The sequence below is a fragment of the Pajaroellobacter abortibovis genome (genome assembly GCF_001931505.1).
Taxonomy (GTDB): domain Bacteria; phylum Myxococcota_A; class Polyangia; order Polyangiales; family Polyangiaceae; genus Pajaroellobacter; species Pajaroellobacter abortibovis.
Map to the genome: position 1 here is coordinate 1,212,133 of NZ_CP016908.1, position 57,671 is coordinate 1,269,803.

At 46.4% G+C, this 57,671-nt stretch carries 51 protein-coding genes; 12 read left to right on the plus strand and 39 right to left on the minus strand.

Translation table 11 applies throughout. From position 1 onward, the window contains the following. Positions 1 to 154: 154 nt before the first annotated feature. From purF to BCY86_RS06095, 5 genes are all read right to left on the minus strand, one after another. Entirely contained in the window at positions 155 to 1,612 is a 1,458-nt protein-coding gene (gene purF / locus BCY86_RS06075; protein ID WP_275935819.1) for an amidophosphoribosyltransferase, read from the minus strand. 54 nt (positions 1,613 to 1,666) lie between these two features. Continuing rightward, on the minus strand, positions 1,667 to 2,353 hold the full coding sequence (locus BCY86_RS06080) for a hypothetical protein (protein ID WP_075276940.1): 687 nt from the start codon (positions 2,351 to 2,353) through the stop codon (positions 1,667 to 1,669). Positions 2,354 to 2,441: 88 nt separating this feature from the next. Continuing rightward, positions 2,442 to 4,157 carry an FHA domain-containing serine/threonine-protein kinase gene (locus BCY86_RS06085; protein WP_075276941.1) on the minus strand — a complete coding sequence of 572 codons (1,716 nt, stop codon included), beginning with the start codon at positions 4,155 to 4,157 and terminating at the stop codon, positions 2,442 to 2,444. 256 nt (positions 4,158 to 4,413) lie between these two features. Beyond that, on the minus strand, positions 4,414 to 7,164 hold the full coding sequence (alaS, locus tag BCY86_RS06090; protein WP_245776210.1) for an alanine--tRNA ligase: 2,751 nt from the start codon (positions 7,162 to 7,164) through the stop codon (positions 4,414 to 4,416). Positions 7,165 to 7,227: 63 nt separating this feature from the next. Next, entirely contained in the window at positions 7,228 to 8,349 is a 1,122-nt protein-coding gene (locus BCY86_RS06095) for a glycosyltransferase family 4 protein (protein WP_075276943.1), read from the minus strand. A gap of 110 nt (positions 8,350 to 8,459) precedes the next feature. Here BCY86_RS06095 and BCY86_RS06100 point away from each other — a divergent pair, with 110 nt between their 5' ends. After that, on the plus strand, positions 8,460 to 8,828 hold the full coding sequence (locus BCY86_RS06100) for a hypothetical protein (RefSeq protein WP_075276944.1): 369 nt from the start codon (positions 8,460 to 8,462) through the stop codon (positions 8,826 to 8,828). 273 nt (positions 8,829 to 9,101) lie between these two features. Here BCY86_RS06100 and dapE read toward each other — a convergent pair whose 3' ends face one another. From dapE to mdh, 6 genes are all read right to left on the minus strand, one after another. After that, on the minus strand, positions 9,102 to 10,196 hold the full coding sequence (gene dapE / locus BCY86_RS06105) for a succinyl-diaminopimelate desuccinylase (RefSeq protein WP_075276945.1): 1,095 nt from the start codon (positions 10,194 to 10,196) through the stop codon (positions 9,102 to 9,104). 69 nt (positions 10,197 to 10,265) lie between these two features. Next, complete coding sequence (locus tag BCY86_RS06110; RefSeq protein ID WP_172824820.1) at positions 10,266 to 11,129, minus strand: 2,3,4,5-tetrahydropyridine-2,6-dicarboxylate N-succinyltransferase; 864 nt, start codon at positions 11,127 to 11,129, stop codon at positions 10,266 to 10,268. Positions 11,130 to 11,134: 5 nt separating this feature from the next. Next, positions 11,135 to 11,563 (minus strand): nucleoside-diphosphate kinase, encoded by a 429-nt coding sequence (gene ndk, locus BCY86_RS06115; RefSeq protein ID WP_075276946.1) that lies wholly within the window; start codon positions 11,561 to 11,563, stop codon positions 11,135 to 11,137. A gap of 1 nt (position 11,564) precedes the next feature. Beyond that, positions 11,565 to 12,455 (minus strand): succinate--CoA ligase subunit alpha, encoded by an 891-nt coding sequence (gene sucD, locus BCY86_RS06120; RefSeq protein WP_075276947.1) that lies wholly within the window; start codon positions 12,453 to 12,455, stop codon positions 11,565 to 11,567. Then, positions 12,452 to 13,663 (minus strand): ADP-forming succinate--CoA ligase subunit beta, encoded by a 1,212-nt coding sequence (sucC, locus tag BCY86_RS06125; protein WP_075276948.1) that lies wholly within the window; start codon positions 13,661 to 13,663, stop codon positions 12,452 to 12,454. Before sucC ends, sucD begins: the two co-directional genes overlap by 4 nt. A gap of 54 nt (positions 13,664 to 13,717) precedes the next feature. Further along, positions 13,718 to 14,662, minus strand: a complete 945-nt coding sequence (gene mdh, locus BCY86_RS06130; protein WP_083604344.1) for a malate dehydrogenase — start codon at positions 14,660 to 14,662, stop codon at positions 13,718 to 13,720. A 225-nt stretch (positions 14,663 to 14,887) separates the two neighbouring features. Between mdh and BCY86_RS06135 the strand changes: the two genes are divergently transcribed. Both BCY86_RS06135 and ruvC read left to right on the plus strand, forming a co-directional pair. Beyond that, entirely contained in the window at positions 14,888 to 15,637 is a 750-nt protein-coding gene (locus BCY86_RS06135) for a YebC/PmpR family DNA-binding transcriptional regulator (RefSeq protein WP_075276950.1), read from the plus strand. Positions 15,638 to 15,657: 20 nt separating this feature from the next. Then, positions 15,658 to 16,227, plus strand: coding sequence for a crossover junction endodeoxyribonuclease RuvC (gene ruvC, locus BCY86_RS06140; protein WP_083604345.1), 570 nt, complete (start codon positions 15,658 to 15,660; stop codon positions 16,225 to 16,227). On the opposite strand, the gene BCY86_RS10360 is transcribed toward ruvC, so the two are convergent. Then, positions 16,224 to 16,415, minus strand: a complete 192-nt coding sequence (locus BCY86_RS10360) for a hypothetical protein (protein ID WP_245776280.1) — start codon at positions 16,413 to 16,415, stop codon at positions 16,224 to 16,226. The genes ruvC and BCY86_RS10360 overlap by 4 nt on opposite strands. Here BCY86_RS10360 and BCY86_RS06145 point away from each other — a divergent pair. The 4 genes from BCY86_RS06145 to BCY86_RS06160 all read left to right on the plus strand — a co-directional run bounded on the left by BCY86_RS06145 (position 16,390) and on the right by BCY86_RS06160 (position 20,536). Beyond that, on the plus strand, positions 16,390 to 17,061 hold the full coding sequence (locus BCY86_RS06145; RefSeq protein ID WP_245776274.1) for an outer membrane lipoprotein carrier protein LolA: 672 nt from the start codon (positions 16,390 to 16,392) through the stop codon (positions 17,059 to 17,061). The genes BCY86_RS10360 and BCY86_RS06145 overlap by 26 nt on opposite strands. A gap of 952 nt (positions 17,062 to 18,013) precedes the next feature. Continuing rightward, positions 18,014 to 18,328, plus strand: a complete 315-nt coding sequence (locus BCY86_RS06150; RefSeq protein ID WP_075277618.1) for a 2Fe-2S iron-sulfur cluster-binding protein — start codon at positions 18,014 to 18,016, stop codon at positions 18,326 to 18,328. Positions 18,329 to 18,343: 15 nt separating this feature from the next. Beyond that, positions 18,344 to 19,429 carry a phosphatase PAP2 family protein gene (locus tag BCY86_RS06155; protein WP_075276952.1) on the plus strand — a complete coding sequence of 362 codons (1,086 nt, stop codon included), beginning with the start codon at positions 18,344 to 18,346 and terminating at the stop codon, positions 19,427 to 19,429. A gap of 126 nt (positions 19,430 to 19,555) precedes the next feature. After that, entirely contained in the window at positions 19,556 to 20,536 is a 981-nt protein-coding gene (locus BCY86_RS06160; RefSeq protein ID WP_075276953.1) for a hypothetical protein, read from the plus strand. A gap of 24 nt (positions 20,537 to 20,560) precedes the next feature. Here BCY86_RS06160 and BCY86_RS06165 read toward each other — a convergent pair whose 3' ends face one another. Both BCY86_RS06165 and BCY86_RS06170 read right to left on the minus strand, forming a co-directional pair. Then, complete coding sequence (locus tag BCY86_RS06165) at positions 20,561 to 21,415, minus strand: hypothetical protein (protein WP_075276954.1); 855 nt, start codon at positions 21,413 to 21,415, stop codon at positions 20,561 to 20,563. A gap of 79 nt (positions 21,416 to 21,494) precedes the next feature. Beyond that, a complete protein-coding gene (locus BCY86_RS06170) occupies positions 21,495 to 22,514 on the minus strand; it encodes a DNA polymerase III subunit (RefSeq protein WP_075276955.1) in 1,020 nt (339 codons plus the stop codon). 225 nt (positions 22,515 to 22,739) lie between these two features. Here BCY86_RS06170 and BCY86_RS06175 point away from each other — a divergent pair, with 225 nt between their 5' ends. Continuing rightward, positions 22,740 to 23,402 (plus strand): hemerythrin domain-containing protein, encoded by a 663-nt coding sequence (locus BCY86_RS06175; RefSeq protein WP_075276956.1) that lies wholly within the window; start codon positions 22,740 to 22,742, stop codon positions 23,400 to 23,402. Here BCY86_RS06175 and BCY86_RS06180 read toward each other — a convergent pair. The 5 genes from BCY86_RS06180 to mazG all read right to left on the minus strand — a co-directional run bounded on the left by BCY86_RS06180 (position 23,399) and on the right by mazG (position 29,160). Then, positions 23,399 to 24,814, minus strand: a complete 1,416-nt coding sequence (locus BCY86_RS06180; RefSeq protein ID WP_075276957.1) for an APC family permease — start codon at positions 24,812 to 24,814, stop codon at positions 23,399 to 23,401. The two genes, BCY86_RS06175 and BCY86_RS06180, sit on opposite strands and share 4 nt — an antisense overlap. A 60-nt stretch (positions 24,815 to 24,874) precedes the next feature. Next, a complete protein-coding gene (locus tag BCY86_RS06185) occupies positions 24,875 to 25,867 on the minus strand; it encodes an RluA family pseudouridine synthase (RefSeq protein ID WP_075277620.1) in 993 nt (330 codons plus the stop codon). Positions 25,868 to 26,196: 329 nt separating this feature from the next. Further along, positions 26,197 to 27,132, minus strand: a complete 936-nt coding sequence (locus BCY86_RS06190; RefSeq protein WP_075276958.1) for a diacylglycerol/lipid kinase family protein — start codon at positions 27,130 to 27,132, stop codon at positions 26,197 to 26,199. A gap of 49 nt (positions 27,133 to 27,181) precedes the next feature. Beyond that, a complete protein-coding gene (locus BCY86_RS06195; protein WP_075276959.1) occupies positions 27,182 to 28,150 on the minus strand; it encodes a prolipoprotein diacylglyceryl transferase in 969 nt (322 codons plus the stop codon). 146 nt (positions 28,151 to 28,296) lie between these two features. Then, on the minus strand, positions 28,297 to 29,160 hold the full coding sequence (gene mazG / locus BCY86_RS06200; protein WP_083604229.1) for a nucleoside triphosphate pyrophosphohydrolase: 864 nt from the start codon (positions 29,158 to 29,160) through the stop codon (positions 28,297 to 28,299). Between the two features lie 196 nt (positions 29,161 to 29,356). On the opposite strand from mazG, the gene BCY86_RS06210 reads away from it, so the two are divergent. Next, positions 29,357 to 30,457 (plus strand): AI-2E family transporter, encoded by a 1,101-nt coding sequence (locus BCY86_RS06210; protein ID WP_075276961.1) that lies wholly within the window; start codon positions 29,357 to 29,359, stop codon positions 30,455 to 30,457. Positions 30,458 to 30,510: 53 nt separating this feature from the next. On the opposite strand, the gene BCY86_RS06215 is transcribed toward BCY86_RS06210, so the two are convergent. The 11 genes from BCY86_RS06215 to BCY86_RS06270 form a co-directional block, all read right to left on the minus strand. Next, positions 30,511 to 31,113 carry a polysaccharide biosynthesis/export family protein gene (locus BCY86_RS06215; RefSeq protein ID WP_083604230.1) on the minus strand — a complete coding sequence of 201 codons (603 nt, stop codon included), beginning with the start codon at positions 31,111 to 31,113 and terminating at the stop codon, positions 30,511 to 30,513. 30 nt (positions 31,114 to 31,143) lie between these two features. After that, positions 31,144 to 32,493 (minus strand): hypothetical protein, encoded by a 1,350-nt coding sequence (locus BCY86_RS06220; RefSeq protein WP_156865113.1) that lies wholly within the window; start codon positions 32,491 to 32,493, stop codon positions 31,144 to 31,146. A 150-nt stretch (positions 32,494 to 32,643) separates the two neighbouring features. Continuing rightward, entirely contained in the window at positions 32,644 to 33,228 is a 585-nt protein-coding gene (locus tag BCY86_RS06225) for a hypothetical protein (protein ID WP_156865114.1), read from the minus strand. Positions 33,229 to 33,274: 46 nt separating this feature from the next. Further along, entirely contained in the window at positions 33,275 to 34,696 is a 1,422-nt protein-coding gene (locus BCY86_RS06230) for an AgmX/PglI C-terminal domain-containing protein (protein ID WP_075276964.1), read from the minus strand. Positions 34,697 to 34,836: 140 nt separating this feature from the next. Then, the gene (locus BCY86_RS06235) at positions 34,837 to 35,442 is read right to left on the minus strand and encodes a hypothetical protein (protein ID WP_156865115.1); all 606 of its coding nucleotides are present in this window, start codon (positions 35,440 to 35,442) and stop codon (positions 34,837 to 34,839) included. Positions 35,443 to 35,510: 68 nt separating this feature from the next. Then, entirely contained in the window at positions 35,511 to 35,753 is a 243-nt protein-coding gene (locus BCY86_RS06240) for a hypothetical protein (protein WP_075276966.1), read from the minus strand. 78 nt (positions 35,754 to 35,831) lie between these two features. Further along, positions 35,832 to 37,115, minus strand: coding sequence for a tetratricopeptide repeat protein (locus tag BCY86_RS06245; protein WP_172824821.1), 1,284 nt, complete (start codon positions 37,113 to 37,115; stop codon positions 35,832 to 35,834). A gap of 46 nt (positions 37,116 to 37,161) precedes the next feature. Further along, positions 37,162 to 41,571, minus strand: a complete 4,410-nt coding sequence (locus BCY86_RS06250; RefSeq protein ID WP_075276968.1) for a tetratricopeptide repeat protein — start codon at positions 41,569 to 41,571, stop codon at positions 37,162 to 37,164. A gap of 82 nt (positions 41,572 to 41,653) precedes the next feature. Further along, a complete protein-coding gene (locus BCY86_RS06255; protein ID WP_172824822.1) occupies positions 41,654 to 44,092 on the minus strand; it encodes a tetratricopeptide repeat protein in 2,439 nt (812 codons plus the stop codon). Between the two features lie 2 nt (positions 44,093 to 44,094). Further along, complete coding sequence (locus BCY86_RS09805) at positions 44,095 to 45,030, minus strand: hypothetical protein (protein ID WP_156865116.1); 936 nt, start codon at positions 45,028 to 45,030, stop codon at positions 44,095 to 44,097. Between the two features lie 85 nt (positions 45,031 to 45,115). Then, positions 45,116 to 47,941, minus strand: coding sequence for an ArnT family glycosyltransferase (locus BCY86_RS06270; RefSeq protein ID WP_083604233.1), 2,826 nt, complete (start codon positions 47,939 to 47,941; stop codon positions 45,116 to 45,118). Positions 47,942 to 48,010: 69 nt separating this feature from the next. Here BCY86_RS06270 and BCY86_RS06275 point away from each other — a divergent pair, with 69 nt between their 5' ends. Beyond that, positions 48,011 to 48,325, plus strand: a complete 315-nt coding sequence (locus BCY86_RS06275) for a GTPase (protein ID WP_075276972.1) — start codon at positions 48,011 to 48,013, stop codon at positions 48,323 to 48,325. Positions 48,326 to 48,367: 42 nt separating this feature from the next. Here BCY86_RS06275 and BCY86_RS09810 read toward each other — a convergent pair whose 3' ends face one another. Next, the gene (locus BCY86_RS09810) at positions 48,368 to 48,532 is read right to left on the minus strand and encodes a hypothetical protein (protein WP_156865117.1); all 165 of its coding nucleotides are present in this window, start codon (positions 48,530 to 48,532) and stop codon (positions 48,368 to 48,370) included. On the opposite strand from BCY86_RS09810, the gene BCY86_RS06280 reads away from it, so the two are divergent. Together BCY86_RS06280 and der are read left to right on the plus strand one after the other, a co-directional pair. After that, positions 48,531 to 48,950, plus strand: a complete 420-nt coding sequence (locus BCY86_RS06280) for a KH domain-containing protein (RefSeq protein WP_075276973.1) — start codon at positions 48,531 to 48,533, stop codon at positions 48,948 to 48,950. The genes BCY86_RS09810 and BCY86_RS06280 overlap by 2 nt on opposite strands. Before the next feature lie 53 nt (positions 48,951 to 49,003). Continuing rightward, complete coding sequence (gene der / locus BCY86_RS06285; RefSeq protein ID WP_156865118.1) at positions 49,004 to 50,365, plus strand: ribosome biogenesis GTPase Der; 1,362 nt, start codon at positions 49,004 to 49,006, stop codon at positions 50,363 to 50,365. A 31-nt stretch (positions 50,366 to 50,396) separates the two neighbouring features. On the opposite strand, the gene BCY86_RS06290 is transcribed toward der, so the two are convergent. The 8 genes from BCY86_RS06290 to BCY86_RS06325 form a co-directional block, all read right to left on the minus strand. Beyond that, entirely contained in the window at positions 50,397 to 51,557 is a 1,161-nt protein-coding gene (locus BCY86_RS06290) for an ArsA family ATPase (protein ID WP_172824823.1), read from the minus strand. 14 nt (positions 51,558 to 51,571) lie between these two features. Beyond that, positions 51,572 to 53,050: a replicative DNA helicase gene (dnaB, locus tag BCY86_RS06295; protein ID WP_245776211.1), complete on the minus strand. Its 1,479-nt coding sequence runs from the start codon at positions 53,048 to 53,050 to the stop codon at positions 51,572 to 51,574. Positions 53,051 to 53,126: 76 nt separating this feature from the next. Next, a complete protein-coding gene (rplI, locus tag BCY86_RS06300; RefSeq protein WP_075276974.1) occupies positions 53,127 to 53,582 on the minus strand; it encodes a 50S ribosomal protein L9 in 456 nt (151 codons plus the stop codon). 52 nt (positions 53,583 to 53,634) lie between these two features. Continuing rightward, positions 53,635 to 53,919 carry a 30S ribosomal protein S18 gene (gene rpsR, locus BCY86_RS06305; protein ID WP_245776275.1) on the minus strand — a complete coding sequence of 95 codons (285 nt, stop codon included), beginning with the start codon at positions 53,917 to 53,919 and terminating at the stop codon, positions 53,635 to 53,637. A gap of 65 nt (positions 53,920 to 53,984) precedes the next feature. Beyond that, positions 53,985 to 54,539 (minus strand): 30S ribosomal protein S6, encoded by a 555-nt coding sequence (rpsF, locus tag BCY86_RS06310; protein ID WP_075276975.1) that lies wholly within the window; start codon positions 54,537 to 54,539, stop codon positions 53,985 to 53,987. A 241-nt stretch (positions 54,540 to 54,780) separates the two neighbouring features. Continuing rightward, entirely contained in the window at positions 54,781 to 55,356 is a 576-nt protein-coding gene (pth, locus tag BCY86_RS06315; protein WP_075276976.1) for an aminoacyl-tRNA hydrolase, read from the minus strand. Positions 55,357 to 55,388: 32 nt separating this feature from the next. After that, complete coding sequence (locus BCY86_RS06320) at positions 55,389 to 56,084, minus strand: 50S ribosomal protein L25 (protein WP_083604236.1); 696 nt, start codon at positions 56,082 to 56,084, stop codon at positions 55,389 to 55,391. Between the two features lie 231 nt (positions 56,085 to 56,315). Then, positions 56,316 to 57,257, minus strand: coding sequence for a ribose-phosphate diphosphokinase (locus BCY86_RS06325; RefSeq protein ID WP_075276977.1), 942 nt, complete (start codon positions 57,255 to 57,257; stop codon positions 56,316 to 56,318). Positions 57,258 to 57,671: the final 414 nt, after the last annotated feature.

A 57,671-nucleotide genomic window follows, 5' to 3' on the forward strand; every position in this document is an offset into this window, starting at 1 on the left:
GGGGGGGGGGGAGAGCCAACCTATACAGCGCCTTCACTTCGCCACATGCTAAAACAATGCCAATCATAAAATAACTAATTTTTCCGAAAATTGTGATCCAGTTTTTTCATAGTTGAAAGGAAAATATGAAATTTATTTCATAAATGAAATAAATTCATAAGCCAACGAGCCTGAGCTGCCGCTTCTGACTGGGAGAAGAAGTAACCGGATAAAGGTAATCTCCAGAAAAACAGGCATGGCAGAAACTGTTAGGATCCCCTTGAGCTCCTGCTACTGCACGCGCCATTCCCTCTAGGGATAAATACTGAATAGAGTCAACCTGAAGAAAAGCTCGGATTTCCTCAATAGAAGCTTGCGCTGCAATCAATTCCTCCCGATTGGGCATATCGATCCCGTAATAGCAAGGCCACCGAGTAGGTGGACTTGAAATACGCAGATGGACTTCTTTAACTCCCACTTGCCTCACCATCTCCACAATCTTATGAGCTGTAGTCCCTCGAATTAAGGAATCATCGACGAGAACCACCCGTTTCCCCTCAAGGAGTTTGCGAACAGGGCTCAGCTTTAATCTCACTCCGAAATGGCGGATTGATTGCTGAGGTTCGATAAAAGTGCGTCCTACATAGTGAGAGCGGATAAGTCCCATTTCAAAAGGGATTTTTAAAGTAGCTGCATATCCGATAGCAGCAGGGAGGCCAGAGTCAGGTACAGGCACGATCACATCTGCATCGACAGGATACTCTTCAGCAAGAGTCCGCCCCAACGCCTTCCGAACTTCATAGACAACACGTCCATGTAAAGAAGAATCAGGTCGAGCAAAATAAATGTATTCGAAAACACATAACTTTTTCTGAGAGGGTCTTTTAAGGAAAATCGAACGAAGACCTTGCTGATCTGTGATCACCATTTCTCCAGGCTCGACATCCCGAATATGGTTCGCCCCAATTAGCTCAAACGCATTGGGTTCACTTGAAAATACAAATGTTTGAGGATTCCCAGCAAAAGCTCCTAAGCAAAGAGGCCTGATCCCAAACGGATCACGCACTCCTACCAATGCATTATCCGTTAAAAACAAAAGGGAGTAAGCTCCCTGCACGCGATCAAGCGCATCCGCAATGCGATCTTCAAAGGTCGACTCTCGACTGCGAGCCACCAAATGCACAAGAACCTCTGTATCGGAAGTCGATTGAAAGAGCGATCCAACCGCCTCCAGTTCTTCTCGGATTTCCTCAGCGTTGATTAGGTTTCCATTATGACAGACAGCAAGCGAACCATGAGCATATTCCACTGCAAAAGGTTGAGCGTTTTTAAGAGAGGAACCCCCTGAAGTAGAATAGCGCACATGACCAATTGCAGCACTCCCCTTCAACTGAACAAGACGGTTTCGATTAAATACATCCTGGACAAGCCCCATAGAGCGATGAATGAAGAACTGATTTCCATCGGCTGTAACAATCCCAGCAGATTCCTGACCACGATGCTGCAACGCATGAAGTCCTAAATAGGTCATGGTGGCAGCTTCTGGATGAGAATAGATGCCGAAGACTCCACATGCATCATGAAAACGATCGGTTGTACAAAGCGTCAATTGAGACTCGATCAAAATATTCACCTACTTAATATATAGATCAAAAAACGTTTCTTTAATGAAAGTAACAATCATTCATCATAAAGCAGAGAAAGAGTGTTTTGGTCTCCCAACATCAGAAAGTAAAGAATGAGATACACGCGTTGGGAGAGAGCGTATTGCCAATTTATAATGCTCATGCTGATGGGGGATCTTGGCCAACTCAGAAGAGAGCGCTTTTTCAATCATCGCCCTGCAACGAGCCAGTTGCGTAGGGGGATAGGTCATTTTATCGAGAGAGCTTGAAATAGCGACTTGAACTGGCTGCTTCAATCGCAAAAAACGAATATCGACCTGAAGGAATCCTTGCTCCTGAAGCGGGAGCGTACAGCCTACATTGGTGAGAGCACTGTTCAGGATCTGCTCTACACGGATAAGACGATCACAATTTTTAGGGATCGTCTTTCGAAGGCCCCGGTCGTGACAAGAGATCACTTCCACCGTGAAAGGAACAACAGAAGCTAACGAGTTCTCTATAGCTCTTTTCCCAGGAGAAGAGATCGTCGAAGCAGAACCTGCTTTATCCGAAGGGGGAAGCGTGTTAAGAGAAGCAGAAAATTCTTCTTCCTGGTTACTTTTCGAAAAAAAGAAAGAAGCGAACTGCTTCCACTGAGGGGCAACCACCATCACCATTCCCCCCATCAATGCGGCTATCATCATCCAACGAGAAGGTCGACTCAAGCAAACCGAAGAAAAATCATCCTTTCTCTCTGAACGCCTTTTCATCTGTCAAGCCTATTACACCTGTAAAAATCAATGAACGGGCCTAGCCTTATTCCAGGAAGAAAAAAGAAAATTGTGAACGCATCCAAGATTACGAACGGATAAGTTCCTCTAAAGAAGTTCCTGATTCATATCGAGTGATGGACGCAACCAGCTCAAGACCAGAAGGCAACATCCCCTGCACCTGAGCAACCACCTGCTCTACCAGATTCTTAGCCTCTTGAGACCCGGGCCCTACCATCGCAATCGCAAAAGAAAGAGGACCGGTTCTACCAGCAGTAACTGTAATTAAAGAGAGCAGAAGCAGATCCGTCAATTCAATGACACGTGCAGCAGCTCGACGAAGACCGAGCATTTCGAGGATTGCAGGTCTATCTTTATTCTCACGCTCAGGACCTTTTAGTTCATAACGCGCAATCGTCAACAACGACTCTATCCATTTGGAAAAAGCAAGTTCTTCCTCAAGCGCCTTTAAGAAATGGTGTCGATGTAACAGCCCCGTCAGCCCATCTCGTCGTGAAAGATATTGGCGAGCTCTTGTATGCGAGATGCTATCTTTACTGAAAGAGACCAGTTTGAAGCGAAGTTCCCCCACTTGAAATTCACCGCCATGCATCACATTGACTTGCTTCTTCCTATCGTAGCTATAATCCGCATAGGTTCCATTGGTGGAATCCAGATCCTCGATCAGCCAAGAGCCAGCTGACCAGCGGATCCGCGCGTGAGAACCACTAACCGTAGCTTCGGGAACAACAATCTGATTTTCTGAGCGGCGCCCTAGCATCAGTTGAGGCTTTACAAGTGGAATATATTCCCCCACGAAGTCAGGCGCATTGCTAGCAAACGTAGCTAAAAGCCCATATTGAGAAGGAATAAATTGAAAAGTAGCTCCACGGCCAGGTGGAGGGCCAGGATCAATCCGCTCTCGAAATATCTGAATTTGGTTGTTGGTAAAGGCAACGGGATTAAAAAATCGGATATGGCGAGCCGCCAACCGCTGCTGTGGGTCTTCCATAAGGCAACGGAACACTTGCCTGACTTCATCAACAGACAGACCTGAAGGGATATCAAACGTAATTTGTTGTCGCAAAGGCTTTTGATCTGGCCGGTAGCCAGGCTCGGGAACACGGCAAGTCCACATCTCGAAAAGTACAAGCCCGAGAGCGTAGACATCATCCTCCTGAGAAGCTCCACCCGAACGGATACGCTCAGGAGACATATAATTGGGAGTCCCTCCATCAGGCGGGGCTCCCGGACGCCGACCTAACGAGCGGGCGCGTTCTTTTGCGAACCCAAAATCAACGACAACAGCCTTTCCCAACCCACCCTCCGCAGTAGATGTAATCATCACGTTTCCAGGTTTTAAATCTCCGTGGACAAGACCCTGAGCATGAATTGCAGCGACTCCCGCAGCAATTTCATGAGCGATTTTTCGGAATTCATCTATCTTATATCCCCCCTCAGCTTTCTTCTTGCGAATGTGCACATGCAAAGTTTGACCAGTGATGTACTCCATCACTAAAATAGGTCCATAAGGGGAAGGGACCAGATCGTGCACTCTACAAAAATTAGGATGACTTACCGAGCGAGCAAGAAGTAATTCTTGACGCAATGCTTCGTCGTCCCCAGGCATGCGCGAATCCTTGCGCACGATTTTCAATGCAACAGGCTGCTGAGTGGTCCGGTCATATGCAAGCAAGACCTCTCCCATTCCACCTTTACCAAGGCTTTGACGGACATCATAACGGTCATTGATAATAGTCCCCGGCACAATAGGGGATGATAGGCCTCGCTTTACATTGTTCATTGAAACTCTAAGCGCATATCCCTCCAACTCACACTATCCTTGTTTTTTTTCACTCTGCCAATCGCTAGTTATAATTTACTTTTACAGTTCTCAACCGAATTACTTAAGCAAATTGTATTCAAGCACTGACAAATTGAGAATTTAAGCATAGTACTATGAAAGGCACACCCCTACTTGGAAATTAATAACTTATTCTAACACCACTCGAGCTATCATGTACAGACGATCCTGTACTGAGTTGGCCTGGGATAATCAACTAAAACGATTGCAATTCCATATAAAATCTCTCAAAAGCTTCATCCAATTTCTCAACATCCACCCCTCTTGCCTGAGCCATATCCACCCGACCACCGCCAGAACCACCTACCATTTGTGCAACCGGCTTGATCATCTCCCCTGCTCGGTAACGAGAAGTCAAAGAAGGAGAGACAACTAGCACTAGAGATACCTTGTTCCCATTTGTGCCACTCACAAGCACTGCACTCTCTCCCAGTTTATCCCGCACCCTCTCTGCGAGCTCACGAAGCGTCGCAGAATGTGCGATTGAGGTACGGACAGCAAGTGCTTTTCCGCCTTGGATTGTCCTTGCATTGACCAGCATCGATTCAATTCCCGACTGATTTGAATCTCCTCCACACGACGTCTGCATCAGTGCAACCGAACGACGCAATTCACTTATCTCTCGTTCTAATCTTCGATTGTGCTCCAACAGCTTTTCTGCTTTACTCACTACCTTTTCATCCGGAGTACTCCGAAATAAACAGGCCAGCGAAAGGATCCTGCCTTCCATTTGTTGGATATATGCAAGCGCATGTTCACCTGCCACTGCTTCGATGCGCCTCACACCCGCTGCAACGCCTCGTTCACTGATTATTTTAAAAAAACCGATTTCTCCAAGGGATCGAACATGTGTACCACCGCACAATTCAATGGAATCACCCGTCATACCGACCACTCGAACACGATCCCCATATTTTTCTTCAAAAATGGCAATCGCTCTTTTTGCCTTAGCTTGCTCCATAGAAAGGATTTCTGTTGTCACAGGGGCTGCATCCAATATCTTGCGATTGACTAACTTTTCCACTTGAGCAAGTTGTTCATGAGTCAGCGCTTTTCCATAGGCAAAGTCAAAACGAAGCCGCTCCGAACCAACCCACGACCCTTTTTGAGTTGCACGATCGCCGAGTATATGTCGAAGCGCCCAATGAAGAAGATGCGTTGCTGAGTGATGGCGCTGAATCGCTCTCCGACGCGCAGGATCCACTCGTAGCGAGACACGTTCACCCACTTGAACTTTCCCCGATTTGACTTTCCCCCACTGCACAATAAGACCACTGAGCGGCTTTTGCGTATCCTCCACTTCAAATAAGAAGGAAGATTCCTCTCTGCTTACCTGCCCACGATCCCCCACTTGGCCCCCTGACTCACCATAGAACGGTGTTTTGTCCACAATCAAAGCCGCCTCTTCCCCTTCAACAAGAGAATCGACCCGCCGTCCCCCTGCGACAAGGGCAAGCACGCAAGCTTCCCCTTCTTCGCTATCATAACCTGTAAAATAAACACCTTGCTGAAATGAAGCAGTAACTTGCGTAAGCACCTCCCTCCATACTTCATCAATCGCTCTCTCTCCCACTTTAGAGCCTTCACTAAGCTTTCTCTGAGCTTCCAGTTCTTCTCTGAATCCCTGTTCATCCAATCCAATACCACGCTCACTAGCCATTAACTTGGTGAGATCGTAAGGGAAACCATAGGTATCATACAGTTTAAAAATTACCTTTCCAGAGAGAACAGGAGCCCCTTGTTCCCCTATTTCGATCACTTCTTCTTCAAAAAGCTTGAGCCCTCGCTCCAGAGTTTCTCGAAAACGGGTTTCCTCTTGTGTAACCACTTCTTCAATCAACTGAGAACGCTCTACCAGCTCTGGATAATCCTGACCCATCATCTGAACAACAGAGCGCGTAACATGGTGGAAGAATGGGAATCGGATCCCCATTCGATGACCATACCGAATGGCCCTACGCATTACACGTCGAAGGACATACTCTCTTCCACTGCGATCCGGGAAAACCCCTTCTGCAATCAGAAAAGCTGCCGTACGAGCATGATCGGCAATCACACGGAGAGCAATATCGTTTTCGGATTGGCCCCCTCGATAGGGTCTCTTGGTCACATCAGCCGCTGTTCTGATCAGGGCTCTTAGAATATCCGTATCGTAGTCGCTCCGCACTCCTTGCACTACCGCAGCAAGGCGCTCCAAACCCGCACCCGTGTCAACACAAGGAGCAGGAAGACGCTTGAGAACTAATTTGCCTCCTTCTACAACATCTTGAAAAGACCGTTCAAACTGCATAAACACAAGATTCCAGATTTCTACCCAACCTCGCCCTCGAGAATCGAGCTCTGCTCCAAACAGACCTAGATCGGGATCATCCCCAAGGAAAAAATAGATTTCAGAGCAAGGGCCGCACGGACCCATCTCCCCCATCTGCCAAAAATTATCTTCTAATCCAAGGCCAACGATCTTGTTTTCCGAAAATCCTGTGACCTTCTTCCAAATTTCTTGAGCTTCTCGATCAGGCCCTAACCCAATCTGAGAATCCCCTTTGAACACAGTGACCATCAACCGCTCTGGAGGTAGCGCACAGACTTTTGTTAGTAACTCCCATGCAAAGACGATCGTCTCCTCTTTAAAGTAATCCCCAAAACTGAAGTTTCCCAGCATCTCAAAAAAAGTGTGATGCCGTGGTGTTATCCCCACATTCTCAAGATCATTGTGCTTACCAGAGATTCGGATGCACTTTTGACAAGACGAAACACGTTTAAAAAGAGGAGGCTCTTTCCCCACAAACACATTTTTGAAGGGGACCATCCCCGCATTGGTAAACATTAGCGTAGGATCATGAGAATGTACAAGAGGAGCACTGGGACAAATATGATGATCTTGCGATCGAAAAAAATTTAAGAAGGCAGTGCGTAGTTCCGCACTGGTCGAAACTGTTACAGCCACTTTGATACCTCCTCATTCCGCAGCTTTTTTGCAGTCATACGAATGTTCTTTTTCTCCCATGTATCACTCTGCTTTTATTAAAGCAGCATAAATTTGATCATGTTTCTGAGCGACGACTTCAGGGGTAAACGAAGAAGTGTACAGCTCCCTTCCCTGCTCTATTAAAGCTTGCCGCTCTGACTGATTGTTACAAAGGAAAAGCACTTCTTTGGACAGCGCCTCTGGATTCCGAGGTGCCACAAAACGAGCTGCGTCGATGGTTTCTAAAGGACCCTCCTTAGCAAGAATCAGAGGGGTACCGAGCGCCAAGGCCTCGAGCAATACAAGAGGCAAATCCACTTTGCCATAGAGATCATCAACAGGAAAAACAATCATACAAGCAGCTTTTTGAAGAGCCGCCATATTGGGTATGTTTCCAATATAACGCACCTGCTGTTTCCAAGGTTCAAGCAATGTCTGAATTCGTTGAAGCGCTTGCGGATAGGCAGTTGTTTTTGGGCGACAGGCAAAGACAATTCGAGCTTCAGGAATGGCACGCAAGATATGAGGGACCGCTTGTGCAACAGTGATTGCTCCCCGTGAGACCTCATAATCACCTGGATAGAGAATCACAGGCGCATTCTCCAACTGGTAAAGACTGCGCACAGCTTGTATCTCTGCCTCCGAAGGGGGCGGAGGGGCAACGGCACAAGGAGGGATCACATGCATGCGTTGAGGATCAACCCCAGCGCTCATGAAACGATGACGCATCCATTCGCTGAGCACGATGATCTGATCCCCAAATAGTAACCGTTGCACACTACGAAACGTTTTAGGAGCACTGGCCACCGTCTGGACCACTTTCCCACTCCAACCGAGCAAACGTTGCGATTTCACAGCACAGAGAGAAGCAACGGAAGAAGCGAGATTAGGAGCGAATACAAAATGCCAAAGAGGAAAGGCTCTCGCTTTCACTAAGCACCCCATCACTCTCCACTGAATCGATAAGTGCGACGCATGTTTCTCTGGCGGGTCACCCAAATCTGCGATGGATACAGGAGATTCCAGCAAAGGGACTCCGCGAAAGGACATCACTGTTGGTGAAGCGAATGAAAGGTGCGAGGCTAAATCCCGCACCAAGTTTTTCGATCCATCATTCCAAGGAGGAGTAATCGGCTTTGAAATAAAGAGAACGCGAGGCTTCATGTCATTTTAGCATTCCAAAGCATCGAATTGAAAAGTAAAATCAAATTTATTGAGTACTAAAAATTGATTCATCTTTTTCTTTTCCTATTTTCATTGAGGGAAAGGACTCATTGAAACCTCTCTCCCCTCATCACGATGATGTCTTCTCAAAAATCCATCTTTTGGGAGTTAATACTGTACAAAATGTTATTTTAAAGCCTCAGGTGTTGAATCCACATCTGTTCTCTCATGCTATCGATCCCAACAATGCAAAAAAAGCTCCAGAGCGGGCTGTACGCTCTTCAATGGTTCACAGGGATCTGGATACCGCCCTCGCCTCTCTCTCCGCGATCAGCAAGCTGGAACATAAGCTCAGCAGATTTTATATTGATCTCACTTTCACTTCCCTCAATCAACAAGCTAAACCCGACCTGGAAGAACTGATGAACTCAAAACAATATGAATACCAAAGCGAATTCGCAAAACGCTATTTAACCTAATGAAAAGCGGACGCTCTATTAACTATCCTGCAAGCAAGAGGTTTAAAAATTCCGATCATGATCAAAAGCAGATCTTGAATTGTTCTAGCCCTACTCAACTCGAGCTAGGCTACAACCCTCCGTCCATATCCGCTCCGCCGATGAATTGTTTTCTCAAGCTTCCCAACAGCTTGTTCTTAGACGTCTCATCAGAAAAAAACGTGATTCGTAAGAAACCAGGAATCATAAGCCGGTCTCCACCGCATTCGTTACTACAAAGCCTTTTATGAATCCTCATGGAGCTGTAAGCCACCTTCTCATCAACACAAAGTTTTCTTCGAGGAGAACTAAAGAAGTTGATTCATTTTTTTGGTGAGCTTGGGCATTTTCACCAGGACCGAAGTTGATGGCCGCTATGCCTTTCGCTGCAAATCGAGCCACATCTGTCCATGCTTGTTTTGGTTCTATCCCACGTACACCCAACTTTGTAAGGGCTTGCACAAGAGGATGAGCAGCGTAAGGCATTGCTGATGGACTCTTGTCTATCCAGCTGATGCGAGCTCTTCCCGCCACTAGACTGACGACTTCACGCTCTGCTTTCTCAAGACTCACTCCAGGAGGAAAACGATGGTTTATGTTGAGAGTAAGGCGATCGGGGATAACGTTCCGCCCTCGCCCACCATCCGCAATTTGCGTGACGCTTGTCACTGTCCGATAGGTAAGTCCATCCACCACGCATTCTTTGGGTGCTACACGCGCTAGATCCTCAAGCAACGGGAGCGTTTTCAGAATAGCATTTTCCCCCTCCCAAGGGCGGGCGCTGTGGGCACTTCGCCCTTCAACTTCCAACCTCGCGTGAAGAGAACCCATGCAGCCTAGATGAATCCGGTTATCTGAAGGCTCCATACAAACTGCGAGATCGATGGGGGGAAAATCTGTGATCTGCTCGAGTACAAGGCCCAATTCATTCTCGGCATAAGGCCCTTCTTCACGGGCATAAAAGAAAAGTGTAATGTCGTACACAAACATTGAAAGAGCAATTCGTTCTGCAAGTGTCATCATTACTGCAAGACCGCTTTTCATATCACTGGAGCCTGATCCAAAACATCGATCCCCCTCAAGGCGGGCAGGGCCATTCTCTGCTCGAACGGTATCTAAATGACCTACCAAAGCGATATGAAAAGGGGCTTGCTGCCCCTCTTGTTTTCCATGCCTCACCAGAGGAACCACTAACGAGTTGGCTATTCGGCGAATCGGTTCGGGAAGCGGAAGTTGTTGGAGGCGATGATGTACAGCCTCACATAGACGCTCCTCCTCCCCAATAGGAGAAGGAATAGAACAAAGCCACAAAAGGGTTTGATGAAGATGTTCTCTCTGTTCGGGGGTCATACCAGTTGATTTCCTCTACGATCTGCTGCTCACAACAAGCTACTTGATGAGGTGATAAAAGCCTTTTTATTAAACAGGAACAGAGAACTCACGCAAGGCCGCATTGAGGCTCACTTTGCGATCCGTCGCTTCATTCCTTTGACCGATAATCAAAGCACATGGAACACCAAATGTACCCCCTGGGAATGATTTCTCACGTATCCCAGGAATCACCACACTGCGCGGCGGAATATATTTTCGATAAGAGAAAGATGTGGATTCTCGAACATCCATAATCAGCGTAGAAGCTGTAAGAATCACCCCCGCACCGATGATCGCCTCGCGACCCACATGAACCCCCTCCACGACTACACACCGAGAACCGAGAAATACCCCATCTTCGATAATCACAGGTTCAGCTTGGACAGGTTCCAATACCCCTCCAATTCCTACCCCACCGGATAGATGGCATTCTCGCCCAACTTGAGCGCAAGAGCCAACTGTAGCCCACGTATCAACCATTGTACCAGCCCCCACCCAAGCTCCGATATTGACATAGCTGGGCATCAAAACAGCACCTGGCTCCACAAAGGCACCGTACCGCACAACACCAGGAGGGACAAGCCGCACACCTAATTGTTGTAAGCCACTTTTTAAGGGGATTTTATCAAAATATTCAAACGGACCCAATTCGATATGAGCCATTTGACGAATTGCAAAATAAAGAAGAATCGCCTGCTTCACCCAAGGACGGAGAGTCCACGGTGTTCTTTGCTTGTTATCCTGTCCAACTGGATAGAGAGGGGGAGAAGCTACCCGCAGTTCCCCCAGATCGACAAGAGCTATCGCTTGCTCGATGGCCGAGACATAAGCAGGATCGGAAAGAAGAGAACGATCATCATAAACCGCTTGGATAAGCGGTTGAATCTTTTCTGATTGTGCAATCGTATCCATTGGAACTATTTCGATGAATAGAGATCAGACTCAGCAAAGAAGAAACGGATTTCTTGATCTGCATTTTCAGGAGAATCCGACCCATGGACTGCATTCTCCCCAATGTCAGTCCCAAATAACTTGCGCAAGGTCCCCTCTTCCGCTTTGGCCGGATCGGTAGCTCCCATCAAGTTTCGGTAGTCAACCACTGCATTCTCTTTTTCGAGCACCGCAACAACCACAGGGGAGCGTGTCATGAAATCAACCAGCTCTCCAAAAAAAGGGCGAGCGCGGTGGATATGGTAAAATCGCTCCGCCATCCGCCTGGACAAATACACTTTACGAAGACCAAGAATCGAAAATTGCGCTTCCTCAATACGAGCTAAAATAGCGCCTGTTTTTCGACAACAAACTGCATCTGGTTTAATAATACAAAGGGTTCTTTGAATCGACATGTTACGCCTTCATCCTCGCCATTAAGGTGGAAGCCATCTCACTCGGGGAGGAAGCCACACTAACCCCTGCAGATTGCAATGCTCTCACTTTTTCCTCCGCTGTCCCTCTCCCTCCAGCAATGATAGCACCTGCGTGCCCCATCCGCTTACCTGAGGGGGCTGTTGCTCCAGCAATAAATGCAGCAACCGGTTTATTCATATGGGTCCCGATAAATTCGGCTGCTTTTTCTTCGGCTCCACCTCCAATTTCACCGATAAGAATCACACCATCAGTACCTGGATCATTTTGGAAGAGCTGAAGAACATCGACGAAATTCATCCCTCCTACAGGATCCCCACCGATTCCAATGCAGGTGGATTGTCCTACACCCAACGAGGTCAATTGATGTACAGCTTCGTAAGTAAGGGTTCCAGAACGCGACACGACACCTATCCGACCGGGCTTGTGGATATGACCTGGCATAATCCCAATCTTGCATGCAGCAGGGGTGATCACGCCAGGACAATTAGGACCAATCAGGCGAATCTGATCTTTAAGAAGTTCAAGCGCCCCGCGGACTCGAACCATATCCATGACTGGAATCCCTTCTGTAATGCACACCACCAACTCTACCCGAGCATCGAAAGCTTCCAGGATTGCATCGGCTGCACCCAGTGGAGGAACGAAAATCACAGTCGCATTTGCACCTGTCTGCTTCACTCCTTCAGCGACAGTATCAAACACAGGAATAGAACGGCCTGCTGCCAAAAATATCTCTCCACCTCGCCCCGGAGTGCAACCAGCAACCACCTGAGTGCCGTATTCCATCATCTGAGAGGCGTGGAAGGATCCAGCTGAACCCGTAATTCCTTGCACTAGAACGCGCGTTTCTTTTCCCACGAGAATACTCATCGTACTTCTCCACAAACAGCCTTGACTATCTTCTCAGCACCATCCGCCATCGTCGTAGCGGGGAGAACAGAAAAACCACTCTCAGCTAAAACTTGTCTTCCCAATTCCACATTCGTCCCTTCCAGACGAACAACAAGGGGCACCTTAACACCCACTTCCTGAGCGGCAGCCACAATGCCTCTCGCAATCACATCACATTTCATGATGCCACCAAAAATGTTGACAAAAATGGCTTTCACTTCCGGAGAAGCAAGGATCATTTTGAAAGCAGCAGCAACTTGCCCTTGGTTAGCACCCCCGCCTACATCGAGAAAGTTAGCAGGAGAGACACCTTTGCTTGCACCCACATATTTGATGATGTCCATCGTCGCCATAGCGAGGCCAGCTCCATTGACAAGACATCCCACGTTCCCATTGAGAGATACATAATTGAGTCCTACATTCTTTGCTTCGAGCTCAAGAGGATCTTCTTCATGAATGTCGCGCCATTCTTTCCACTCAGGGTGGCGACATTCCGCATTGTCGTCTGTGTTAACCTTAGCATCCAAAGCGACAATCGAACCCGCTCGCGTGACCACAAGGGGATTGATTTCCACCAGCACACAATCTTCCTTGACCATGAGCTGAAAGAGTTGCGTAACCAAATGGATAAATTGACCGACGGTCTGCTTACCATGTTGGTTAAGCTTGAGGCTGAAAGCGAGCTGACGCGCCTGATAAGTACAGAACCCAACCAACGGATTGATATGCAGCACCTGAATTTTATCTGGCGTTTCCTCCGCCATTTTTTCGATCTCCACCCCTCCTTCTGCGGAGACTATCAAAGCGATGCAGTGAGAATCTCGATCGAGCACGATCCCCAAATAAAGCTCACGCTCAATCTGTAAGCCTTGCTCAATATAAAGCCTGCGCACCATCTGCCCAGATGGCCCCGTCTGATGCGTAATCAACTGCATTCCTAGCATTTTTGCCGCACATTCTTTGACTTCATGCGACCCCCCTCGAATCACCTTAACGCCACCCCCCTTCCCACGACCTCCTGCATGGATCTGAGCCTTTACAACAATCCCATGCTCTGCTTCTTTGGCGGATTGAAGCGCGAGCGCAAACCGCTCTGCCTCTTCAGGGGAAAAGACAACATGCCCTTCTGGAATAGGAATTTGGTAGCGTGCAAAGACTTGCTTGGCCTGATATTCATGAATTTTCAAAGCAATACTCCTAATTCCAATGGATTTCGATCCATCATTTCTTAAACACTCACATCACGAATGGGATTGCTGAACAACCTGAAGTACCGATTGTACACTCTTTGCGCTCTTCGCAAGCATCGCCTCTTCCTGAGGGGTCAAAGGAATCGTGACGATCTGCTCAACACCTTTCTTGCCAATCACGACAGGGACCCCCATGAATAGATCTCGATAACCGTATTCTCCTTCAAGATAGGCCGCGCAACAGAGCACTCTTTTTTGATCGAGTAAATAAGATGCTGCCATTGTAAATGCTGCAGAAGCAGGCGCATAGTACGCACTTGTCCCCATCAGCCCGACGATCTCACCACCCCCTTTTCGTGTACGCTCAATGATCGAAGAGAGGCGCTCCTCAGGAATAAAGCGAGTAACAGGAATTCCTTGAATCGTACACGCGGAGACGACAGGCACCATATCATCTCCATGACCACCCAACACGAGAGCACGGATATCTTTCACGCTGACATTCGCTTCACGGGCCAGAAACAATTGAAATCTAGCTGAATCCAAAACACCCGCCATCCCCAAAGTTTGGCTGCGATGGAATCCAGTGACGCGCTTGTATTCGTACACCATAGCATCCAAAGGGTTCGACAGAACGATTGTGAAAGCATGGGGGCAATGTTGCCTTGCCTGCTGTGCAATCTCACGAATGATCGGAAGGTTGACGAGCACCAAGTCATCACGGGATTGACCAGGCTTACGGGGTATCCCCGCAGTCACAATCAGGATATCTGCCCCTTTGAATTCAGCCCAATCGGAAGTGCCTCGGACAAACACATCATCCCCCAACAAAGCAGCATTTTGTTCAAGGTCAAGGGCCTTCCCTTGAACCATTTTCTCCCGAGCAGGTATGTCAAGCAACCAAACGTCCCCCATCCCTCTGCTCGCAAAAAGACGGGCCAATTCCCCTCCGATATTTCCCCCTCCAACAATTCCTATTTTTTTTCGGCCTGACATGCTTGCTAACTCCCTTCGAAGAAAAGCGAGTGGATACATTTTTCCATAGGAATATAAACTAAACTCCTTATCAACTCAAGTCCAAAGCGTCCTACCGGCCTGAATAATGCTCGAGGATGATGACAGACTTCCATTAATCCACAGTTGAATAAAATCATCTAATCTACTAGCTAGTGGTGTTTCTAAAATACAATTATCTGTGAATGAAGTAGTGGAGGAAATTGCATGAGCGGCCATTCCAAATGGGCCACAATCAGACACAAGAAGGGCGCTAACGACGCAAAGCGAGGCAAGCTCTTCACCAAAATAATCCGAGAGATAACGATGGCAGCACGCCTGAAAGGTGGGGATCTGAACGGTAATCCCAGGCTGAGAAGAGCCATCTCGAATGCAAAAGATCAACAGATGCCAGCAGATACCATTCAACGCGCCATCAAACGTGGTACGGGAGAAATCGAAGGCGCCGTATATGAAGAGGTTTTTTATGAAGGCACAGGACCTTCAGGTACACTTTTTTTAGTAGAAGGGACGACTGATAACCGAAATCGAACAGTCGCTGAAATACGCAAAATTTTTGAGAAACATCACGGATCGTTAGGAGGAGTTGGCACAGCAGTATGGGCGTTTGAACGGAAAGGGACCATCGCCCTTGAAAAAGGAACGATTCCAGAAAACCATCTGATGGATTTGGTAGTCCAAGCTAATGGAGATGATTACGAGGATGGTGGCAGTGAATGGCACATTCTAACGCGACCGGATTGGTTGAATAAAGTGGTGGAAGCATTAGAAGATATGCGGATTGCTGTCAAAAACTCATCTGTGGCCTATTTCCCTAAGAATCGCAAGCTCCTTAAAGAACGTGACGCTGAGCTCGCGATTGCCCTCATTGAATTGCTCGAAGATCACGATGATGTACAGCATGTTTTTTCTGATTTCGACATCGACGACGAAGAAGTCCATCGGATGACTTCATAAAGTTGATTTCTTTTAACATCGTGGTAGTTCTCGGCTTAGATCCTGGTTCTCGCTATTTCGGATGGGGGGTTGTTGCCCGAAAGGGGACACACCTTCTGCATCAAGCCCATGGAGTCATTCGCACACCAAAAGAAGGGGATTTTGCTGAGCGATTGGTCCACATTGAAAGTGCTTTATCCGCTGTGATTAAGCGCTATCAGCCCTCTTGCGCAAGCGTAGAAAGTATCTTTTTCTCAAAAAACGCCCAATCAGCCGCCAAGCTCGGTCACGCACGAGGAGTCGGTCTACTCGTCTGCGCCCGTGCAAGCATCCCTATCGCAGAATATCCCCCCGCTTTTGTGAAGCGAACGATCACCACCAAGGGAGATGCGGAAAAGGAGCAAGTTGCCCATATGATTAAAGCGTTTCTAGGTCTTTCAGAGGCACCTGCTTTCGACGCTTCCGATGCATTAGCAGTAGCGATTACCCACCTTCAAAACACGTTGTTCAACCTCCAACCCGAACCCGATTTGCAGAATATGTTCTCTACACATTCAAATGCTGCCATCGAAAAAAAATCAACCCGAGCCCGATGGCCTCAGAGGAGCTAGACAATGCGAATTCGTTGTTTTATTCGTTGGATCGGCGTTTTAATTCTATTTTCTGGAAAACAGGCCGTAAAGGCATCTGTGCCTTCTAAGGAAGCTTTATCTTTTTCCTCTGAATCTACTGCACAGTACTGGGTAGAAAAAATAGAGCGCTTATACGCAAATATATCGTCTTTCTCGAGTAGATTCACCCAAAAAAGCACCACTAAAGTTTACCCCAAAACCAAGGTAGCTTCTGGAGAAGTTTTCTTTATGAAGCCTGGAAACATGAGATGGATTTACCATAAGCCCAATCGTCGAGAAATTCTTTCCAATGGGAAAAAGCTATTTATCTATGAAGCTGATGACAAGAAAATCACGGAATACCCCCCTTTAGATCCTTCCTATACAATGGTGCTTTCTTTTCTCACGGGAGAAGGGAAACTGGCAAACTCGATGCGTTTCGAATTTCAAGAAGGGGAAAGCCATCGTTTTCCAGGAGGTATCATCCTGATCGGAACTCCCCAAAAGAGCACAGCTGCTTATCAGCAAATTTTCTTCTTCATCGATCGGAAAACATCTCAGATCCGACGTGTCGCTATTCATGATGTTCAAGGAAACACCAACAGTTTTGACTTTGAGAACCCGACCATCAATCCACCCCTCAATCCAAAACATTTTGAATTGCCTGCTACAGCAACCCATCCTTCCAACAGCAAACAACAAAAGCCACTTCCTAACAATCCCAAGAGTAAAAAAAGTCACATGTCTCCCCATCGACACGCTCTATCCAATCTGGGAGGGGATATCAAAAGGGGATGCCAAGCACACTTCTCCCCTTGTAGAAGTGCTCCATAAGGCAAGCCCCCCACTTAGTCATAAGAAAGATCCAAAAGCGTCCTGCTACTATGAAGCATTCTGTCGAGATGGGACACGGATCTCAATCCTCTCGCTATAGAGCTCACTTGGAGCAAGGTGCGACCGGCGCATATTGTCTGGCAGATGTTCCACAAAGCGAGCGAAACAGTCGTTGCTTTCGCCTCTGCACGCAGGCAAACGAAGGCAAGTTCCACATGTCTTTATTCCTCAATCTGATTTATTTCTTATATTAAGTGCGATCTTATTAAACAAGTCGCCGGCGACCGGATACCGCTGAAGAAAAAATAAGCCCACACCTTGCAGCCGGATATCCCACCCAACTCTTTTATCAGAAATCGACCGAATACAATCAGCGCTTGTTTGATTTCAAAAAAAGCGTGTCCCCAAGCCATATCCCTTCATTCATATCTCTCAAGAAGATGCTCGAACTCCAAAGAGAGTCCCCTCCTTTTCTATCGACACCATGATCACCTCTCTAACTTTACGTAGCCACCTATAGCTATGCTGTACATCATGCATTGCACTTGCGACGGCTATTTCTCGATTCAAGGAGCTCTAAACAGAGCAAGATTGGATCGAGAGACTGGTTTTCCAATCTCTCTCACACCCATGCGCGAAGCAAATAGAAAAAAGAGTCCACGCAGGTGTTTAAAAGTTTCACACGCGCCATGAAACCAAAGCCTTACCTCCTCCTCATAACTGATTCTGCAATAAAAAACGAAGCTTTAAGAGAAAGAGAAGAGCTGACGAAATCGTCTGCCAAGCTGTTCAACAATCCCCTTTCCGTTTCTTAGGACGAGCATCACAGGCTCGCCCTCATTTCCATGCTACAAGCGCGGTAGCGCTTCATGCGATGCCACGCGCAGAACATAATCCTTCTTTTTCGACATGCCTAACGTTATTTCATGTTATATTTACAGTTAATTTGATCATGCCGCATGTTACAATTGTTGCTTCCGATGTCCTTCCTCTAGCAATAGAAGCCCCTGAGGGAGGGAGATTGATGGATCTCTGTGATGAGCATAGGGCAAGTGTTCCTTTTTCTTGTAGAGCGGCCAGCTGCGGGATCTGCCGCGTTAGCGTTCTAGAAGGGTTCGATCAATTGCTCCCTCCTTCTAAACAAGAGCAAGATCTACTCGATATTTTTGATGCTCTTCCCAACCATCGGCTCGCATGTTGCATTGAGATCATGCCAGGCAATAATGCTGTTTGTATCCAACCCATTGTCGAAGAAATCAAGCTATAATCGGTCTCATTGAATATGTCCCATCCCTATCTTGATCCCTCTCCCTCGCTTCCCTCTGTGACAGCACGGACTCTCACAACCTCACCTTCGTCTCTCACACCTCCTCTTTCTTTATCAGGTTGGATACTTCGATTTCTGTACAACATGGCCTTCCAAGACTGGTTGATCACCTGCTACTTGTCCATTCTTCTCATCGCATCCATTCTTGGAACAGGCTCACATCGCGCAGTTAGTATACGGCACGCTGCTCTCGATCTAGTGTCTCTCTGGTTAGGGCTCATTTTTATTCGAGGCTTATCGGGTCAAAAAGGGCGTAGCCATGCGTTGATCTACCGACTACTTATTTTCGGGGTCGTGTTCCTCTCTTACTTTCAATTGAGAGACATTCTTCCCACTGTTACTTCTCACGCTGCAGATGGAGACATCTTTGCACTCGATATGAAACTATTCCACATGGAACCCACCCTTCTATGGGATCGCTTCATTACCCCTTCAACGACAGAATGGTTTGCTTTCTTTTATTTTAGTCACTTTCTCCTTTTGGCCACGCACATCTTGCCCTTTGTCTTTGTATCGAATCGGACTTCTCTGCTGACCCATTTTTCACTCGGGGTGTGCCTCGTCTTTTGCATAGGCCACGTACTCTATTTGGTCGTTCCCGGATATGGTCCTTATCGCTACTTGGCTGATTATTTTACACACCCGTTAGAAGGAGGGCTATTCTGGAAACTGGTTCAATCGGCTGTCAGTACAGGGGGAGCTCAGAAAGATATTTTTCCAAGCGTACATACAGCTGCCCCTCTGTTCTTCACTCTTTTTTCTTTTCAATACCGACACCTTCATCCTTTTAAATACACATGGTTGATCGTTGCCTTTTTTACGACCCAGATCATCATCGCCACGATGTTTCTCCGATGGCATTATTTAATTGATATTCTTGCAGGAATTCTACTGGCTACCATCTCCAACGCCCTTGCTAAGTGGATATCGCAATGGGAAGAAAAGCGACGCAAACACCTTGGCCTGCAAAGCGTGTTCATCCCTTTGCACGGCCTCCCTCTCCCTCTCCATCAGCCCAGTCTATCTGCAACACACGAATAAGAGAGCTAACCAACACCAGAGCAAATTCCTTGACAAAGCATCTTCATCTCAACTACAAGGAAGTGGTACAAAGTGGTCTTGCTGGATGCATTTAACAAGCGCTTGAGAGGGGAGAAGTAAGTTTTTATGCAAGTGGTCGTGGTGACTCATGGTCACTGCTTTGATGGTATAGCCTCTGCTGCGGTCTTCACTCGTTTTTTTGAGCATCTCTATCCAAACGAACAACTGCAATTTAAGTATTACGCAGCTAGTTACGATCCTGATTTTGATGGGGTTTTCCCCTCTCTTCTGTCAGGAGATGTTAATGCAATCCTAGACTTTAGGTTCAGCTCTTCTCCGCAGTTAACCTGGTACTTTGATCACCATACAAGCGCGTTTCCCACACCGCTTGATCGAACCACTTACGAAGCGCATGTCATCAATCATCCAGACCGAAGCAGAAAGATGTTCCATGACACCGCTTATGGATCGTGCACCAAACTGATTGCCGAAGTGGGCGCAACGCTTTTCAATTTTGATTTTACTCCTCTCACAGAATTGATCGCATGGGCAGATCAAATTGATCGCGCTGCATTTCCCAACGCCCAAATGGCTGTTGAACGTAAGGAGCCTGTTCTACAACTCATGACTGTGATAGAACAGATGGCAGACGATCATTTTTTGCAATCTATGATCCCCAGGCTACTTGAAGAACCTCTCAACCAAGTGGCGTGTTCCACAGAAATCGCAGAAGCCTATCGACCCCTCAAAGAGAAGCACAACGCATTCATCCATTTGATCAGGGAACGAGCGCAAGAACAAAAAGGGGTCGTTTTTGTAGATCTCAGTCATGCTCTTCTCGAGACAGTCGGTAAGTTTGTGACGTATGCCCTCTTCCCTTCAAGCATGTATTCGGTGCTGCTCAGTGTTTCCTCATCGAAATGCAAAATTTCAATCGGATTCAATCCATGGTGTGGCGCGAAACGAAACCATAATATTGCCAAGATCTGTGAACGTTATGGAGGGGGTGGTCATCCCGTTGTAGGGGCAATTACGCTACCTGTCACTCAACTGGAAAAAGCACGTGAGATCGCTCTTTCAATCGCACACCAACTAATGTCCCCCTAAAATAATATCTAGGTATAAGAAAATTTACCTCGCTTTGCTCCTTCTATCCTGATTGCAAGTGACTTCCTGCGGCAGAAGACCGAACGGAGGGCGCTGAACGAAGACGTTTGCATTCAGTACCGGATTCCAAAGAACGCTATCATAGCGAATGAGAATATCTTGCTTCTGAGCGGGGACTTCGAGGTGAATGCGATAAGGGATCTCTGCCCTACAGACGGCAAGCTTTTGCGCAAGAGAAGTCATATCTTCTCCTTCTTGTTGATCCAACGTACGATCATGAGCTGGGATCGTATGATCAGCAAATGTCGCTTGATAAAGAATCCGCTGTCCCTGTTTCACCCGAACAGCTAATACACGCAGTTGCTGTTCTTGCCATGGTTTTGTTCGATCGGAAGGCTTTGGAGCAACCTCTAATTCCTGTGTATTCCCTTCCCCATCAGCAAGGACGATTTGATAAAAACCTTTGGACACCCATTGGATTGAAGTTTCCTTCACTTTCTGGGGATAAAGAACAGAAGAAGTGCCGAGCAACAGATGGACAAAGACATCCTCTTCCAACTCAACTCCGGTGAACTGAGCGAGATTGCAGGCCGTTGCTAACCCTTGAAAAAAGCGGCTTTCTTGAAGGTCGAACACCTGGAATTGACGCCCATCACTGGTCAATGTGGCCATGTTCGTTCCAAAGGGACTCAATACATCCATCCGGAGGCGGGCTTTGGGTGCCGCATACACCATCATCACTCCACGAAAACGACCACCCTTACCAAAATGATCGATCTTTGCCTCCGCTTGCAATCCCTTAATACAGCTCTGGCTCACCTCCAACCGCTTCATCGCATCGATTGCTGTGGGAATCCGAAAAGAAGGAGGAGGCACCATATGATGACATCCTAACCAGCACAATATTAGCCCAACCTTCAGGCAGATACACCAAAGGGAATACCAATGAAACGTAGACTCAGTTCTTTTTTGACCACTCATGCTGCATCTGAATTAACAAGGTCTCCATAACAAGCTGAGGAGAAGCGTTCATCTGAATTTGATTAAGAGCCTTCAAGACTCTCTCATAGAGGGTTGCGTAAGTCCCCACAGCAAAACATGATTTGAGTATTCCTTCACGTTCCCTTCGTGCCAAAACAAGAGCAAGTACTCGCAATAAAAGAGGCAAATTTGTTTTATCCTTCTTCGCCGTATCTGCAAGAATCAATATCTCAAGAGGAGAAGAAGACTGCATTGCCTCAAAAACTTTTGAGACAAAATGCTCTTGCTCCGCCATGAGCTCATTCTTGTAAATCATCCAAGCATGTGCAGCATCTCCATCTGCCAGAGAAGCAATGCGATCCGCTTGTTCCGCATTAACATCCCTACGTTGCAGGATTTGCGAGATTTCAGCAATAGAGAGAACTCCAAATGGAATTCGTTGCATGCGAGAGCGAATCGTAGGGAGAAGAGAGTGAGCCTTTGTGCTGAGTAAAATAAAACAGGTGCGAAGCGGGGGTTCCTCGAGAACTTTGAGCAGCGCATTCGCAGCAGATACGCTCAATTCATCCGCACGCCGAATGATAAACACCCTAGCCTGCCCTTCATAAGGAGGGAAAGGGAGACGAGAATGGACAACAGAATGGATTTGCTCAATAGAAATGAGCTTGGCTTCGGGGGTACGGCGACCGATCTGAGCGGGGTCATACAGTCCCCGCTCGAGCAATACCAGGTCAGGATGAAGAGGGACCCCTTCACGTAAGCGAACGCGCGCACATGCTGAACAAATTCCACATGCAGTGCCATTGCTCTGTTCGTGTATTCCTCTGGATTCACAGAGCAGCGCTTGAGCAAAAGCAAAGGCCACAAGCTCCTTCCCTATCCCATCTTGTCCTTCAAACAGATAAGCCGGGAAGATGCGATTGAGCTCTAAAGCACGCTGCAAGATACGCAGCGGAACACGATGCCCAACAATATCAGAAAGAAGTGAGGGGGACACAACTTAAAGGGAGTGTATTCTATTTCTAAGAGAAAGACAACGAAACTAATTGATCGCATGCACTCCGCCACTGTTCAAACAAAGAAACAGACTACAAGCTTTTAAAAGTAAAAGCGTACCTGCTCTTTCGCCATCGATGGTCACATGCTGGTTTGGATTGATAAGTGATTGACAAAAAAATACTGAACATTAGAATACATTTGATATTAAATTAGGGAGCAAGGTATGCAAACAAATCGAATTGATCTCTACACCATGCTTCATAAAGGCATCCGCAATCGGCTTTTCCAATTCACGGCATTCGTAGGCTCGATCGATTTTTCGAATCGCACTGTAGTTCGAACGATTCAGCCCAAGTTTCACTTATTAATTCAGTTTTTAGAAAATCATGAAGCAAACGAAGATACGTATATTCATCCCCTCCTGATCCATCAACATCTCATTGAACTACTGCAATCTACGGATCAAGAGCATCGTAGACATCAAAAGATGCTTCTCAAGGTAGAAAGCGAATTGAATTATCTTCTCTCCGCTGCCATGGATGGAGAGACTCGCAAACGACATGGACTTCTCTTTTATCGCAATCTCAATCTTTGGATCAGCGACTATCTCAAGCATTTAAATCGTGAAGAGGACAAAGTGATGAGTGCCTTATGGGATCTTTACGATGAGCAACAACTCCTACAAGTCATGGGAAATATTCTGCAAGCGATTCCTGTACAGCATCTGTTGGACGAAGTAGCAACCATGTTACCAGCCATCACACCACACGAAAGACAATCTTTTTTCAGAGAAATGAAATGCAATCCGATACTGTTGCAGGCCGCTTATAAAGCAGCCAACCAGGTATTGGCCAAGGCTGAATGCTCAACACTAATGGCTCATTAAACCAGCGTTCTCTCTTGCACTCCTTCCACTTTCCCATGCAGAAAGAAAAGGGGGAGAACACAAAAAAACAATATTCCACCGAAGAGAATACTTTCATAGACAAAAAGATTTCCTACTTGCATATCGCTTGGAGGCAAAAATCCAAGCAAAATCGCTAGCGTACATATCACAATTCCACTGATCCCCACAAGCCATATCCCTGTCTTTCCACCCGGTATTTTATATGCGCGAGGGCGATGGGCATGCTTGTACCGCAATCGAATCGCAGCTGCAAAAAAAATAATGTAAAATAAGAGATTCAATTGAGACGCCAGCGCAGTAAGCACCCAGTACGAGCCATTCACTGCAGGCATCAGTAAAAATAAAAGGGTTAATATGCTCACGATGACAGCCTGAACGAGGAGAAGACCCACAGGAGCATCCTTTTTATTTACATAATGAAAGAGAGAGGGCAAGAAGTGGTCTTGTCCTGCCGCAAGCAATCCGCGGGTTGGCCCAATCAGCCACGTCGATAGGCCTGCAAGTGCACCGATCACAATCAACCCAAGCGTGAGATAGGCAAGCCAGTGCATCCCATAAGCATCTCCAAAAATAGCAAGGGCTTGGCCGATCCCCGACACAAGGCTCAACTGATCAGGAGGGACAACAATCCCCACAGAAAGAGAGGAAAACACCAACGTAAACAGAATAATCAAAGCGGAATACAACTGTGCCTTAGGGTAATTGTGTTCCGGACGGACTACATCGCACGCATGAACAGCAGAAACCTCCATCCCTATTAATCCGAATATAATCGCCAATGCATACGATAAATAATGCAGAGAATAATTTTGAGGGAAAAGGTGGTGGTAGGAGATTTCAATATGACGGGGATGACCCGTACACATCCACCAAAGTCCGAGCACCATGATCACAATCATGGGAAAAATCGTACCAAACAGGGCCCCCATGGTGCTGACCCAAGAAGAAATCTCGATCCCAAAACAATTAAGTAAGGTAGCCCCCCAGAATAAGACCAAGACACAAGTAAAAACATAATATTTACTCTCTGCCAGCTCAGGACCAATGAAGTGCGCGATCATCGCAGAAATAAAAGTAAGTGCGACGGGGTACCAGACAATTGTACAAATCCATTGAATCCATGCGGAAACGAATCCACAGCGCGATCCAAATGCTTCTCGAACCCACACATAGGACCCTCCAAGAGAAGGCCAGCCTGTTGCCAGTTCTGCAGACACCAAGGCGCTTGGAATAAAAAAGAAAATTGCCCCCACACCATAGAAAAATAGGAGAGAAAACCCGTATTCCGCACTCGCTGTCAAGGCCCGCAGGCTCGCAACGGTGACCACGTTCATCATCACAAGAGAAAAGAGGCTAAGTCCTTTATTAACAGGGCGAATGTCTGCTGACATAAAATTCTTTAAAGTACAGGTCCAAGATCTATTTCTTAATCTAAAGTAGTTCTTACTCCATTATGGATGCGCTTCAAGCCTCAGTTGCGTAAGAGCATCAAAAAAATCTGAGGGGAGGGCTACTTCAAAATGCATAGACTGACCTGTACTGGGATGAACAAATCCAAGGGTACCCGCATGGAGAGCTTGATGCCCAAGTTGTTCTCCCAATGCCACAAGAAGTGGATAAGAATACGTTCGGCCGTACAGCGCATCTCCTAGAATAGGGGTTCCCGCTTCCGAGAGATGGACTCTAATTTGATGTGTTCTACCCGTTTCTAATTTACAGGTAATGTAGGTAGCTCTTCCCTCACAGAGTTCCTCTCGTTGGATAATGTGTGTAACCGCTCGCTTTCCACTTTGGAGTCTACCCGTAAACTTCAATCTATGAACAGGATGTCGACCATAGCAGGTAGCGATGCTCTTAAGAAGTACCTGTCCGACACAAATGGCTTGATAACGTCGCTCGATCGTTCGTTCAGAGAACTGTTTTTTTAAGTGTTCGCGAGCAGCTGCAGTTCGGGCGATTACAAGGAGTCCGCTTGTTCCCCGATCCAACCGATGAACAATACCAGGGCGAAGTCCCTCCAAAAAAGACATATGCTGATGTTCCTCAAGGAAAGGAGAAGGGAAAAAACCACCTGCAAGAAGCCCTTGAACCAATGTGCCCGTAAAACAACCACGCGCGGGATGTACAACAAGACCCGCTGGTTTATTGATCACCAAAACCTGCTCATCTTGATACACAATGTCAAATTGGATCCCTTGCTCGGGAACTGTCTGAGATAGCAAAGGAGGGGCTGGATTCAAAACAATAGACATCCCTCGCTTGACTTTGCTGGAAGGATAAGCAGTCCCTCCATCGATCAAAACGGATCCTTCTTTAATCCAATGTTGTACTGTAGAACGAGAGATAGGCTTCCCTGCACCTTGAAGAGCAGCAACCAAAAAGCAATCCAATCTCACCCCCACCGCTTCCTCAGGGACCAGACATAAAAATGGTTCTTTTAACACACCATCCAATGGAGTCTCATCTTCTAAGAGTCTATTACTATAATCGAGAAGGGATATGAGATCTCCACTTAATCAGGATATCAACGAGCTCTCAACCATAAAAATTGCGACCGTGCAGAGACATGAAGAAACGCCGATGGTAAAGAGCACACCCTTCTTCTATTTCACCCACCAGGATATTAAATAAATTATCTTAGATGATCTCCCGGTTAATTTTCTCTTCGTGGTACAGAACCAGATCGCTGACAAACGCAGATGTAAGGCGACACGCTGCCTCTTCCATTTCGATTACGGCCATTAGCTACTCCTGTTGACACCCATGCTACCTTCTATATACATATCTGGATGGCTCTTTTGATCACCTTAGCGCGCAACGGAAGCCGTCCGATCAATTCACCGTCGACGTCCATGAGCACAGAAGATCCCTCCACTTCTACCTCCACTTCTGAACCACGAATCCATTCAACTTCAGGGATACTTGCCCGCCGATGCAGGTGAGTTCCTCGATACACCCGAGGGGTTAAGACTAACGCTTTCCATCGCGAAATGTCCTTTAATGCAACGACATCAAAGCACCCATCCGCTGGATCAGCCTGAGGAGCAATCATCATTCCCCCTCCAAAGAAACGACCATTCGCTATAGCCACATTTAAAACAGGTCCGTGTAACCATTGCCGACCATCCACTTTCACTCGAACAGAAGCATTCTCATCATCCATCAACGCGTGAAGAGTAGCAGCAAAAAAAGAGAGTCTTCCACCCAACCACTTACTGCTTTGCTTCACCATACGATCCACGTGGCCACCTATACCAAAGCTAGCCATATTCAAAAACGCGCGATGCGATGTCGTTTGGTCAAAATTTGCATAAGTGAGTAAACCCACATCAATCCATCTAAAAAGGGGATACTTGAGACGCACCAACGCAGTGCGCAAGTCTTTAGGGATGCCTATGGTTTTACAGAAATCATTGCCTGTGCCTATTGGAATCAAAGCAAGGGGAGGCCCCTGTTGGAACTCGCCTTGGGCATCCACGTAAGCCTGGATAGCTTCATTTAAAGTTCCATCTCCGCCTGCCAATGCAAGAATATCTACTTTCTCCTGTAAAGCAAGAGTCACCAGTTCTTTGGCATGCTCTTTGCGCTCAGTTAATTGGATATCACACGATACTCCCCATTCACTTAATATCCGACGAATAGATTCAACCTTCTTGATGCCTGCTCGATGACCCGCCTCTGGGTTAATCACAACACAAACATGACTCATCTGCAGATCCCTCTCGTCACACGCAACACCCGTCCAAGGTCTCTCACATTCAAGTAGCCACCCATGAATCTTTGGAAATCACCTGAGAATCCATAATCCCCTCGAGTAGGGAAGACTGACGTAAACGAAGTTGACGGAAATAAGGAATAGCTATCATCCCGTACAAAAAGAGGGCGACACAACTCCATTGAGCAAACGTTAAGGATAAATAACGAGGATCTGCATCTTCCCCTTCAGCAATTCGAAGAAAATCCATCAAGAAACGAACAGGAGCATAAACAAGAGCACTCACAATAACATAACTCCCCATGGGCACCTTCCTCTTCCACGTAAGCGCGAAGAGCACAGCCAAAACGATGGTCAGCATGAGCTCTAGCATCCCTAGATCATACCTGGGATATTGTCCATACATCCATTCGATTGGTCCGAAGCTCGCGTGAGGTATCGAATCGGGTATCCTCATGGAAGGATAACGCAGCGGATACGCAACTGCAAAAAAGGAATCCGTAGAAGCAGGAATACCAGGATGATCATGGGCTACTGTACAGCCCATCCTGCCAAAGATCCAAGCGACTGGAAAAACAGAAAGAATCACATCAAGGAATGGAAGAAGAGAAAGAGGTGTAGGACGGCGCTGAATCCACCCCACTGGAAGGAAGGAGTTTGGATACTTCTCCTTCCATTCAAAAAACTTCCACAAAAAACTCCCCGCAATAGCGCCTATAAATCCTCCAAAGGAGCTGATCCCCTCCCACAAAAAAAGCAAAGACCAAGGGCGATCTCGAATTTGATCAGGGTGATAAAAAATCTCATCTAAAATATGGCTTCCAGTAAATCCAAACACAAGGATCCAAGTGATAAATGAGTTCAGTTTTTCAAGATCATACCCCAATCGACGGGCACGCTCTGTAGCAAGCCAACTGCCCACCATAACTCCTATGGCAACAAGGAGACCGAAGGGATGAATAGTAAACCACCCTATTTTCAGATCATGAACATAAATAAAAGGGAATAACATAGAAGACCTTTATTTAATCATTGGATAGACCTAATCAGTACTAGAGAAGAATCATTTAAAACCAAACCTGTACAATTGGAGAACCGACTGCAGCGAATTCGAATCAACTTCAATGCGTGTTCAAGCATCTAACAAGATAAGAATTGTCATTCTTTTTCGCTGCTTTTAACTTGATTCCAATATTTCTCAAAGAATTCAATAGGGCGAGGAGATGACGGATCGAGCGTTCCTCTTTCTTGTCCATGTTCTTTTTGTATAAACATCTCCATCTTCTTAAACCTGGAAATAAATTTGTGATTGGAACGTTGCAACACGCTTTCTGCATTGAGAGAGAGCGCTCGACAGAGATGGACGAGAGAAAATAAAAGATCCCCCATTTCTTCCTCTATAGCTTCTTGATTCTGGTACTGTATAGCCTCTTGCAGCTCTTGAAATTCCTCCATCACTTTATGATAGGCGTCCTTCCAATGACTCCAGTCAAAACCAAGTCGTGCTACGATTTCCACTATCTTATGGGATCGAACCAACGCAGGAAAGGTACGAGGTATTCTATCCAATCGATGACGTTCAGGCTTTTCGCGCATCTTGATTGCTTCCCACTGGGAAAGCGCTTCTGCGCTTTCAATGGCACGCGCTTGATGAAATACATGAGGATGTCTACGAATCAGCTTATCGATAAGCCCATCGATCACCTCTCTCAGAGTGAATGGATGCTCCTTAGCAGTCAGTTCAACCTGAAAAATAATATGAAGGAATAAATCCCCTAATTCTTCACGGAGAGCATCAACGTCTCCAGCATCGATAGCATCGATTACCTCATATACCTCTTCTAATAAAAATGGTCGAAGAGATTGCGGCGTCTGCTCTCGATCCCACGCACAACCATCTGGTCCTAACAGCCGCCGCACAGTTTCAAGAAGGCGAGTTAAAGAATCAACCCCATTTTCTTGTTCTATTGTGGACCCGTCCGTTTTAGTCTCACTTGGATGGTTGGACACAGAAGCATACATACGAGAAGCCTATATCATGAGTTTTCGTTTTCTCTAAGACTTCGTAGAATAATCCCCCACTTTTCATAGCCTTGCTTAATGAAAACCCTCGCTTTCCATGAGCGAATGATTATCCAAGCGCATGAAGGTATGATAAAAGACAGGTGCTTGTTTTTCCTTTTAACCCTACAAATTGCAAAATTCCCTTTCTCCATCGATGGATTATCCCTCTGCTTTCACTTCATCACTGCAACGGAGCTTAGCAACTGCCCTTGTAGCTGGAACATTGCTCCTAGCCTACACGCTAAGAGAAGTGCTCTTCTCCCTGTTTTTCTCTTTTTTCTTAGCCTACGCCCTTCACCCTTTTGCATCACGACTCGAGCGTATAGGCTTCTCGCGCCCTCTCGCTTCCATCATCACCATGCTTGGGATCGCTCTGCTTTTCATCAGTACATTGATGTATTCCATCCCACTCTTGATTGATGAACTCTACGACTCAGCCATTGAATTCCCCCAGCAACTGGTAAAGGCACAAATGAAAATCGAACCGTGGTTGTGGAAATTCTTCAAAATGAAGACTCCTCATTCCATCAATGAACTCAACCGAGCGTGGATTAGCAAAATACAAACCCCTTTACCCACTTTGTTCAATGCGCTTGGGATTATCTTGTTTGGAACGCTCAGTTACGTGCGCATCGCTTGTAGTCTACTGTTAATTTTTCTATTTTCTATCTATTTTTTAATTGATTTTAATCGACTGATCACATGTGCTGCTCTCCTCGTTCCAAGACCATGGAGTTCGACGGTCACATCCACCGCCATGGAGATTCACGACTCCTTAGGGGAGTATCTACGAGGACAACTGAGAGCCAATGTCGTTCTAGCAGCGCTTTACTCTTTAGGACTGTGGATACTCGACGTCCGACTCGCCATTCCAATCGGAATGATAACAGGATTCCTCGCGTTCATCCCTTATTTCGGATTTGGACTCGGTGTCTCTCTCACTTTAACCGTAACTTTACTGGATTGGCAGGGCCCTGAACACATCGTAGGAGCTATCCTCACCATGCTTTTGATCCAAGTAGCAGATGCTCTGGTGATCACACCACGCATTGTAGCGAGTTCCATTGGCTTAACGCCTGTCGAAGTGCTCCTAACCACTGTCGTCATGGCTTCTCTTTTTGGGTTTACTGGCGTGCTCTTTGCCGTACCTTTTGGAGCTATCTCCAAAATCCTATTAAAACGTGGGTTGGATGTTTACTGGCGCTCCTCACTGTACCAAGGCCCAAAATATTCATCCACGCTCCCCCCTCTTTAAACTCACTCAAAAGGTTCTTTTTGAGATTTCTAGACGTCGTTAAGTGATCTTGGTTAAAAAGGTCTTGCAATGACCTTAATAGTATCTCCAGCCTGAAGAGGAATGTCGGTCTGAGCCCCATCAGTGATTGCATCAACACTGATGACCACCGTCACAGTTCCTTTCTCTGTTAAGCGGGTGATGATCACACGACTACTATCCGCTAGGGGAGTAAACCAACCCGCTTGGGAGAGTGCATCGACTATCTTCATCCCTTCTATCCAAGGGATATTTCCAGGACGTACCACTTGCCCAATCACACTCACCCGTTTAGAATTATATTGTTTGACGAACAAAGATACTTGTGGGGACGTGAGGATCTTATTCTCTTTTAACTTCTCTTTAATCAGATCCACGATCTCCTGAGGTTGCAAACCAGAAACCAACAACCTCCCTATATAAGGGAAATCAATCGTTCCATCAGGCTGTACGCGGTACTCAAGGGGAAGATCTTTCTCCCCCACAACATTAATTGTGAAGACATCTCCAGGCCCTACCACTGTACTAGACAGAGGAGATGGCAGATTCTTAAGGTGACCATATCGCGCACTTGAACACCCTATTGGAAATACAATCGCAACCATTAAAAAGGCCTGCACAATAGCTCTCTTATTCATCTAGATAAAACGGGTCTCCTCAAACACCCCTTACATAACCCAACGGACTCCAGCAAAAGCTTCAAATCGATTCCAGTTAAAATCGAACCGTCTACCATTACCCCATTCCAGTTGTACCTGGCTAGAATTATAGGAGTGTTTAAGCGTTCCGATAAGACCAAAAGCATTCGAAAACCGGTATTCACCAAATAAAGTGCCATCCAATCGGATATCCGTCGAAGGATCATGAAGGAATGAACCATCGTCTGCCAAAAACATAGGATAGCGGATAGCAGCAACTCCAGCTTGTGCTGAGATCAAAAATCTCCCTTTAAAAAAATAATTGAGACGAGCGTAAACGCGATCTACCCCATAAAATCCCGTGCCTACATAGCTATTTTGAAAATCTCGATTGTACCCCAAACCTACTGCCGATTCCGAAGCACCCGAACGGATAAAAGAAAGAACATAATCAGGAGAAGGTGATGTGAGCCAAAAGTACATCAGTTCAAGCGTACCAATCACACTGTCAAACTGAGGGGCTAAAGAAGTCTTCTTATTCTCATTGGCGGTAGAGAGCATCGCCCCATATCCAGCTACTGCATAAATTCCGAGAGAATGAGTCAGGAGGCCCATCACTCCTAAGCGCGTGCGGATAGGGATCGTATCAGGCAACCATAAATAGTGCTGGCTACGATCTGCAATATACCGTGAATAACCGAACATCCCATCATAAACCAGAGAGGTGCGGGGACGGAATTTCCATTGCCCTTGCGTTACCAGCTGTTGAGACAGGTTATTGTAATCCCTGCCTGAAAATTGTTCAAATATAGCCAGATCTGACTGATATCCCACCCTCAACTCCAGCGTCCCTCCACCTGGAGTTGCAATTACATCCACCCTGCCATTTAGCGTATCACGATTGAACGAAACACTTGTATCACCAAAAGAAGAGGGTGTGATGTAGCGACGATAGCTTAATGAACAGCTTCCACCCCATGGACGGCCCCGGAACAGATCAAATCCCCCATTGAAATTAGCGTTCATGTTGCGCTGAGATCGCACGTCAGAAGAACCGATAAACTCTAGGTACGATCCAGAGGCCATGGTCCGAAATTCATAAGGGAGGTAGGCATTAGTCCCTTGTTCTTGATTTCTAGCCTGCTGGGTACCAAATGAAAGAGACGGAGTCACCCGAAGCATACCTGCACCCTCTACAGGAGCTTGGGAAGCGCCATTCACAATGTCCGCCCCTTCCTTAGAAGAACGGAGAAACCAGTTCGAATCATATCCTCCCTCTACTGCTAGACCAGGATGGAGCTCAAAGGCCCCCACTTGTACTCCAATTCCTCCTTGATACTTGCGATCGCGAAGAAATTCCTGAGCACTCGTTGTGTTCACCAACAAGCACCCAAAAGCAAATAAAATTCGCTGCAGCTTATGCTTGGTCATAACCAGCCAGCTAATTCCAAGAAAGCCAAATTTCAAAACAATGCCCTATTATCAATAACGAATGGTCCACACAACTGGCAACTATTCACAGCTGTTTACTTAAATACTTGGAGAGGCAGACGCAGGAGGGATAAAAGTAAGAGCGAGTTCAGTTGGTTCAACACTCATCAACCCAGCAGTTGATAAATTCACCTGCGTGTATAATTCGGAAGCTCCTCCAGTAAGCTTTGAATCATCCCCAAGACAAGCTGCTGCAGTATCCACAATGTTCTGGCTGTTTGCAGCAAAAGACTTGAGTGTGCGGAATTCGTGTATACAGCGTTCACTTTGTTGAAGCGAAAAGGCCTCTGATAACTGCCTTGAATGCTCCTCCACCAGGTTTTTCAAGATAGTGTGTTGCTTTTGATGTTCATCAACACACAATTGGAGAATTACATCTTGCTGAGCAGAGGAATGCAATTTAATAATTTTCTGCTGGTTTGCTTCCACCGCACTTACATAGTGCTGTGAATCTTTGAGAAGTTCTTGGGCAGAAAGAGAGACATCATCCACAGCTGCTGGTTTTTTCTCCGAAAGGATCTGGTCGAGAGCGCCCAAGCTTTGAGCGCCAGCATATCCCTCTGCAGCAATCAGCCCCATCCCCATAATAAGGGATAATGCATTTTTCATTCGTATTTCTTCCATCACGCTTCTATCCCTCCTTTCTTCAACCAAAAAGAGAAAACCAACGTTACTTCCCCTGCTGCACGAAACTAACAGGGAACTGAATGGTTGAACCTGTTCCCCCTGGAGGGTTAAATTGAGCATTCTTAATTTTACGGGACAAACATTTGATCACTTGGTCCGACAATCCAGTATTGCTTGCTGCAGTAACGGACTCCACCTCCCCATTAGGTCCGATTTTGACATTAAAGACAACTTTCCCTGACATGCTCGGGTCTACATTAAGGCCCTGCTGATAACATATCTTAAAGCCTGGGCGAATACGCGCAATCGTGGCTTCCATATTTGCCACAGGGGCAGAAGCTGATGAAGCACCTATTCGGGCTTCTCCTTTGGGTCCTCCCACATCGCGTCCCATGCCTGCGCCACCACTCCCTTGCGCACTTGTGGAGCCACCGATCGCTCCAAGTCCCCCTCCTCTGCCTGGTTGAATAGGTCCTCCTCCAGCTATTTCCATTTTTAGATCACCGCTTCCAGTGGTGCTAACCCCTGCTTGAGAGGCTGCCACCCCACTGAGATCGACAGGAGGTATATCACTGCGATCGAGAGCCCCCTGAACTGCAGAACTCCCCCCAAATGCAGCGAGCATTTGCATCTGCATGGCTTCTGCCTGTGCCGCAAGCGCTGCAGAACGCGCCTCACTAATAGGACCACTGCGTCCACCACTACGTCCACCCCCACTCGAAGCTTTTGCAGCAGGAGCATGTGTCGTTGTCGTTGTGGTTTGCTTTGGCGTTTCTGAAGCCACTGGCTTCTCCTCAACAGGAGGAGGAGGGATACTTTTAGTCAATTCAATTAATCCCTTAACTGCAATGTCTTCATTCACGACTGGATCCATCCAGTCAGAATACATTCCTCCAACCAAACCAAAATGGATGAGGAAACTGAAAGCCGCTATGGTCGTTAAATTCCAATCGATTTGACTCCCAAGACCCCCCTTCACAGCAAGTGGGAGTTGAGGCCTCGGCTGAACAGGTGGTTGAATGATGAACTGAAAGAGGAAAGTCGTCCGACCTACTGTAATCTTACCCCTTGCGTCATCTGTGAGCTTAATCTGATAACCATTCCCCACACGTCGAGCTTGCGTACGCAATGCAGTCATGTCCGTAATGCCTGTCGGCAGAGCGACTCGACCTGTCATCTCCTCTAGAAAATTGAGGTGATATGCTCCTCCTATTAACTCAAAAAGTTTAAACTGAGGAGGTAAATGCTGATCGGTAACAACGAACATCGCTTTTTCACTTGGCCCGATAGTTACATTCACCCTTGGCTTAACAAGCCGCTCTTCCACAATGTGCCCCTCTTGCACCACACCAACCCGTAAAATTTTAGGACCAATTGCCTGCGGAACTGCAAGCATTACAGCCGTCATTTTCCCTGGTCGTCCAGCCGTTGGATTAGCTGCTAGCCCCATCTGTGCCTGAGACATAGTCTATTACCTTTCCGAGAGCTTAGGCCTCGTTAACTCCTTATAAATTCAAAGATTAAAACGATTCAAATGATAATTTTTAAATATTACATGACTACTAACATTTTTCCTACTTTATTTCTTTCTTCAAAGAAAACCCTTCAAAAGAGAGAAGTGAAAAAGTCTTCTGCGGTACAATATCCAAACAATCGATTGGCCTCTTCAATCCGCTCCTTAAGTATTCTTTTTGCACGGTAATGTACCGCTATGCAAAAAAAAGCACCGCTTAGACCAAGCATACTCAGCGTAATAGCCTCCGATAGAAAACGATCAAGCATGACCATCTCCTCTCCCCCTTCAAAGGAAGAGATAAATGGCACTGCCATCAGGTTGCGACACATAACAAGAGTCGCCAGCATAAAACCTATTGTCATTGCTAAACGAGCACATATCTGGGGTACATGAGCCCATCGATGTAGTAAAAAATAATAAGATGCCACCTGCTCATCCATAAGGACATGCTTATTCTCTTCCTTGGAGAGCAGCAGTTTTAGAAAGTCACTTTCCCAATGGAAAGGGGAAGAAGAGAGATGCAATACCATTGCTTGAATCATTTTTTGTCTTCTCTTCTTATCATTTTCCCATGATTTCAATTTTTTAAAGAGCAACGACAGATCCAACAAGGTAGGTTTGGTCACAATCAAGAGTCGATAGAGACTAGCAGAAACACACACACCTATCATCAGACTACATAGAAGTATTACCATAGAACTTCTTTTATATTCCGCATTACGGACATTCCCTTCTAGGATTCATCCACCAAGATAAAAAGGATTCAAAAGGGCTCTTGAGACACGGCCTGCTCGATCTGAGAAAGAAACGGTTGCTTGAGTTCAGTAAGCGTTAGCTTGGGCTGAATTTTGCTCACGTCCAGAGAGGCAACAGGCTTTTGCACGCGCGCTACAATAGTAACTTCACGCAACGTAATCACCCCTTTTGCAGGAGCTGCAAATGTTTTTTTCTCTCCAATCATCCAAAGAATCATTGCTGCAATTGCAATTCCTAACGCCTTGTTCATCTTCTTCTTGCTTTCATTTTCTTGACGATTGCATTTCTATCTACACGGATTCACTCTATCAGTATTGTATAAGCATGTCTATTTTGGTGTCGGAGCCGCCGGTGGCGCAGGAGCCTGCGAAGTTGCTGACACACTTGTCCCTTTAATTTCAATCTGCTTGGCTTTTGCTCGATTTAACAACTCATCAACATCATCCCCCCCTCCCCGCTGTACTTTTGTTCCTCGCATAGATTTATAAGTCTCGAATTCCTTGATGGCGAGTTCGACTTGTTGACTCGGAGAAAGTGACTCCACCTTAGGCGAAAACAGATAAAGTAACCCTAAATTGTAATGCACACCGAGTAATGTAGAGTCAAGAGCAAGCGCACGCTCAAGCTCACGCTTAGCTGCTGAACTATTCCCTACCAAACGATAGCAGTCTCCCAAATTAAGGCGGGCTACTGGATTCATTGGGGCATAGTGAGCTGCTGCTTCAAGAAGGGGACACGCTTCTCTTGCGTTTCCAGCTTCTAACTTCATACTCCCCAAATAAAGGTTTGCTTCTACAAGATCAGGCCGCTTTTTAAGAGCGGATTCAAACTCTGTCATAGCCGCAAGACGATATCCGGCCTCTTTGAGTATGATGCCACGCAACAAATAAGCTTCTGCGTTTTCTTTATCCCGAGGTGGCGTCCCCTCTCCGAACCCATCTAGAATAGCCCGCAGAGCATATTGAGCCAAGTCTAATCGTCGCGCCCGATAGTAATCTGTAGCGATGATCACCATCGCTTCTTTACAATCCGGATCTAAATGCAATGCTTCTTGAGCGTATTTTTGGGCAGATGCACTATCCTTTTTTAGCGACTTTACCTCAGCTAAATAGGTAGCAAGTTGAGGAGAGCGCTGTTTTTCAAATTGCTCTGTCAAAAAAGCATCTGCTTTATCCGGCGAACCGTTCCGCAGAAGCAAAAGAGCATAGGCGCCTATGGAGGGAGCATGATTAGGCGCAATTGTAAAAGCGCTTTGATAAGCTTTAGCAGCCCCTTCTGTATCCCCTAATCGTTCTAAGACAGTCCCTAAAGAATAATAAGGAGCAGCTGTCTGAGGTGCTTCCTTAGTCGCTTCTAGCCAAGCTTCCTTAGCAGCCAATAAATTTCCTTCTTTCCATGCCCTTTCTCCTCGCTCATAAACAGCACTCCTTTTTTCAGCCTTAACTGCCTGCTGAGGAAGAGAAAAGGAAGAGGTTGGAGAAGCCGCATCTTTTTTTTCCTCCTCATTTTCCAAAGGAGCAGTTTGCTGTGCGGATAGAGGGCCACGCATTTGTGCGCCTCCACCACAACCACCTAGAGCCATAGCCCACATCAGCAACTGTACCCTCTTCATCTTAAAACTTTGCCTACTCTTTCGCATTAGCTTGATCCCGTGTACTTCAAGGGACTGCAGGAACAGGCAACAAAGCCCCTCCAGCAGTAGGACTCAACAACAATCCAGAACGCGATTGAACATACATGCCATCCGTATAGGAAAGCATCTTTTTAGGATCAGTAGGATCCTTCGTTTTTTCAACATAGGTGCGGATTTTTGCATCTCCAATAATATCTGTATAGTAAGCAAGGCGAGCAAGGGCTCGTTGCACTTCAGCATTCTTCACATTGTAATGTCCTGCCAAAGCAACTGCCGTAGCATAATTGCGTACCATGACTTCATCTGAAGCATTTAACTCGCGGTCACGCCGATTACGCCACCCCTCTTTGACCTGAGAGCGGATCTCATCAGCTTGTTCAATGCGCTCATCGCGACCAGAGTTCTCTAACTGCTGGAGCAAAGCCTCCTGTTGTGGAGTAAAATACTTAAGAGCAGGAGGCACAGTATTGTAAAGACCCGTCCTCAACGAATCGTACAATGAACCTTTTCTCGCAATGGTGGCAGGCACCCATTCAAGAGAAGGATATGTGTCTATAATCCGTTGGAGTTGCGTATCGTACTTGTCTGCATCTTCAGCATCTAGCTGATACTTACCTCTCTTAAGAAGTTTAGCAGCCCCTGTTTTTTTATCAATTTCATATTTCCCGATAATTTCTTCAACTGCACCAGCATATCGATGATGTCCGGTGTCGTAGTCATACCGCTCCCTTAGTTTCTCATCGATCAGCATAAATTCCATCTGAGCGACATAATCCACATAGGGAGATGTAAGCGCAGCCGGCTTCCCCAGTTTCTTATCCATGAGACCACTCTCTTTAAGTGCGTTCCATGTGTTCATCGTACGCCGATACCACATCATATACATAGGATCCCCAGCTTTCCTCAGCATCTTGGCAACTCTATAAGCAGCTTCCACTACATACTTGGACGATGTGGGAACACGCAGATTCATCTTATAAAAGTTGGTTAAACTCTCTTCCGCATTGATGCGATTGACTCGGTTGGTCCCCACATCCAACCTATCAGGATTCCACAAACGGTAATCATAGCTCGCAAGCATGTAATCAGCATCTGATCGCTCCTCAGGAGACGGATGAAGCTTACGAAAAATTAGATATTGTTCTTGCATCGCAGCCCGCTGATCCATCTTTGCATATAAGACCATTGCATTTTGGGCTGCTGTGCGGCGTTTGGCTTCATCCAGCCGTTCCAGTGAAGCAATGGTGGCATATGTCTCTGCAGCCATTCGATAGTTAAAAAATCCGAAATACGTCGTACTGAGAGCATCATAGGCATCGCTTAAATACTTGATCCGCTCTTGGTACTGAGCAGGGTTAGGGGCTATTTTTTGAGCCTTACTCCCTTTCTCAAGAAGAGAAAGGCGCTGTTCATTCCCATATTCGTCGATAAATCTATTGTATAGCTCAATCGCTTTGCCAAAGTTTCCAATTTGCTTATAAGCAAAAGCCGCATTCATCGCAGCCTCGGGCGCTTCATCGCGAGCAGGTGCAGCAGAAAGAGCAGCTTCATAAAGCCCAGCGGCTTCAATCCACAGCTTATTTCTTTCTTCCATTGGCAACGTCTCGTTCTGAGCTTCTTTAAACTTATCCCGCGCCCGAACATAAGCTGCCTCTTGCAGAGTCGGGTTGATGATCAGAGCGCTCTTGGCAAGCTGTTCTGCATTCACAGCGCAGGGTTTTGTCTTTTCTTCCTCTGCAAGCCTTCTAGAAAGATCCGCATTACCACTCACATTGCTCATGGTGATGAGTTTTTCCCATGCTTTATACCCATACTCATCCTTTCCACAATGCGCATCTTTCATCATGCGGAAGCGCGCACTAGCCTCCCCAAATTGGCCATAAAGGAAGAAAAGCTCTGCAATATAATAGTCAAAAACAGGCCCATTCTTTTCTGGATCCTTATTGGAAGGCACCAGTTCAATATATTCGTCACGTCTCCTAATCCCCTCCATCAACTCTTCAGGAATTGGTTTTGTAGCGACTTTACGTTCATCCCCTTCTCCAACGAAATGCACCTCTTTTCTATCTTCAATCCCCCGCGTTCCTCCTGACTCCTGATATTGCTGATAGGCTAAATCCCGCTTGACATCAGCAAGATCGACAACCCAAAGCGATGCATTATCGATGTTTTTGTCATCCTCTTCAGAATCACGGACAGCGAGTGCAGCAGCCATAGCAGTATCCATCTCTCGCTGTCCCGGTTCAGCAAAACGGGTTGAGTCTAAGCTATGAAGACTAAACTGAATACGGACAACTTTATGCCACGCATCTGCTAACCAATAGCGTGTTTCGTAGGCATCTGGAGCTTGTTCATTATGTTGAAGAAACTTATGCCAAGCCTCCACAGCAAACTTATACTCAGAAAGTGCATACAAAAGCTGATTGATACGATAATCGCGGTCTTTCGATTCTTCTCCAGCATGCAATGCACCACGGCCATTGTTAGTATGCTGTACAGCAGCAAAACGGAGACCGGAGGTTACAATCTTCTCAGCCTTATGAAGAACAGAAGGGTAATTCTTATTCGCTCGCACCCAAGGAGTGTCACCGATGTAATTCGCCAGAGCTGTCCGAGCTTCCAACGATTTTGCAGTAGCCGTCGTATATTCAGGGGAACCAACGCTTTTAAGCGACGCAATTTGATCATAAGCCTCCGCAATCGATGCTTGAATATCAGGAGCAATCGAATGGAGAGGCCACTTGCTGAGGATCAGTTGATAGACCTCAATTGCATTATTGAATTGGTTCGTTGTTTTGTATTCTTGCGCTAAACCCCTATAAATTTCAATTGTCCATGGCTTATCCTGAGGGATGAGAAGAGGATCCTGCAGTCTCTCCAGAGCAACATGCAATTTCTGCTCAATCACTGCTGGATTCAATTCTGTATCCAGAATATCAGGGCGCGGAATGAACGGAGCATCAGGATCTGGCCCCACAAAATCGACATTGAGCAGAGAACCAGCAATGTAGGTATATCCTTCTCCTCGGAAGTCGGCTCCCGGATCCCCCGTCGCCTTTTCTTGCTGATCCGTATAGAGCAACATCTGTACAAATGCTCGCGTTGCAGCTTCATAACGCTGCTGTTTGAAAAGAGTCCACGCGTACTTATAAAGAGCAACTCCATATAGAGGTGGTTTTTTAAATTCCAATGAATGCTTGTAGGCACTCGCAGCACGATTGTAGTCATATACAGCAGGAAGCGCCACGAGATCTGGCTCTTCCTTACTGAGAACACGTCCTCCTCCATAATCAAGCTGATCGAATTCCCAGTTTCCGATCTGCCACCAAATTTCGGCGAGATAAGGGGGGTCCTCAGACAGAGAAGCCGAAGGCCGATGAAGTGGCTTACATTCAGCCGGATAAGGATCAATAAAACGCGTATCCGGGTCCTTTCTCCCAGCTTTAAGGTGTTCGGGCGAAGGATAGCGCCTACGCCAAACGATCCAGTCTTCCTCCGATTTATCTTGAGGAAGAGCTGTATCGAGGGGAGAAGCAGGCTGTGAAGGATCAGGTACCTTATACACATATCGATTGTGGCACACTAAAGAACGCCACACATACTGCGCTTCATTGATACGACCTGTATCATTATACGCGTGCCCAAGGTAATAATGAACACCCGCTATCTCTCGATAGTTAGGATATTCTTTAATAATGCGTTGATAAAGCTTAATCGCTGCTTCCAAGTGAGGAGAAACATCTTCTGTACCCTCCGAAGTACGAGCCAGTTCCTCATACAAAGCAGCAAGACGATACATAGCATCAGGTGTAGCTTCCGGATGAGCGCGAGGACCACTGTATTGGCTTACAAAATGTTCTAAACGGGCAATAGTGGTTTCCTGGGCACGCTTTAATGCTTCCTTCTCTCGGATCACCTCAGAATTAAGGCGAGCAAGAATTTGCTTCTTCTTAGCCTCATATTGAAGCTGAATAATGCCTGATATTAAATTCCTGTATTGTTTGGTTTCCTGCTCATAAACATCTGCTTCCGCTTTAATCGATCGATACGCCGCTGCTGCTTCTACAGTCGGTGGATTCTCCTTCTTCGATCGCATGCGCAGCTTTTGGCGAATTGCAAGACGTGCAGGAGGAATACCCCCATCTTGAGTCCACCATGGGTGTTCAGAAGAAAGAAATCCGGCTTTGGAGCCAGCATTATGTAGACCGGGTAACGGGGATCCACCTCCATCTGCCACTCCATGATCTGCCATGCCTTCATCAGCAGCAGCATTTGTCTCTACTCCACCATCCTTGATCATAGGAGAAGGAGGCGCTCCTCCATCCATTTTCCCTGGAGAAGATGAAGAAGGAGCACCCACTGCCACATGATATCCTATAAGAAGAAAGGCAAAAGTCCCCCCTATAATAAGCCATCTTGAAACCCGAACGCCCATTCAGTCCATCCTTACTTCGAATTCGCCTGCACATGGGATAAAAACCACCATTTTCTAGAGACCTCTTAATACCAAGAAAGATTTATTGTGAATCCCTTGCAGCAGCTCCTAGCACCCGCTTCTCACCCTCCCCCTCATCAAGCACCTCACGCAATTCTTCATCGAGGATTTTTTCTTCATGCGAGCGTTTGAGTTGCAAACCCCTAAGCTTTCCAATCTCATCCTCTCGTACCTCCCACGACTGCTCTGTAATTCCGACATCCGCTCTCAACACAATTCCACGTAACTTATCGCGGACAAGCATCAGATTGCGCTCTGCAACCCGACCGAGAAGGTCCCGTGCCTGATTATCAATTGAACGCAATGTGTCCGAATAAAACGCTATTTTTACTGATTCATCATTGAGCTTACTTTTAAACTCTGCCGTCTCTACCCTTACTCTATCTTCAATCACGTTATATTCTTCTAAAAGGTATTTTTCTAGCTTGCTAGCCTGAGAAAGAAGAGGCACCACTTGCGCAGCAAACTTCTTTCCGTCCTCTGTGCTTTGTCCTCCAAGCATAAGAGAGACCTCTTCTTCCAACAGCTCACGGAACTGAACCATCTTTTCGGAATCCATTTGGTAGGACGCGCCTGTTGCATTCAATTGCGCTTGCCCTTTTTCAATCTCTCTCCTCAAAGAGGAGAACCGCGCCCGATATTGAATCAACATACTCTCAATAGCTTTAACCTTTTCACTGAGAGTTTGAAACTGACCTTGCTCGGCCTTAGAAGCATTTTGTATCCCATCATATACAAAACGATTGAGTCCCTTTAATGATGCAGTCCCCTTCTCTATCTCCAAAGATACCACGGAAAGCTGATGAGCGAGATCGCTCCAATCTCGTATCGACATTTGTTTAATCATATCGAAGTCAGCAGCAGTTGTAGGGAGAAGCCGAAGAGATGACATGAGCGCTCGCCTCCGGGAACGCACAGCTTGCACTTGAGAAAACTGATTGCCCTGATCTTCTGAATCGATGCCTCCTGCAATCTCAAGTCTTGCTCTCGTTACACGATGAGTCAGTGAAAGAGCCCTTTGTTCGAGCGATCGAAGGCTTGGAAAAGTATGTACTTTCCCTGACTGATTTAAGACAGCATTCAGCTTCTCAATCAGCAATTGCGATTGTTTAATGAGGAATTGACAGTCTCTCATATCATCCACGATAGAGAAGACTATTTTCCCATCCTGACCTTCTCTGGCCCAACGAATTGCAAGCGGAGGGAGCTGATCCTTTTGTTCCAGCGAATCCGTTTCCCGCTGCGAAAGCTTTTGATAGTAGACAGCAATATCTGTTGTCGAGGTAAGAAAATCTTCCACTTGAATGCGCATCGGATCGTATTGCATCCGAACGCTCTCATATAGCTTAAGGGCCTGATCAAAATTTTTATCCCGCAAGAGAATATCTGCATGAAGTAAGGTTCCATCCCCCACATAGCCAGAATCAGGATTGGAAACTGCGAGGATCTCCAGCGCTCTTTCCGCTCTCGGCAAATCGCCACTTCGCAAGAAAACCCAAGCAATTTCGTACAACATCGTTGCAAATTCTAAAGAATCTCGCGCGATGTGTGAATAGGCCTCAATCGCAGAAGAAAAGCTTTCCATTTGATAAAATAGACGACCGATTGCCATCCAAGCCAGATCGACAATTTGACGCTGTTCAGCTGTATCTGCAGGCAACTGAGTCACACGCTGAAAAAAAGCGATCGCTTGCCTATACACTTGAAAAGCTGCTGCTTTCACATCATCTGTGCTTCGCAGAGGCTCATACGGAGGCGCCGCCTTTAGAGCAATCAATCCTTCAAAATAACGCGCTTGATGAGCATACGAAGTTCCGTCAGGTACAGCACGAAAAGATTCTGCTGCCTCTGCAAAGCGCTGCTTTAAATAGAGCCCTTTCCCCCTCGCGTAAAACAAAGCAGGCTCTTGTAACTTATCCACAAGGGAGCCTAGTTGGTGTACTATTTCTTCAAGAGAATCCAGATCATTGGTGCGAACAGAGACGTCGATAAGGCGCGCTAAAGCTTTCGCCAGATAATACTGAAACCGTTCTTCAGCTGCTTTAAACACCAAAGCTCGATAATCACGGCGCGCAGCGAGATATTCTTTCGATCCGTAATACGTTTCACCACGCAACCAAAGAGCATCTATCTGCGAAGGCGTATCAGGATATTTTTCGATGATTTCAGTAAGTACAACGGCAGCGCGAGGATAATCTCTAGCATAAAAAAGCATTTCTCCTTCTGCTAAATGTTCTTCGGGTATGCTTTCCTTTTTTACTTTGGTTACATTTTCCACATCAAGCGAACCCGATTCAATTTCGATGGTATTGAGCTCAATGACTGCGTTCCTAAAACGAGCATCTCCTTCTTGCTTGGCATAGGCATGTGAAAAAAGGAATACACTTCCAAAGCCACACATCCATTGCCTTACAGAGCGAAACAGACTCATACCATTAACTACCGTTTTGGTATTTTCCACAATTACTTGGATTTCCATGGGGGTACAGATGAAGGAGTTAAACCTTGACCTGGACTCACAGGAACCCCACCGGAGAGAGGATTAAAGGAGCCTGAAATCACTGAAAGGGGGAGTTTGGCCTCCGCCCATTGGATTTGAGGCTTCTGTTCAAAAGGGGTGGTCATATCCCCCTGCTCAAATGCAATGGCTGATAGATTTATCGTTTTTCCATAGATTGATTTAAAAGAATAACTAGAAGTAAGTTCTGATTTGTAGCCCTTTAAATAGGTCAAAACACCATAGTCCTCCGCTTGCAGGACCAATCTGACTTGCACAGTGTGCTCTCCTTGACCAATAGGGCCAAGAAAAATAGGCAACACCTTTTGCTTCGTAATTTCACCTGTTTCATCCGTCCGATTCTCTTCAATCTTCCCATCAATACTGAAGAAAACGCTAAGAATACGAAAAGCAGCGGACATCTTGTTTTGGAGGTTGAGTTCGAGACGGCACCCTATCTTTTCCCCCATTTCCGAAGATAATGCAGCCAAACGAACAGCTGTGCGTTGAATCTGACTCTTTAGATCTGCAACAGAAGCAGCTAATGCATTGATATCCATCGAAGAAACTGTAGAAGAAGATGTCGAGCTAGCAGAAGACACAGCATTAGGAGGTGAAGTGTTAGAAGAGGAGGAAGAAGGAGGCGCAGAGGAAGAAGAACTTGATGATGATGAGGGAGAACTTGCAGAGGTAGAGGTCCCATTTCCACTTTTTTCACCTGAATTAGAATTCGATCCTCTTCCATCTGAACTTGGGCCAGCTCCCTTTCCACTCTGAGACGAATCCTGCACAGCTTTCCCTTGCTCAGTAGTTTCCGAAGGAGTAGTCGCATCGGCCGCCACTGTGGTAGAAGTCCCACAGAAGAAACTAGCAGTCATCATTCCCATCACATAGCGTCGCATTTGCACTCCTTTTATAATCCCAAGTAGAATCAGGTATATCTTCTCGTTTGATATGGAGGAACCTTCCCCTTCATAGCGATCAAAATCAAATAACCCTAATTAGCCCCCCCTTAATTCTATTTTCTCCATCCTGAGGGCCACTTTTCACCCTCATCCGGCTTTCTCCTGAGAAAAGACCGAAAAAGATCGTATAGGTGCCGGGTTTAAATTCAGGACCCAAACGGAATTCGTAATCATCAACTAAGACGTCTTCTGAAAGCCACAATTTCATCGGGTATTGATTCTGGAGAAGTGCGTGATCTCCATTATACCGACGACGATATCCATCAATATGGAGAAAAGCCTCCCAAGAAGTAGAGCGAAGGGGAGCCTTAAGTTGATAGTAGGTTTTCATGTGATATTCTTGAGTTGGCATAATCAAATCAACAAAAGTGCCATCTACTGCAGTGATGTCAAATCCTAAGACAACTAATTGATCATCTAGGTTAACATAAAGTGGATGCTGCGGTACAGGAGGAGCCAATAAAACCTGATTTTCTAATGGATTCCTATTAATTTCCTTTTTTTTTAAAAAAGAGGCGATCAGAAAAGCTTGCCCCTCTTGGCTCGCAATGACAGGGATATTGCTTTTCACTGGATGACCCCCGCGATAAAGCTGATTCAATTCAGATAGATAGTTCGCGCGGATGACTAGAAACCGACGCCCTTCCACTTTCTCAGAAATCCATGCATATGCCTTTTCAGTATCTGTAAAAAGAACAGGTTCTTCTCCTGCGTAGTAGACAGCAGCCCGCTCGTTCGTTCCAAGCAAACCCAGAGGCTCTGAACGGAACCGGATGGCTTGATAAGTTTGGAAGAGCACCTTAGGGGATACCTGTTGTAAAAGCGCTGGATAATAATCTAATTCCAATGCAAACGCAGAAAGAAGCCCTGCTAATACGACAGCAGCAAGCCTCTTGCCTTTTAATAATCCTTGGCTGACAAAACCAAGCAATAGAAACATCAGCCATCCAGCAGCCCCTGCGATAAGAAAAACCCCAACAATAGGGAGCCCCGCTTTCCATGTCACACCAAAGGCAAGGAGCGCAGGCGCGATAAAAAAGAGAGGAAATAGGCCGAAGAGAGCAACCCATCTCTCTGCTCTTTGGTTGGGCCGAATCATAGTATCAAACAACTGATGAATAGGCTCAAAACCTTTTTTCCATGTCCACTCTTTGGTCGATTGACCTTCAAAAATCCATACCCATAAATCTGATAAGAAAAGAGAGGCAAAAATAAATACTACCGGCAAAAAAGAAATCCATCCCATGTACAAAAGAGGAATACGGATAAGGGACGGAATGTTGAGCAACCACACCATCTTTATGGAAGTAGCGATTCCCATCACCACACTCACTAGAACAGCAAGCATTAAGAAGAGCTCATACCTTACCCCCAGGAATTCACCCCATGCATGACACAACATACAGAGGACATTCAAATAACGACGAGGAGAGAAAGGTACTCGTTCGACCCCCCCCTCTACCCAACTCAAGAGAACAAAGCCAGCAAAAGCAATCAGAATTCCCCCCCATAATAGCTGAGAATGGAACACAAAAGAATCTGGAAATGGGATTGATTGAACCGTCCATGCCTGATATGTTTTTTCTGGGAATTGTATAAAATCGTGAAGCAGAAGTGCAGCAACAAAAACTGCCCCTATTCCCAGAGCAATGGAAGGAGAAGCTCCTTGCTCTCCATCTCGCAAAACAACTCCACAGGAAGCGGCCAGAAGGGCTATGCCTGTAAAAGCCATCAAAGAGGTAAAGGGGGCCAAGTAGGCGTGCATCCCGAAAGCTACTACCGTCCCAATCATTAATGCAGCTCTTCCTGCCATCTGGCGCTCTCGATCTGCTGAGAGCACACCTTCCGGTAGGATGAAAAGACGCCCCAACGCAAAAGGGATCAACACACTCCACGGAGCAAGAGCAGCCCCTAAATGCCCTATATAATAATCAAACGTCGTATATTTAGAAGGAGGCTGATAGGCTGTTCCCATCCATTTAAAAAGATCCCCTTCCCCTTGATGGAGAGAATAGAATCCCCTTCCCAGGATCACCAGAGTCCCTATCAGAAGAGCTCCCGCCAGCAGCTCTTTAACTCTACTGTATCGCCTGTCATCCCGTGTCCATCTCCACAACCACCACGTGATGGCATTCGCCGCCAAAGGGACCCCAACCCCCAGCATGATTCCATTGCTTTTCAAACCGGCATAGAGGCCTATTGCAGCTAAAAAAAGCCATTTTCCACAGAAGATCCAACCTCTTTCCCTTTCTAGAGGAGAAGCAAATAAAAGCACACTGATTCCACCGAAAGACATGGCAAAGCTGCTCATGGGGACGATCCCTGTTAGCATCGACCGCGCATGAACAAAATAAAGAGGCATTGTGGCCAAGGAAATTGCGGCATACATACCAGCTCGAGTATCAAAAAGGCGAGCAACAAAGCTATAGGTTGTCATCACTCCAGCAAGCCCCCACACAGCAAGAGGGAAACGCCCAGCCCACTCGGAAAGACCAAACATCTTGAAACCAAGAGCTACAGATAAAAAAGGCAAGTTCGACTGAGCAGGAGAACTCTCTGGATGTAAAGAAAGGTCAAGAACTTGAAGAAGAAAAGAAGTTAACGGATAGATGCCAGCAATAGGACGTGCAAGTTCTGCTGTATTTAATTCATGCGGATCCCACAGCCCCACGCTCGACAAGGGCGGAAAACAGAAAAAGAGAGCAACCGTAACTAGTAATACCCATGTGACAGGCGAAAATAACCCTTTCTTATTGTTTTCCTGCACGTAAGTGGTCTCATCAGAATGAGAAGAAAAAGCTTGAGCATGATAAAGTGGTGTATTGTCCATATCTTTATGCGAATTCATCAGTCGAATGGCTCAACGAGATGATAGTATAATCCATGTTGTTCTCAAATTCTTAGATTTTTGAGAAGGTTGCCTGCTTATTTCCCTCTATCTCTCATGACCCATTGTCCCATCCTGATTCAACGAGCTGGTCGTATTGCTCTTTTAGGACAACCCAACGTAGGGAAGAGTACCCTTTTCAATGCTCTGATGGAGTTCCCTCTAGCCATTACCAGCCGTTGCCCTCAAACAACACGCGATTCCCTTATAAGGATTAGGGAATGGAAAGACGCTCAGCTGGTTTTAGTCGACACACCTAGAGTACACCAGTCAAAGACCAAATTAGGCGATTGGATGAATTGCACAGCAAAATCCATCTCGAATGTGCAGATGTCATTTTATTAGTAACAGCCATCCCTCACACAGGGAAGTCAAACGTAGATCAGATCACCCCCCCTCCCTCATCCAGATATTCACCGCAAGGTCCCCTCCTTCCTCGTCATTAATAAGGTCGACCTGCTCTCCGAGAAGTCTTTCACGCTTCCCCTGATCGACGCCTATACTGAGCATTTCTCCTTCGACGAAGTCGTCCCTCTCAGTGCACGTCGACATGCTTTTCGGGATCCCATGCTCTCCCTCATCAGCCAGTACCTCCCTTCAAGCCCTCCTCTTTTTGAAAGGGATCAACTTTCAGATAGGCCTTTCCGCTTCTTCGCAGCCGAATTTGTACGAGAACAGCCTCAAGCTCTATGATGAAATTCCGTATGGAGTGGCTGTTAAAGTAGAGGAGTTCGAAGAAAAGGAAACTTGTGCTTTGCTAAGCATACAGATCTTTGTTAACCGAGAATCTCATAAAAAAATGATTATTGGACAAGGAGGATCGCTCCTCAAGAGGATTGGCACAGATGCGCGTAAACGATTGGAAGAACTGCTAGGAAAACAAGTGATGATGTGTCTTCAAGTGCAGCTTTCCCCTTTCTGGTACAATGATGAGGAACGGCTCCGCGCGATGGGCTATACCCCTCATTGAATCAATTACCTCAATCATTCTCCCTTTTTCTTTCCTCTACACAAGTGAATAGTATGATGCCCCTGTTTACTGCTCCTGTCGTAGCCATTATAGGACGTCCCAATGTTGGGAAAAGCACGCTCTTTAATAGGCTTGCTAAAAAGAACCTCGCCCTTACTTACAACAAGCCAGGCGTAACACGCGATCGTCATTACGCTCACGTTTTTTCCTGTGGCCGGCCTTATCACCTCGTGGATACAGGAGGCTATGATCCAGATCGCAGAGAGGAAGGGCAAGTTGGAATCCGGTTTCATATCGAACAAACCTTTCAAGAAGCTCATGTAATCTTATTCGTAGGGGAGGCTACAACAGAACTGACACACGTCGATCAAAGTGTTGTCCAATGGATACGCTCCAGCGGCAAGCCCTCTTTGTTTGTCATGAACAAAGCAGACTCACCTAAAGACGAAGCCAATGCCTTGATGCTCTATCGGCTCGGCGTCAAACAGGTTCACCCCATCAGCGCTCTCCATGGGCGCGGCATTGGAGAGTTAGAAGCAGCCCTTGCTTCTCTCCTATCCCAAGAACCTCTTTCCCATGAAGATCAATCTTCTTCCTCTCCTGCCCCCCCCCGAATTGTCCTTGCAGGCCGACCCAATGCAGGAAAATCGAGCCTCATTAACAAAATTGTAGGGACCGAAAGGATGCTGGTCGATCCTCGTCCAGGAACCACCCGAGATGCTATCGATACTGTCATTACCTATGGAGGCAAGACGTACACCTTCATTGATACTGCAGGGATTCGGAGAAAAAGCCGAGTCACCAAAACAAGCGACCCAATTGAAACGCTAAGCGTTTCACGCGCCATCCATAATTTGCAACATGCCCATCTTGTCGTCCTTTTGTGTGATGCATTTGAAGGGACGTATGAGCAGGATGCAAAAATTCTAGGGCTCGCACTCGAGCGCGGACGCGCTGTCGTACTGGCTCTTAATAAATGCGATCTGCTCTCAAAGTCCAACCGCCAAAAAGCCTTTTCAAATGCAAAAGAAAAATTAGCATTTGCCCCTTACATCCCTTCCGTATTTATCAGCGCGCGAACGGGGCAAGGTGTTAAACAGCTATTCAAAAAGATTGATCATGTCCATCAAGAGTTCCACAAGAGGGTATCGACGGGGATGCTCAATCGTTTCTTTGAAAAGGTCCTTAAGCAAAGTTCCCCCCCTCCCCACCAAGGGAAAGCACCACGTCTTTATTACATTACACAAGCCGAGGTTGCCCCTCCTACTTTCATTGTTATTGCGAGCGCACCTTACGCCATCCACTTCTCTTACCAGCGATTTGTAACCAATCAGATACGGCAAGCATTCGGATTTGAAGGGGCTCCTATCCGGGTTTTTTACAAGGGAAGACGAAATACTTCTGAACCTGCCTAGCAACCACTACTGCAACTCCCAATCAATGGGATCAACAACTCAATGGTTCTTGAACAAGGTAAGAAGCCATTCTCGCAAGGAGGGAAAGTTCGCTGACATCGGAAGCGAGTTCAGGAATTCGGACAATAGGAGTCGGTATTGCATGCCCTGCTTCAAGCATTTTAACCCAACGCTCATCCAATTCAGACATTCGCTTTGCGTCCGCATATGCCCGCTTAAGTCGAACCACAGCCTTGTCTGAAAGAGAAATCCCTCTTTCTTTTCGATTCCATCCTTCTACATTTTTAATGACTTCGCACCAAGGCTCATCGGTGAAAAGTGGGTGAAAGCGATTAATCACAAATGCGCCACGGGGGATATTGAGTTTGATCAAGCGCTCCTCCAGATAAAGGATTTCTTTAATGCTTGCAGGAGAAGGAGATGTAATCAATAGAAAAGCAACCTCTGGATGGTGCAAGGTTTGGTAGAGTATCTCTGCACGTTCCTTAAACCCACCAAATAAATAGCGAGAGTATGATAAGAATTCCCCTATAGAAGCAAGAAATCCTTTTCCGATCACCGAGGCCATCACCTTGCACATCGCTGCGGCAGACCGAGCTAGCAAATCAAAAGATAAGGTTTTGGAAGGTTGCCACGCATCGATAAACCAACGTATGGCAGGTGATTCGAAGGCCTCAATAAGACGTTGTGGAGCTTCTAAAAATTCAAGTGCATTGGAAGTTGGAGGTGTATCCACAATGATCAAATCGTAGCGAGAGTCGTTCATTAAAGAAGCCAATTTTTGGACTGCCATATACTCATGAGTGCCCGCCAGCGAAGTAGAAACATACTGATACAGTTTATTTTTGAGGAGGGCACGCGCATACTCAGGATTTTTTGCGAACTGCACCACCATTTCATCAAACGTGCGTTTGGTATCCAACATCATTGCAGTTAAACTCCCTCGCACGTTCAACCCAGCTTCCTGAAAGAGATGCTCTTTAATTTTGACCGGTTCTGTCGAAACTGCAATACCGAGACTCTGGGCAAGCCGCTTTGCAGGATCGATCGTCATACATAGAACATGCCGCCCTCGCAGTGCAGCAGCCACTCCCAACGCAGCCGCTATCGTCGTTTTACCGACACCCCCACATCCTCCTGTAATCAATACGCGACGAGTCTCCAAAAGATGTGCAATCGGCGAAACATTCAAATTGTTTACCCCCTTCACCCTCTCAACTCATTCATATCTTCCCCTTCCGCAAGATTATCAAAACGGGCATATTCTCTATCGAAACGGACTTTGACAAACCCCGTAGGACCATTCCTTTGCTTAGCAATAATGAGTTCAGCAATCGATCGGACCGCATTCGTTTCTTTATTATAGTAGTCTTCCCGGTAAATAAAACAGATATTGTCAGCATCTTGTTCGATAGCCCCCGACTCACGCAAATCAGAGATTTGAGGGCGTTTTGACTTTTCACTTCGTGTCTCAACTGCCCGATTGAGCTGGGAAAGAGCGATCACAGGAAGGCTTAATTCTTTTGCCAGAGCTTTAAGACCTCTTGAAATCTCACTGATCTCCTGCTCGCGCGAGTTAATTCCATCACGTCCCTTCATCAGCTGGAGATAGTCAACAATGACCAGCCCAATTCGCTGGATCCGCTTACCACTTTCATCCATTTTATCATATTCAGCTTGCAAGCGACGGACCTTTGCCCGTAACTCAAGAAGGCTCAACGTCGGTGTATCATCCACCCAAATCGGAAGACGACCCAATTCCGCTGCAGCTTGTGTCAACCGGTTCCAATCTTCACGCGTCTGTCCACCCGCACGAAGTTTAGAAACATTCACTCTCGCTTCAGAACAGAGCATACGGTTTGCAATTTGTTCTCTAGGCATCTCCAGAGAAAAAACAAGAACCCCCCATCCTGGCTCTTCCCATCGCTGCTGGGTGTGAGGATCCTCATAAAAACGAGGACGGGCAACGTTCACACCGATATTGAGAGCAAGGCTTGTTTTTCCCATTCCAGGACGAGCAGCAAGGATCGTTAAGTCGCCCTGATGAAGACCTGCAGTCAGGCGATCATAACGGTCGAATCCGGTTGCGAGCCCTGTAATGCGCTCCCCTCGAGCAGACGCATCTGAAATTTGTTTAAAAGTCCGCTTCATAACATCAAGTAGTTTCTCTACTTGATTCGCACGTTGAGTGCGCGCAATCTCATAGACCGCTTGCTCGGCTTGATCAATAAAGCTCTGAGAATCTCCATAGTCCAAATAACCCTGAGCAGCCACTCGTTGGCAAGTCATAATCAGCTGCCGGATCCGCCATTTCTCATAAATCGTCTGCGCGTAAGAAGCAGCATTCACCAAAACAGGAGCAGCATTCAGCACCTCGGTGAGATAAGCCATCCCCCCGATCTGCTGGATCCGGTTTCTGCTTTTCAACCAGCTACCCACTTGCACAACATCCACAGGCTGCCCCACCGATTTAAGCTCTACACAAGCTTCAAAAATACGCCTGTGAGCCTCCGAATAGAAGTGCTCTGCTTTGAGGAATTCGAGCAATTTATCCAGTGTCGAACTGTCGATCATAATGGCAGAAAGAACAGCCGCTTCAACTTCCAGATCATGTGGAGGGATCCGACCTTCCACACTCGGAATATTGACTACCAACCGATGTTCTGCAGAGCGAACTTTTTCCACCACATAGCCTCAAGTACAAACGCCCCGACTAGTTTCCCAATCGAGGCGAATCACCACATCTACAAGAATTTCTAAATTACTTAGCAACTACTTCGATCTGAAGAGGCACGATCACTTCCGTATGAAGTTTTAACCGAACCACATGCAGACCGAGAGAGCGGATCGGCTCTTCAATATGGATCTTCTTCTTGTCGATTAAGAATCCATGATGTTTAAGAGCTACCTCAACATCCTTATTTGTAATAGAACCAAACAGCTTGCTGTCTTCCCCAACCTGTCGCGCAAGACGAATGTTGAAACCAACTATTTTTTCTGCCAGTGCTATCGCTTGCTGCCTGATCTTTTCCTGGCGTGCCAGGGCAACCGCTTTTTCATGCTCAATTCGATGAATAGCCCCTTCCGTGGCTAATACAGCGAGCTTTCGCGGAATCAGATAATTGCGAGCAAAGCCAGGGCGGACCTTCACAACATCTCCCGATTTCCACACTTTTCCAAAATTTTCTTGCATCACCACTTGAATCATCGAGGCCATGCTTTGTCCTCCTCAAATTGCAACAGCAAGCTACTCCCTAGGGCAGCCTAACTTAGCCAGTTATTTGCCTCCACTGAGAGACAGTAAATGGAAGCAACGCAATATTGCGGGCGCGTTTGATCGCCAACGTCACTTTGCGTTGGTGAAGCGCACAGTTGCCGTTGATCCGTCTAGGAATCACTTTTCCACGCTCGGAAATAAAATACCTTAATGCTTGCGGATCCTTGTAATCAATCAAGGCACTTTTATCAGAGCAATATTTGCACACTCTTTTTTTACCGTTACGCCGACGACCCAGCATGTCTCCACTCAAGTCAGGCACACGCCCCACATCCATTTCTTCATCCATGTTCATTTGTATACCCTTTGTTCTAAATGAGCTCACTTTTTACAGAGCCGACATTATTCCACAATTTCTTCCATTTCCTCTTCCCGCTCTTCATCGTCGCTCTCATCATCCTGATTCCGCATTTCTCTCGATTTCCAACGGCTACTTCCAGTGCTGACATTCCCCAAAAGACCAAGTGCTTTCTCCCTCGATTCTTTCTCTTCTTCCTCAGGAGGGAGTTCAAGACGACGCAATTTGATTTCTTCAGGATCAATCTGCAGCTCTACCTCTTTCACTTTTTCCTTCAACCGGATCGTCTGAAATTTCATGACAACCTCTTGAAGTTTAAAATGGTGCTCGAGCTCTTGTACAACAGGACCCTGCCCTACATATCGAACATAAATATACACACCACGCTTTTGTTTCTGGACTGGATAGGCCAACTTGCGACGTCCCCACGCCTCAACCTTGATGATCCTACCGTGATGCAGACCTATCATATCTGTAACGCGACTTTGGACTTTCTCCACCGTATCTGCATCGACATCAGGACGGAGCACATAGATTGTTTCATATTCCTTCAGAGATAAGCGGTGAGAATTATGAATGGGGTCAACAACAGAATTCATCCAGACTCTCCTTTCGGCAAAAGAGCGCAATGATCAAACTTCCGCTCTATAACGCCCACAGTTGTTTCATACTTCACAAATGAATGAATTCGACTTTGGGAAGGAAGAGCATCTGAGAGCAAGGCATCGGCTTTTCATCCTAAAAGGATAGAAAGGTTGCTTTTACCATACGAAGCTATAAATCTCAAGAGACATCTAATACGCAGATGTTTTCCCGTAGCTTGCGTGCGCCGCAGCGCGTTCACCGAGTTTCCTGTTTGAAAAGGCCTTCCTCGGCACCGTTCTCTAACATTCCGCACATCCGCTGCATTACCTGCTCCAGGATAGCTGGGATGCGCTGCCTCTCCTCCCCCCCAAATGACTGCAGCACGAAATCTGCCAGAGAACCAGAGAAGCCAGCAGGTGGTCGACCGATCCCTAAACGAATACGTGCAAAATCAGAGGAACCAAGATGTTGGATCAGACTCTGAATTCCTTTATGTCCAGCATGCCCCCCTCCATCCTTGATCCGAATTTCACCAAAAGGGATATCCAAATCATCATGAAGCACAAGCAAACAACGAGGCCGCAACTTTAAAAACCTGATAGCAGCCCCCACGCTTTCACCCGAGAGATTCATAAACGTCATTGGCCTTAAGACAGCGAGCTCCTTCCCCTGCCACGTCTGCTTTGCCCAATCACCATTAAATTTATGCTGATACGGAGCAAAATTCGTTTCACGGCAGAAGAAATCAACTGCCTGAAATCCAAAATTGTGACGCGTGTGAACATAAGAAGGGCCTGGATTGCCAAGGCCAACAATCAAAAATCGCTGCATTCTTCCATTCTAATGGTAGAGAAAAAGAGCAATCATTTCTTTTTCTCTTTTGCAACAACAGCCTTACTATCCTTGCTCTCTCCCCCTTTTGCAGCCACCTCTCCAGCAGGAGCTCCTGGGACTTCAAACTCACCAACCTGATTGCGCGTTGGAGGAATGATAGCAATAATTGTCTGATCCGCAGGCAACCGAATCATAATGTCGCCTTCTAATTCTAAGTCCTTTGTTGAGATATGCTCATTCAAATTAAGAGCAGAGATATCGACATGCAAACATGGCGGGATTTGAGCAGGAAAACAGCGTGCTGGTAAATAGCGATACACTTGGTGAACGACCCCTCCCATCGTTACTCCATACGCCTTGCCCACAGGAATAAGAGGAAGCTCCACATCTACTGGCTCATCCAGACGAACTTGTACGAAATCGACATGCTCTAGCATCCGAGAAACAGGATGATAACTGTAGTCACGGATCATCACAATCAATTCCTCAGCCCCTTCAAGCAGCAAGCGAATCACCGTATTCATCCCGCGCTCGCTCTTCAAGATATGGAGCATGTCCTTCGGAGAGACAGCAAGACACGTGGGGGAAAGCCCTTTCCCATAAGCAATGGCTGGGATCTGTTGTTGAGCGCGTAGCCTACGGGCATGCTCCTTCCCTTTTGTAGAGCGCAGCATGACAGGAAGAGATATAATTGAGTCAGAAAGACGGGCCACAGTTGAGTTCATAGACTCCTCGTTCTACGTTGGCAGCTATAGACAAACTACCCCTTTCTTCAAAGGGTGTCCACCGTGAGAGCAAAATCTTGTTCCAAAAGAAAAAACATTTCCTTACCAGAAATTCTTTTTTTTTCTCTAAAAAAAATTCTCATTTTCTTCTTTTCTATCGATCAGCATCTTCATTTATTCTTCTTGTCATGCAAGCCTGTCTCGCTGGATAACTCAGCCATTTCGATCACTTCATTCGAATAAAGAACTCACAGAATCAAACTGATGAATCCTCTTGATTGCTTCCCCTAGCAAAGGAGCGATGTCCACTTGTTTCATTTTCTTACAAGCTTGCGCACTGCTTGATAATGGAATCGTATTCGTCACCACTACCTCATCCAATGGAGAGCAATCAATCCGTTCGATCGCAGGGCCTGACAAAACCCCATGGGTAGCAACTACTACCACACTTGTCGCACCATGATCCACAAGTGCTTGAGCTGCATTGCACAAGGTACCTGCCGTATCGATCATATCATCAACAATGACACAAGTTCGACCTTGCACATCGCCAATCAAGTGCACCACCTCACTCACATTCGCTCGCTCACGCCGTTTATCAATAATCGCCAACTGCGCGTTAAGTCGTTTGGAGTAAGCCCGAGCGCGCTCCACTCCTCCCGCATCAGGCGAGACAAACACAGCTGTTGAATCGAATTTCTGATAGAGATAATCCTGTAAAAAAGCAGGCATCGCATACAGATGATCAAAGGGAATATTAAAAAAACCTTGGATCTGACCCGCATGCAAGTCCATAGAAACGACACGAGAGACTCCTGCGGTTTGGATCAAATCAGCAATCAGTTTGGAAGTAATAGGAGTACGAGGAGCCACCTTGCGATCTTGCCTTGCATATCCATAGTATGGAATCACTGCTGTAATGGATCCAGCTGAAGCACGTCTCAACGCATCAGCAATGATCAGGAATTCCATGATATGATCGTTTACAGGACTGCAAGTGGGTTGGATAATATAGGCATCTACCCCACGAACATTTTCTCCTATTTCGCAGAAATATTCCCCATCGCTAAAACGATGGATCCGCAGTGGAGACAAGGACATTTGAAGATAGCGAGCGATAGCCTCCGCGAGAGGCTGGTTAGCTTGACCAGCAAACAGGCTAATTTTTTTCACAGCTCATTTCCTAATTCTAAGGAGACTACCAGCAGCAAGATATCCAGAACGCCGCTTTACTGAAGAAAACAGCAAGACGTCAACCACCTTCTCAGAACTTCCACGACGCTAGATCAGAATACCATTTACAAGGTAGTTTTTCCGCTTTCTCTCTATTCCCTTAACAAGGGATTGAATCGACCAGAAACTGATCATAGATGCTCTAGATTGGCTTTTTGTCCAGCCATTTAACGCGAGCACTGAGCCAATTCTGCATGATTACCAAATCATCCTCTAAAAAAACATGTTCGCAAGAAAGAGACTACCGAGTAAATTCTCGAGCGTAAACACTATTGTGGACAAGCTCATCACAGGGTAACTACATCCCACAACGGATATATTGATCATCCCAGCAATAACAAGGAACTACAAGCA

What these genes read in the sequence shown, in the direction of transcription:
- BCY86_RS06150 (WP_075277618.1), top strand. Translation starts at nt 18,014, where the DNA reads ATGCCGCATGTTACAATTGTTGCTTCCGATGTCCTTCCTCTAGCAATA.
- rpsF (WP_075276975.1), bottom strand. Translation starts at nt 54,539, where the DNA reads ATGAATTCTGTTGTTGACCCCATTCATAATTCTCACCGCTTATCTCTG.
- BCY86_RS06155 (WP_075276952.1), top strand. Translation starts at nt 18,344, where the DNA reads ATGTCCCATCCCTATCTTGATCCCTCTCCCTCGCTTCCCTCTGTGACA.
- BCY86_RS06230 (WP_075276964.1), bottom strand. Translation starts at nt 34,696, where the DNA reads ATGTCTCAGGCACAGATGGGGCTAGCAGCTAATCCAACGGCTGGACGA.
- BCY86_RS06085 (WP_075276941.1), bottom strand. Translation starts at nt 4,157, where the DNA reads ATGAACAATGTAAAGCGAGGCCTATCATCCCCTATTGTGCCGGGGACT.
- mdh (WP_083604344.1), bottom strand. Translation starts at nt 14,662, where the DNA reads ATGTCAGGCCGAAAAAAAATAGGAATTGTTGGAGGGGGAAATATCGGA.
- BCY86_RS06320 (WP_083604236.1), bottom strand. Translation starts at nt 56,084, where the DNA reads ATGAACTCAACTGTGGCCCGTCTTTCTGACTCAATTATATCTCTTCCT.
- BCY86_RS09805 (WP_156865116.1), bottom strand. Translation starts at nt 45,030, where the DNA reads ATGCGACGCTATGTGATGGGAATGATGACTGCTAGTTTCTTCTGTGGG.
- BCY86_RS06180 (WP_075276957.1), bottom strand. Translation starts at nt 24,814, where the DNA reads ATGTCAGCAGACATTCGCCCTGTTAATAAAGGACTTAGCCTCTTTTCT.
- BCY86_RS06175 (WP_075276956.1), top strand. Translation starts at nt 22,740, where the DNA reads ATGCAAACAAATCGAATTGATCTCTACACCATGCTTCATAAAGGCATC.
- BCY86_RS06110 (WP_172824820.1), bottom strand. Translation starts at nt 11,129, where the DNA reads ATGGATACGATTGCACAATCAGAAAAGATTCAACCGCTTATCCAAGCG.
- BCY86_RS06235 (WP_156865115.1), bottom strand. Translation starts at nt 35,442, where the DNA reads ATGGTAATACTTCTATGTAGTCTGATGATAGGTGTGTGTGTTTCTGCT.
- BCY86_RS06250 (WP_075276968.1), bottom strand. Translation starts at nt 41,571, where the DNA reads ATGGGCGTTCGGGTTTCAAGATGGCTTATTATAGGGGGGACTTTTGCC.
- BCY86_RS06165 (WP_075276954.1), bottom strand. Translation starts at nt 21,415, where the DNA reads ATGGTGCCTCCTCCTTCTTTTCGGATTCCCACAGCAATCGATGCGATG.
- der (WP_156865118.1), top strand. Translation starts at nt 49,004, where the DNA reads ATGATGCCCCTGTTTACTGCTCCTGTCGTAGCCATTATAGGACGTCCC.
- BCY86_RS06135 (WP_075276950.1), top strand. Translation starts at nt 14,888, where the DNA reads ATGAGCGGCCATTCCAAATGGGCCACAATCAGACACAAGAAGGGCGCT.
- BCY86_RS06160 (WP_075276953.1), top strand. Translation starts at nt 19,556, where the DNA reads ATGCAAGTGGTCGTGGTGACTCATGGTCACTGCTTTGATGGTATAGCC.
- rpsR (WP_245776275.1), bottom strand. Translation starts at nt 53,919, where the DNA reads ATGGATGTGGGGCGTGTGCCTGACTTGAGTGGAGACATGCTGGGTCGT.
- BCY86_RS06240 (WP_075276966.1), bottom strand. Translation starts at nt 35,753, where the DNA reads ATGAACAAGGCGTTAGGAATTGCAATTGCAGCAATGATTCTTTGGATG.
- BCY86_RS06190 (WP_075276958.1), bottom strand. Translation starts at nt 27,132, where the DNA reads ATGAGTCATGTTTGTGTTGTGATTAACCCAGAGGCGGGTCATCGAGCA.
- BCY86_RS06210 (WP_075276961.1), top strand. Translation starts at nt 29,357, where the DNA reads ATGGATTATCCCTCTGCTTTCACTTCATCACTGCAACGGAGCTTAGCA.
- BCY86_RS06245 (WP_172824821.1), bottom strand. Translation starts at nt 37,115, where the DNA reads ATGAAGAGGGTACAGTTGCTGATGTGGGCTATGGCTCTAGGTGGTTGT.
- BCY86_RS06195 (WP_075276959.1), bottom strand. Translation starts at nt 28,150, where the DNA reads ATGTTATTCCCTTTTATTTATGTTCATGATCTGAAAATAGGGTGGTTT.
- ndk (WP_075276946.1), bottom strand. Translation starts at nt 11,563, where the DNA reads ATGTCGATTCAAAGAACCCTTTGTATTATTAAACCAGATGCAGTTTGT.
- BCY86_RS06270 (WP_083604233.1), bottom strand. Translation starts at nt 47,941, where the DNA reads ATGAATTCGCATAAAGATATGGACAATACACCACTTTATCATGCTCAA.
- sucD (WP_075276947.1), bottom strand. Translation starts at nt 12,455, where the DNA reads ATGAGTATTCTCGTGGGAAAAGAAACGCGCGTTCTAGTGCAAGGAATT.
- BCY86_RS06080 (WP_075276940.1), bottom strand. Translation starts at nt 2,353, where the DNA reads ATGAAAAGGCGTTCAGAGAGAAAGGATGATTTTTCTTCGGTTTGCTTG.
- mazG (WP_083604229.1), bottom strand. Translation starts at nt 29,160, where the DNA reads ATGTATGCTTCTGTGTCCAACCATCCAAGTGAGACTAAAACGGACGGG.
- dapE (WP_075276945.1), bottom strand. Translation starts at nt 10,196, where the DNA reads ATGACCCCCGAACAGAGAGAACATCTTCATCAAACCCTTTTGTGGCTT.
- BCY86_RS06215 (WP_083604230.1), bottom strand. Translation starts at nt 31,113, where the DNA reads ATGAATAAGAGAGCTATTGTGCAGGCCTTTTTAATGGTTGCGATTGTA.
- pth (WP_075276976.1), bottom strand. Translation starts at nt 55,356, where the DNA reads ATGCAGCGATTTTTGATTGTTGGCCTTGGCAATCCAGGCCCTTCTTAT.
- BCY86_RS06280 (WP_075276973.1), top strand. Translation starts at nt 48,531, where the DNA reads ATGCTTTTCGGGATCCCATGCTCTCCCTCATCAGCCAGTACCTCCCTT.
- rplI (WP_075276974.1), bottom strand. Translation starts at nt 53,582, where the DNA reads ATGGCCTCGATGATTCAAGTGGTGATGCAAGAAAATTTTGGAAAAGTG.
- BCY86_RS06095 (WP_075276943.1), bottom strand. Translation starts at nt 8,349, where the DNA reads ATGAAGCCTCGCGTTCTCTTTATTTCAAAGCCGATTACTCCTCCTTGG.
- BCY86_RS09810 (WP_156865117.1), bottom strand. Translation starts at nt 48,532, where the DNA reads ATGTCGACGTGCACTGAGAGGGACGACTTCGTCGAAGGAGAAATGCTC.
- BCY86_RS06225 (WP_156865114.1), bottom strand. Translation starts at nt 33,228, where the DNA reads ATGGAAGAAATACGAATGAAAAATGCATTATCCCTTATTATGGGGATG.